The sequence below is a fragment of the Aeromonas sp. 602396 genome, assembly GCF_049173735.1.
GTDB lineage: Bacteria > Pseudomonadota > Gammaproteobacteria > Enterobacterales > Aeromonadaceae > Aeromonas > Aeromonas veronii_A.
The window spans coordinates 115,344-157,407 of record NZ_JAAKSD010000012.1 but is presented as its reverse complement, the minus strand read 5'-3'; the positions used below and the strand labels follow the sequence as shown (position 1 = coordinate 157,407).

Annotated in this window: 51 protein-coding genes and 1 other RNA gene; 30 read left to right on the top strand and 22 right to left on the bottom strand. The window is 58.2% G+C overall.

What is annotated here, in order from left to right; translation table 11 throughout:
• Window positions 1–492: 492 nt before the first annotated feature.
• Both G5229_RS15100 and fabR read right to left on the bottom strand, forming a co-directional pair.
• Window positions 493–858: a YijD family membrane protein gene (locus G5229_RS15100; protein WP_005339919.1), complete on the bottom strand. Its 366-nt coding sequence runs from the start codon at window positions 856–858 to the stop codon at window positions 493–495.
• A 19-nt stretch (window positions 859–877) separates the two neighbouring features.
• Entirely contained in the window at window positions 878–1,498 is a 621-nt protein-coding gene (gene fabR / locus G5229_RS15095) for an HTH-type transcriptional repressor FabR (RefSeq protein WP_005339921.1), read from the bottom strand.
• Between the two features lie 147 nt (window positions 1,499–1,645).
• Here fabR and G5229_RS15090 point away from each other — a divergent pair, with 147 nt between their 5' ends.
• Entirely contained in the window at window positions 1,646–2,764 is a 1,119-nt protein-coding gene (locus G5229_RS15090) for a fatty acid desaturase (protein ID WP_421209480.1), read from the top strand.
• A gap of 75 nt (window positions 2,765–2,839) precedes the next feature.
• On the opposite strand, the gene G5229_RS15085 is transcribed toward G5229_RS15090, so the two are convergent.
• A complete protein-coding gene (locus G5229_RS15085) occupies window positions 2,840–2,995 on the bottom strand; it encodes a hypothetical protein (RefSeq protein ID WP_005348505.1) in 156 nt (51 codons plus the stop codon).
• 175 nt (window positions 2,996–3,170) lie between these two features.
• Here G5229_RS15085 and G5229_RS15080 point away from each other — a divergent pair, with 175 nt between their 5' ends.
• The gene (locus tag G5229_RS15080; protein WP_005348507.1) at window positions 3,171–3,797 is read left to right on the top strand and encodes a lysoplasmalogenase; all 627 of its coding nucleotides are present in this window, start codon (window positions 3,171–3,173) and stop codon (window positions 3,795–3,797) included.
• A 79-nt stretch (window positions 3,798–3,876) separates the two neighbouring features.
• Here the strand turns inward: G5229_RS15080 and G5229_RS15075 are convergent, their stop codons facing one another.
• Together G5229_RS15075 and G5229_RS15070 are read right to left on the bottom strand one after the other, a co-directional pair.
• The gene (locus G5229_RS15075; RefSeq protein WP_421209478.1) at window positions 3,877–5,430 is read right to left on the bottom strand and encodes a DHA2 family efflux MFS transporter permease subunit; all 1,554 of its coding nucleotides are present in this window, start codon (window positions 5,428–5,430) and stop codon (window positions 3,877–3,879) included.
• Complete coding sequence (locus G5229_RS15070) at window positions 5,430–6,482, bottom strand: HlyD family secretion protein (protein ID WP_201944010.1); 1,053 nt, start codon at window positions 6,480–6,482, stop codon at window positions 5,430–5,432. The genes G5229_RS15075 and G5229_RS15070 overlap by 1 nt, the downstream gene beginning before the upstream one ends.
• A 96-nt stretch (window positions 6,483–6,578) precedes the next feature.
• Between G5229_RS15070 and G5229_RS15065 the strand changes: the two genes are divergently transcribed.
• Together G5229_RS15065 and G5229_RS15060 are read left to right on the top strand one after the other, a co-directional pair.
• A complete protein-coding gene (locus tag G5229_RS15065; RefSeq protein ID WP_005357631.1) occupies window positions 6,579–7,481 on the top strand; it encodes a LysR family transcriptional regulator in 903 nt (300 codons plus the stop codon).
• A 9-nt stretch (window positions 7,482–7,490) separates the two neighbouring features.
• Window positions 7,491–7,805 carry a DUF2007 domain-containing protein gene (locus tag G5229_RS15060; RefSeq protein WP_005339933.1) on the top strand — a complete coding sequence of 105 codons (315 nt, stop codon included), beginning with the start codon at window positions 7,491–7,493 and terminating at the stop codon, window positions 7,803–7,805.
• An 11-nt stretch (window positions 7,806–7,816) separates the two neighbouring features.
• On the opposite strand, the gene G5229_RS15055 is transcribed toward G5229_RS15060, so the two are convergent.
• Entirely contained in the window at window positions 7,817–9,100 is a 1,284-nt protein-coding gene (locus tag G5229_RS15055) for a dicarboxylate/amino acid:cation symporter (RefSeq protein ID WP_042052525.1), read from the bottom strand.
• A 209-nt stretch (window positions 9,101–9,309) separates the two neighbouring features.
• Between G5229_RS15055 and G5229_RS15050 the strand changes: the two genes are divergently transcribed.
• Entirely contained in the window at window positions 9,310–9,555 is a 246-nt protein-coding gene (locus tag G5229_RS15050; protein WP_005357633.1) for a YecH family metal-binding protein, read from the top strand.
• A gap of 99 nt (window positions 9,556–9,654) precedes the next feature.
• Window positions 9,655–10,254, top strand: a complete 600-nt coding sequence (locus G5229_RS15045) for a YhgN family NAAT transporter (protein ID WP_139735873.1) — start codon at window positions 9,655–9,657, stop codon at window positions 10,252–10,254.
• A gap of 75 nt (window positions 10,255–10,329) precedes the next feature.
• Here G5229_RS15045 and G5229_RS15040 read toward each other — a convergent pair whose 3' ends face one another.
• Window positions 10,330–11,298, bottom strand: coding sequence for a LysR family transcriptional regulator (locus G5229_RS15040; protein WP_005357635.1), 969 nt, complete (start codon window positions 11,296–11,298; stop codon window positions 10,330–10,332).
• A 276-nt stretch (window positions 11,299–11,574) separates the two neighbouring features.
• On the opposite strand from G5229_RS15040, the gene tatA reads away from it, so the two are divergent.
• The 3 genes from tatA (at window position 11,575) to G5229_RS15025 (ending at window position 13,705) form a co-directional block, all read left to right on the top strand.
• Complete coding sequence (gene tatA / locus G5229_RS15035) at window positions 11,575–11,736, top strand: twin-arginine translocase TatA/TatE family subunit (protein ID WP_005339944.1); 162 nt, start codon at window positions 11,575–11,577, stop codon at window positions 11,734–11,736.
• 16 nt (window positions 11,737–11,752) lie between these two features.
• Complete coding sequence (locus tag G5229_RS15030; RefSeq protein ID WP_421209475.1) at window positions 11,753–12,055, top strand: YfcZ/YiiS family protein; 303 nt, start codon at window positions 11,753–11,755, stop codon at window positions 12,053–12,055.
• 228 nt (window positions 12,056–12,283) lie between these two features.
• A complete protein-coding gene (locus G5229_RS15025) occupies window positions 12,284–13,705 on the top strand; it encodes a transglycosylase SLT domain-containing protein (protein WP_227341810.1) in 1,422 nt (473 codons plus the stop codon).
• Here the strand turns inward: G5229_RS15025 and G5229_RS15020 are convergent.
• Complete coding sequence (locus tag G5229_RS15020) at window positions 13,683–13,859, bottom strand: hypothetical protein (RefSeq protein ID WP_005339947.1); 177 nt, start codon at window positions 13,857–13,859, stop codon at window positions 13,683–13,685. The two genes, G5229_RS15025 and G5229_RS15020, sit on opposite strands and share 23 nt — an antisense overlap.
• A 73-nt stretch (window positions 13,860–13,932) precedes the next feature.
• Between G5229_RS15020 and G5229_RS15015 the strand changes: the two genes are divergently transcribed.
• The gene (locus G5229_RS15015) at window positions 13,933–15,186 is read left to right on the top strand and encodes a phospholipase D-like domain-containing protein (RefSeq protein ID WP_421206648.1); all 1,254 of its coding nucleotides are present in this window, start codon (window positions 13,933–13,935) and stop codon (window positions 15,184–15,186) included.
• Between the two features lie 578 nt (window positions 15,187–15,764).
• Here the strand turns inward: G5229_RS15015 and murA are convergent.
• The 7 genes from murA to mlaF are packed head-to-tail and all read right to left on the bottom strand — an operon-like array spanning window position 15,765 to window position 20,286.
• Window positions 15,765–17,021 carry a UDP-N-acetylglucosamine 1-carboxyvinyltransferase gene (gene murA, locus G5229_RS15010; RefSeq protein WP_421206650.1) on the bottom strand — a complete coding sequence of 419 codons (1,257 nt, stop codon included), beginning with the start codon at window positions 17,019–17,021 and terminating at the stop codon, window positions 15,765–15,767.
• 19 nt (window positions 17,022–17,040) lie between these two features.
• The gene (ibaG, locus tag G5229_RS15005; protein WP_005306001.1) at window positions 17,041–17,298 is read right to left on the bottom strand and encodes a BolA family iron metabolism protein IbaG; all 258 of its coding nucleotides are present in this window, start codon (window positions 17,296–17,298) and stop codon (window positions 17,041–17,043) included.
• A complete protein-coding gene (locus G5229_RS15000; RefSeq protein WP_421206652.1) occupies window positions 17,298–17,570 on the bottom strand; it encodes an STAS domain-containing protein in 273 nt (90 codons plus the stop codon). The genes ibaG and G5229_RS15000 overlap by 1 nt, the downstream gene beginning before the upstream one ends.
• Window positions 17,567–18,199 (bottom strand): ABC transporter substrate-binding protein, encoded by a 633-nt coding sequence (locus tag G5229_RS14995; protein ID WP_421206654.1) that lies wholly within the window; start codon window positions 18,197–18,199, stop codon window positions 17,567–17,569. The genes G5229_RS15000 and G5229_RS14995 overlap by 4 nt, the downstream gene beginning before the upstream one ends.
• Before the next feature lie 2 nt (window positions 18,200–18,201).
• Window positions 18,202–18,699: an outer membrane lipid asymmetry maintenance protein MlaD gene (gene mlaD / locus G5229_RS14990; RefSeq protein ID WP_005336348.1), complete on the bottom strand. Its 498-nt coding sequence runs from the start codon at window positions 18,697–18,699 to the stop codon at window positions 18,202–18,204.
• Between the two features lie 7 nt (window positions 18,700–18,706).
• Window positions 18,707–19,486 (bottom strand): lipid asymmetry maintenance ABC transporter permease subunit MlaE, encoded by a 780-nt coding sequence (gene mlaE, locus G5229_RS14985; RefSeq protein ID WP_005336345.1) that lies wholly within the window; start codon window positions 19,484–19,486, stop codon window positions 18,707–18,709.
• Window positions 19,486–20,286 carry a phospholipid ABC transporter ATP-binding protein MlaF gene (gene mlaF, locus G5229_RS14980; protein ID WP_005336343.1) on the bottom strand — a complete coding sequence of 267 codons (801 nt, stop codon included), beginning with the start codon at window positions 20,284–20,286 and terminating at the stop codon, window positions 19,486–19,488. Before mlaF ends, mlaE begins: the two co-directional genes overlap by 1 nt.
• Window positions 20,287–20,493: 207 nt before the next feature.
• On the opposite strand from mlaF, the gene G5229_RS14975 reads away from it, so the two are divergent.
• The 10 genes from G5229_RS14975 to npr all read left to right on the top strand — a co-directional run bounded on the left by G5229_RS14975 (window position 20,494) and on the right by npr (window position 27,309).
• The gene (locus G5229_RS14975) at window positions 20,494–21,489 is read left to right on the top strand and encodes a KpsF/GutQ family sugar-phosphate isomerase (RefSeq protein ID WP_204382278.1); all 996 of its coding nucleotides are present in this window, start codon (window positions 20,494–20,496) and stop codon (window positions 21,487–21,489) included.
• Window positions 21,489–22,043 carry a 3-deoxy-manno-octulosonate-8-phosphatase KdsC gene (gene kdsC / locus G5229_RS14970; RefSeq protein ID WP_005336340.1) on the top strand — a complete coding sequence of 185 codons (555 nt, stop codon included), beginning with the start codon at window positions 21,489–21,491 and terminating at the stop codon, window positions 22,041–22,043. The genes G5229_RS14975 and kdsC overlap by 1 nt, the downstream gene beginning before the upstream one ends.
• The gene (gene lptC / locus G5229_RS14965; protein ID WP_128814797.1) at window positions 22,040–22,600 is read left to right on the top strand and encodes an LPS export ABC transporter periplasmic protein LptC; all 561 of its coding nucleotides are present in this window, start codon (window positions 22,040–22,042) and stop codon (window positions 22,598–22,600) included. The genes kdsC and lptC overlap by 4 nt, the downstream gene beginning before the upstream one ends.
• Entirely contained in the window at window positions 22,587–23,114 is a 528-nt protein-coding gene (gene lptA, locus G5229_RS14960) for a lipopolysaccharide transport periplasmic protein LptA (RefSeq protein WP_040068817.1), read from the top strand. The genes lptC and lptA overlap by 14 nt, the downstream gene beginning before the upstream one ends.
• 3 nt (window positions 23,115–23,117) lie before the next feature.
• Window positions 23,118–23,843, top strand: coding sequence for an LPS export ABC transporter ATP-binding protein (gene lptB / locus G5229_RS14955; protein ID WP_421209471.1), 726 nt, complete (start codon window positions 23,118–23,120; stop codon window positions 23,841–23,843).
• 65 nt (window positions 23,844–23,908) lie between these two features.
• On the top strand, window positions 23,909–25,348 hold the full coding sequence (locus G5229_RS14950; RefSeq protein ID WP_201938916.1) for an RNA polymerase factor sigma-54: 1,440 nt from the start codon (window positions 23,909–23,911) through the stop codon (window positions 25,346–25,348).
• Between the two features lie 20 nt (window positions 25,349–25,368).
• Entirely contained in the window at window positions 25,369–25,656 is a 288-nt protein-coding gene (gene hpf, locus G5229_RS14945; RefSeq protein WP_005336323.1) for a ribosome hibernation promoting factor, read from the top strand.
• Between the two features lie 2 nt (window positions 25,657–25,658).
• Window positions 25,659–26,105: a PTS IIA-like nitrogen regulatory protein PtsN gene (ptsN, locus tag G5229_RS14940; RefSeq protein ID WP_005336322.1), complete on the top strand. Its 447-nt coding sequence runs from the start codon at window positions 25,659–25,661 to the stop codon at window positions 26,103–26,105.
• Window positions 26,106–26,149: 44 nt separating this feature from the next.
• Window positions 26,150–27,016: an RNase adapter RapZ gene (rapZ, locus tag G5229_RS14935; RefSeq protein ID WP_421209469.1), complete on the top strand. Its 867-nt coding sequence runs from the start codon at window positions 26,150–26,152 to the stop codon at window positions 27,014–27,016.
• 20 nt (window positions 27,017–27,036) lie between these two features.
• Complete coding sequence (gene npr / locus G5229_RS14930) at window positions 27,037–27,309, top strand: PTS phosphocarrier protein NPr (RefSeq protein WP_005336318.1); 273 nt, start codon at window positions 27,037–27,039, stop codon at window positions 27,307–27,309.
• Between the two features lie 146 nt (window positions 27,310–27,455).
• Here the strand turns inward: npr and degS are convergent, their stop codons facing one another.
• The 3 genes from degS to G5229_RS14915 all read right to left on the bottom strand — a co-directional run bounded on the left by degS (window position 27,456) and on the right by G5229_RS14915 (window position 30,513).
• The gene (degS, locus tag G5229_RS14925) at window positions 27,456–28,580 is read right to left on the bottom strand and encodes an outer membrane-stress sensor serine endopeptidase DegS (protein WP_421209467.1); all 1,125 of its coding nucleotides are present in this window, start codon (window positions 28,578–28,580) and stop codon (window positions 27,456–27,458) included.
• Between the two features lie 109 nt (window positions 28,581–28,689).
• Complete coding sequence (locus tag G5229_RS14920) at window positions 28,690–30,051, bottom strand: Do family serine endopeptidase (protein ID WP_216952220.1); 1,362 nt, start codon at window positions 30,049–30,051, stop codon at window positions 28,690–28,692.
• Window positions 30,052–30,132: 81 nt separating this feature from the next.
• Window positions 30,133–30,513, bottom strand: coding sequence for a YhcB family protein (locus G5229_RS14915; RefSeq protein ID WP_216952219.1), 381 nt, complete (start codon window positions 30,511–30,513; stop codon window positions 30,133–30,135).
• 140 nt (window positions 30,514–30,653) lie between these two features.
• Between G5229_RS14915 and zapE the strand changes: the two genes are divergently transcribed.
• The 8 genes from zapE (at window position 30,654) to G5229_RS14875 (ending at window position 36,827) form a co-directional block, all read left to right on the top strand.
• Window positions 30,654–31,748: a cell division protein ZapE gene (gene zapE, locus G5229_RS14910; RefSeq protein ID WP_421209466.1), complete on the top strand. Its 1,095-nt coding sequence runs from the start codon at window positions 30,654–30,656 to the stop codon at window positions 31,746–31,748.
• Between the two features lie 266 nt (window positions 31,749–32,014).
• A complete protein-coding gene (gene rplM / locus G5229_RS14905; RefSeq protein ID WP_005341737.1) occupies window positions 32,015–32,443 on the top strand; it encodes a 50S ribosomal protein L13 in 429 nt (142 codons plus the stop codon).
• A gap of 15 nt (window positions 32,444–32,458) precedes the next feature.
• On the top strand, window positions 32,459–32,851 hold the full coding sequence (gene rpsI, locus G5229_RS14900) for a 30S ribosomal protein S9 (RefSeq protein ID WP_005336286.1): 393 nt from the start codon (window positions 32,459–32,461) through the stop codon (window positions 32,849–32,851).
• Between the two features lie 295 nt (window positions 32,852–33,146).
• Complete coding sequence (gene petA / locus G5229_RS14895) at window positions 33,147–33,737, top strand: ubiquinol-cytochrome c reductase iron-sulfur subunit (protein WP_216952217.1); 591 nt, start codon at window positions 33,147–33,149, stop codon at window positions 33,735–33,737.
• A 2-nt stretch (window positions 33,738–33,739) separates the two neighbouring features.
• The gene (locus tag G5229_RS14890; protein ID WP_005341735.1) at window positions 33,740–34,957 is read left to right on the top strand and encodes a cytochrome b; all 1,218 of its coding nucleotides are present in this window, start codon (window positions 33,740–33,742) and stop codon (window positions 34,955–34,957) included.
• Window positions 34,954–35,688 carry a cytochrome c1 gene (locus G5229_RS14885; protein WP_201938939.1) on the top strand — a complete coding sequence of 245 codons (735 nt, stop codon included), beginning with the start codon at window positions 34,954–34,956 and terminating at the stop codon, window positions 35,686–35,688. Before G5229_RS14890 ends, G5229_RS14885 begins: the two co-directional genes overlap by 4 nt.
• Before the next feature lie 87 nt (window positions 35,689–35,775).
• Complete coding sequence (gene sspA, locus G5229_RS14880; RefSeq protein WP_005336279.1) at window positions 35,776–36,405, top strand: stringent starvation protein SspA; 630 nt, start codon at window positions 35,776–35,778, stop codon at window positions 36,403–36,405.
• Window positions 36,402–36,827 carry a ClpXP protease specificity-enhancing factor gene (locus G5229_RS14875; RefSeq protein WP_005336278.1) on the top strand — a complete coding sequence of 142 codons (426 nt, stop codon included), beginning with the start codon at window positions 36,402–36,404 and terminating at the stop codon, window positions 36,825–36,827. The genes sspA and G5229_RS14875 overlap by 4 nt, the downstream gene beginning before the upstream one ends.
• A 43-nt stretch (window positions 36,828–36,870) precedes the next feature.
• Here G5229_RS14875 and dolP read toward each other — a convergent pair whose 3' ends face one another.
• The 4 genes from dolP to G5229_RS14855 are packed head-to-tail and all read right to left on the bottom strand — an operon-like array spanning window position 36,871 to window position 40,154.
• On the bottom strand, window positions 36,871–37,449 hold the full coding sequence (gene dolP, locus G5229_RS14870) for a division/outer membrane stress-associated lipid-binding lipoprotein (RefSeq protein ID WP_005336277.1): 579 nt from the start codon (window positions 37,447–37,449) through the stop codon (window positions 36,871–36,873).
• A gap of 4 nt (window positions 37,450–37,453) precedes the next feature.
• Complete coding sequence (locus G5229_RS14865; protein ID WP_005336275.1) at window positions 37,454–38,044, bottom strand: D-sedoheptulose-7-phosphate isomerase; 591 nt, start codon at window positions 38,042–38,044, stop codon at window positions 37,454–37,456.
• Between the two features lie 9 nt (window positions 38,045–38,053).
• Window positions 38,054–38,446, bottom strand: a complete 393-nt coding sequence (locus tag G5229_RS14860; RefSeq protein WP_058057529.1) for a YraN family protein — start codon at window positions 38,444–38,446, stop codon at window positions 38,054–38,056.
• Window positions 38,367–40,154: a penicillin-binding protein activator gene (locus G5229_RS14855; RefSeq protein ID WP_421209463.1), complete on the bottom strand. Its 1,788-nt coding sequence runs from the start codon at window positions 40,152–40,154 to the stop codon at window positions 38,367–38,369. The genes G5229_RS14860 and G5229_RS14855 overlap by 80 nt, the downstream gene beginning before the upstream one ends.
• Window positions 40,155–40,353: 199 nt before the next feature.
• Here G5229_RS14855 and rsmI point away from each other — a divergent pair, with 199 nt between their 5' ends.
• Both rsmI and rnpB read left to right on the top strand, forming a co-directional pair.
• Window positions 40,354–41,187: a 16S rRNA (cytidine(1402)-2'-O)-methyltransferase gene (gene rsmI, locus G5229_RS14850; protein ID WP_042079676.1), complete on the top strand. Its 834-nt coding sequence runs from the start codon at window positions 40,354–40,356 to the stop codon at window positions 41,185–41,187.
• 157 nt (window positions 41,188–41,344) lie between these two features.
• Window positions 41,345–41,731: RNase P RNA component class A (gene rnpB / locus G5229_RS14845), an RNA gene on the top strand.
• Window positions 41,732–42,064 lie beyond the last annotated feature (333 nt).

Here is a 42,064-nt window from a genome sequence, read left to right as displayed (position 1 = left end):
TCGCGGGTTCGAGTCCCGTCCGCTCCGCCACTAATTTGAAGGCCTTCCCTGATGGGAAGGCCTTTTTGCTATGGGCGTTTTTTACCCAGTGGCCCACAGATTTGCACGCTTGGCGAACACAAAGCTCGGCCTCACGACCGGGTTTTGATGTTTTTAGCGTGTTAGACAGCCAGTGTTAGCATTTATCTGCCGGAAGATAACCAGACAGCCTGTTCTTATCACTATTTTCTAGTTATATCAGAGCGTTATCAGCTCAATTTACAGCCATTCGAGTGGTGCTATGGCCAACCAACTCAGGCTTTATCTGCATGCTGGCTACAAGGCAGCTCCATATTGCCCCCTCTCTTCTATCTTGGAGGCCAAGCTGCTTGGCTAGGTTGGGAATACCGAGATTGCCGGATTAATCAGGTACCGTTCAAGCAAAGAGGCCTTCCCGACGGGAAAGCCTCTTTGTTTTATCTATCAGCTGATTAGCATCACTCGGTCTATTTATCAGGGCTTCTCTTTGTTGCCAATGCTCAGGCCGAGCTTGATGGAGAGGGCCGCCAGTAACAGCAGCATCATGATCAGGGAGAAGAAGTTGCTGCCAAGCTCCGGGTATTGCACCTTGAGCAGCGCGGAGTGGCCGAAGACACCGATAAAGAAGCAGAGCAGAGTGCAGATGGGGGTGTTGCCCACCATTGGTTCATGGCGATAGTGCTGGAACAGCTGATAGGCCGCCAGCCAGAGGGCAATCAGCGGGAAGAAGGAGAAAGGCACAACCGAGTTGGTCAGCACGGCCAAAGAGGCATCGCCACAGATACCAATCAGCATGGCCATGGCGAGCGGTTTTTTCGGGATCATAAGCTGTTCAGTCATATCGTTCTCCATCCTGTGGTCATGGGTGAGGTTCACGGCGCTTCTGGTTTTGTACCTCGGCGCCCATGGCGATCATCCGCAGTTGGCGAATTGTTCGGTCAGAGAGTGCCCGGCACTCTTCGCTGGTCATGTCGAGTGCATCGGCACCGGCACTGAAGACGATGGTGACCATGGCTTCTGCCTGGATGTAGGCATCTTCCCGTGGTGCTTCGGTGGTGGCTTCCAGATAATCGGTCAGCTCTGCGATAAAGTGCTGGATTTCGCGAGCCACCGCCTGACGAAAGGCGGCCGAGGTGCCGGAGCGTTCCCGTAGCAGCAGCCGGAAGATGTTGGGGTTGTTCTCGACGAACTCCATAAAGGTCTGCACCGAAGTGCTGATGACACTGCCGCCACCGGCAATGCGCTGGCGTGCCTGGCGCATCAGTTGGCGCAGGGTGAGACCTCCTTCGTCAACCAGGGTCAGGCCCAGCTCCTCCATATCGCGAAAGTGGCGATAGAAAGAGGTGGGCGCGATACCCGCTTCACGAGCGACTTCCCGCAGGCTGAGATTGGAGAAACTGCGATTGGCGCACAGTTGGCTGAATGCAGCATCGATCAATGTACGCCGGGTTTTTTCTTTTTGTTGAGCGCGAATACCCACGAAATCAGTCACCTTCAGCTTAACGAGGACAAATGATAACCCGAAGGCGCCTCAGGATCAGGTTTGTATCCTACTTTTTTACCATTGACCGTGAGGAAATCACCATAGAAAATGGCTAACAGCTGTTCGCTGAAAGGATGCAATGAGATGGCCAGACCCCCCATTATTTTCACCAATACCCTGCTGTTCTCCCTCTCCGGGATAGTGGCGTTGATTGTCGTGCCCTGGTACGGCATGAGCCACGGTTACGATCTCTGGCAGTGGGCCAGTTTCCTGTTGTTGTTCTGCCTGAGTGGTCTCTCCATCACCGCAGGCTATCACCGGCTCTGGTCGCACAAGGCCTACAAGGCGCACCTCGCTTTGCAGTGGTTGTTTGCCATCGGCGGTGCGTTGGCGCTGCAGAATTCGGCCCTGCACTGGTCGGCCGATCACCGCCGTCACCATCGTCATGTGGATGACAACGATAAAGACCCCTACAGCGCGGGGCGCGGCTTCTGGTATTCCCACATCGGCTGGATGTTGCGGGAGCATCAAGGAGATCGCTATGGCGATTACAGCAATGTGCGTGATCTGCAAAACAACCCGGTGGTCGCGTTTCAGCACCGTCACTATCTGACACTGGTGCTGGCGACCAATCTGGGCCTGCCGCTGCTGCTCGGCCTGTGGCACGGGGACTTGCTCGGCATGTTGCTGTTGGCGGGCGTGCTGAGGATGGTGATGACTCACCACACCACCTTCTTCATCAACTCGCTGGCCCATATCTGGGGCAGTCAGCCCTATACCGATCGCAATACCGCTCGCGATAACGGCATCCTGGCTTTTTTCACCTTTGGCGAGGGGTACCACAACTTTCACCACCTGTTCGAGAATGATTACCGCAACGGCATTCACTGGTGGCAGTTCGATCCGACCAAGTGGTTGATCCGGCTCGCCTCTTGGTGTGGTCTGGCGGGGGATCTCAGATCCTCGCCGGAGGAGCGTATCGAACAAGCCCGGCTGCAGATGCAGCTGAAACGGGCACAAGCCAAGTTGCGCAAGCAGGAAGATCGTGAACTGTGGCAGGCGCTGCTGCAGGAGGAGTACGACAAGCTGAGCCAGCAGTTGCAACACTATTACGCCAGTCGCAAGCGGCTGCTGGAGCTGCGCAAGCGCAAGGCGCTGGCGCGCTATGACCGCCTCAAGCTGCAACTGGAGTACCGGGCCCTGCGGGACGGCTTCATCGCTGGTAAACGCAACTGGAGTCGTTTGCTGGCAGGTATTGCATGATGCCGTCCGATTATCACAGAGACTAAAAGAGAAGACCGCCTGCTGGCGGTCTTCTCTTTTATGATTCAACTCAAGCTAGTTGGCTTGGCTCTGCTGTTGCTGCAACTGATCCAGTGCCTGTTGCTCCTGCTGGCTAAGACCCAGCTGTTCGCAGGCCTGCTCAAAGCTGATCCCCAGATGGCACATCATGATATCGATGGCGGGCAGATAGTTCTTCATAGCTTCTTCCATGGTGATCCTCCAGACCCGTCACTTATGCCCTGAACCACTCGGTGCGGCAATTAGACTTTAGGCTTAGTCTGTCCATTTGATAAGCACCCCTGCCACTGGGGGAGGGAATTTGTTACCCTGCACCATGATAAAAACGGTTGCCGTATGACTGCGAGCAACAGGTGAGGAGCAGGGCATGTTATTGAGTTTCTTGATCATCGCTTCAGGTTGGTGGCACATCCGTGCTGCCTACGGTTCAGACAGCCGCCAGTTCTATATCAGCAAGCCGCTGACCATGCTGCTTATCATCGCGTTGGCGTTCGGCTACCAGAGTTATGACCACGACGGTTCACACGCCTGGATCCTGCTCGGCCTTTGTCTCTCGCTGGCGGGCGATGTGCTGCTGATGCTGCCAAGCGATCGCTTCATTCAGGGGTTGGCGGCATTTCTTGTCGCGCATCTCTGCTATATCGTCGGTTTTGCCCAAGGGCCATTGCTGCTCAATCTGGTGGATGGTTTGCTGCTGTTGCTGATCGCCGGCATGGTATTCGGCCTGTTGTGGGGCAAGCTGGGGGAGATGCGGATCCCGGTCTTCTGCTACATGCTGGTGATCATCGGCATGGCCTGGGTGGCTGCCGGTGCCTGGCACGCCTCTCTCACTGCCGGTTCGGCCGCCGCTCTGGTGGGGGCGCTGATGTTCCTCTTCTCCGACAGTATGCTGGCGCTCGATCGCTTCCGTCGCCCCTTTCCCCACGCCCGCGCCTGGGTGATGAGCAGCTACTTCGCGGCGCAATTCCTGATTGCAGGGTCGCTGGCGGGATAACGCCTTCTGGTTGAGTGCAGTTAACAGATAACGAAAAACGGGCTTTGGCCCGTTTTTCGTTTTATGCCCCGGCGGTTTTTCACGCCTCTAGCGGTTCGGCATCCGCTGCCCGTGGGGTGGGGGATTTGAGCAACAACATCAGGCCGCTGGCGATCAGCAGGAAGATCCCCATGATGTAGAACACCTGGTTGTAGGCCATGATGGCCGCTTCCCGGTTGATGGTATTGGCCAGTATGGCGTGGGCTTGCTGCTGGGCTATCTCGGGGCCTGACCCCTGCGCCATCATGCTCTGGGCCAGCTGCAGCAGATAGCTCTGCCCCTCGATACTGCTGGCGGCCAGAGTGCTGCCAATCTGCAGCACATGGGTGCGGGTATCGTTGTCGAGCAGGGTCGCGATGATGGCGATACCGAACGCACCACCGAGGTTGCGCAGCACGTTGAGCAGAGTCGAGGAGGAGGGGATCTCGTCGTGGTTCAGGCTGGCGGTGGCGACCAGGGAGAGCGGCACCATGATGAAGGGCTGCCCCAGCGCCCGCACGATAAGCGACTGGATCAACTGCGGCCCGGCGTAGTCGGCACTCATGTTGACGTTCATAAAGCAGCTGACGGCGAAGATCAGGAAGCCGAAGCTCACCAGATAGCGCGGGTCTATCTTGTGGGTCAGTTTGGGCACCAGTGGTAGCACCAGCAGTTGCGGCAGCCCCATCCACATCAGTACCTCGCCGATTTCCAGCGCGTTGTAGTTGTGGATCTGGGTCATATAGAGCGGCAACACATAGATGGAGCCCATCAACGCCATACCGAGGATCAGATAGGCGAAGCAGGCCAGCGCGAAGCGCGGGTTGTGCAGCAGCCGCAGATTGACCAGCGGGTGACGGCGGATCAGCTGGCTGATGACAAAGAACACCAGCGCCACCGCCGAGATGACCGCCAGTCGCACGATGAAGCTTGAACCGAACCAGTCTTCCCGGTTGCCCTCCTCCAGCACTACCTCCAGCAAGCCGAGGCCAAGTGCCATGGTGACGATGCCGATAAGGTCGACCCGCTTGATCACGGCCCAGTCCACCGGTTTTTTATCCAGCCCGTGGGCCAGCATGGCCATCACCAGCAGTCCCGGCGGCACGTTGAGATAGAAGATGTAGTGCCACGACATCTGCTCGGTGAGCCAGCCGCCGAGGGTTGGGCCGATGGCGGGGGCGAAGGTGGCACAGAGGCCAAACAGCGCCATGCCGGTGGCCCGCTTCTGTAACGGCAACAGGGTGACGATGAGGGAGAAGGCCATCGGGATCAGCGCCCCGCCAGTGAAGCCTTGCAGCGCCCGGAAGACGATCATGCTGGTGAGGTTCCAGCTGAACGAGCAGAGCACGGAGGCGGCGATAAACGCACTGGTGGTCCAGAGCAGGTAGCGGCGCACGCTCAGCCCCCGGCTCAACCAGCCGCTCAGGGGGATGGCGATCATCTCCGCCACCAGATAGGAGGTGGAGATCCAGGAGCTCTCGCTCAGGGTGGCCGACAGGGCCCCCTGAATATCCTTCAGAGATGCATTGGTGATCTGGATATCGAGGATGGCCATGAAGGCGCCGATAAGGCCCCCCATGACCGCGATCCAGTTGCGACGTGGAATGGGTTCCATCAGTTGGCAGCCACCACGGGATCAGGAGTGCGGGTATCCACGATCACTTCGGTCGAGAGACCCGGCAGCAGCTTGCCTGCCAGCGGGCCCGGCTCGGGGATGCGGATCTTCACCGGTACCCGTTGCACAATTTTGGTGAAGTTGCCGGTGGCATTCTCCGGCGGTAGCAGAGCGAACTTGGCGCCGGTCGCCGGAGCCAGGCTGTCGATGATCCCCTCGACCGGTTGATCCGGGTAGGCATCGAGTACCACTTCGACCTTCTGGCCCGGCTGCATATGAGCGAGCTGGGTCTCCTTGAAGTTGGCCTCGACCCACACCTGCTGCAGCGGCACCAAGCTGGCGACCTGCATACCGGACTGGACGTAGAGCCCCTCCCGCAGGCTGCGCTTGCCGATGATGCCATCGGCCGGTGCCCGCAGCTCGGTATAACCTAGCTCCAGCTTGGCCTGCTCCAGTTGTGCTTCGCTCAATGCCAACTTGGCCAGATTCTGTTTGCGTTCAGCATCCAGTACCAGCAGTCGCTCACGGGCCGCCTGCAGGGCGGCTTGGGCCTCCCGGGCTTGCGCCTGATTGACCTGCAGGCCGGCACGAACCTCGTCCAAACTGTCTTGCGAGCTGTAGTGGCGCTGGTTGAGCTGACTGATCCGGTTGACCTGCTGGCTGGCACGCAGCTGTTCGGCATTGGCGGAGGCGACCTTGGCCTCGGCCTGCTGGATCAGGCTTAGTTGTTGGGTGCGGGTGGCAGCCAGATTTTCGGCCGTCGCCTGATTGAGGCGCAGGTCGGCTTCGGCCTCCGCGACCCTGGTTTTGTATTCGCGATCATCGAGACGGGCTATCAGTTGGCCCGCTTTGACCGGCTGGTTGTCGGTCACCAGCACTTCGCTGATATAGCCGGGCAGCTTGGAGCTGATCCCGGTTACCTCGCTCTGGAGATAGGCGTTGTCGGTGCTCTCGAAATAGCGGCCGTGGAGATACCAGTAGGCGGAGAAGAGGAGAGCGAGCAGGGCCAGGATCATGGCGGCCAGGAGAGGGATTTTCTTGTGTTGACTCATTTTGGAGATTCCTGAACGTAAGGGGCGCAGGCTAACACTGGTCAACTGTTTCGATTAGTATTGGTTCACGAGATATACAGTTTCACTGGTGCAACAATGGATCTCAATGCCGCGTTAATTCTGGTGCGTATCGTCGACAAGGGCTCGTTTACGGGGGCCGCCCGCGAGCTGGGGATGACCAAGGCGATGGTCAGCCGCCGCATCGCCGAGCTGGAACAGCGGCTCGGAGTGCGTCTGCTCTATCGCTCCACCCGTCAGCTCACTTTGACCGAGGAGGGGGAGAAGTACTACCTGCACTGCAGCAAGGCGGTCGATGCCCTGACCGAAGCCGAGCTGATGCTGAGCGCCAGTCAGCAGGAGGTAACCGGCACCCTCAAACTGGCGGTACCCATCGAGACGGGGCAACTGGTGGTTGGGCGCTTGGTCGCCAAGTTTTTGCAGGCCTATCCCGCCCTGCAGGTGGAGCTGGAGCTGACCAACCGGGTGGTGGACCCCATCAGTGAAGGGCTGGATGCGGTGGTGCGGATTGGCGACATGAGCGACTCCAACCTGGCGGCGCGCCGACTCTGGAGCACCGGAAGGCTGCTCTGTGCCAGCCCGGACTATCTGGCCCGTAGTCCGGTCATCGAGCGGCCGGAGGATCTGGCCAACCACGAGCGGGTGACGGTGAGCAGCGGGTTTCTCGCCTCTCACTGGTGCTTCGAGCTGGATGGCAGAGAGGTGCTGGTTGACCCCCCATCCCGTTTTCGGGTCAATAATATTACCTGTGCCCGGGAGGCGGCGAAGGCGGGGCTGGGGTTGGCCTCGTTACCCGCTATGCTCTGTCAGGATGAGCTGGCCAGCGGCGAGCTGGTGATCCTGCTGCCAGAGTGGCAGCAGCCCAGGGTGCCGATTTATTTGCTGTTTCCGGAGCGGCAACTGATGCCGCGCAAGTTGCGGGCATTCATCGATTTCATGATTGATAACGGCGCCGAGTTTGGCATCGACAAGTTGTTGTAAGGGGGAGCTATGGATAACTGGATCAATCTCTATCGCGCCTCACACACCCTGGAGGCGCACGCGTTGAAAGGGGCGCTGGAGGCGGAAGGGGTGCTGGTGCGCCTCAATGGCGAGGGGCTGTCGGGCGCCCTTGGCGAACTGCCGGTCGACATGTTGCAGGTGACCCTGATGGTGCGGGCCGAGGATCGCAGCAAGGCGGGACGGGTCATCGAGCGTTACCAGCAGCGTCAGGGTAACGGCTGGCTGTGCGGCCAGTGCGGGGAGGAGAACGGCGCCAACTTCGACGTCTGCTGGCGCTGTCATCACGATCCCCACGATAGCTGATCTCTCTTCCGCTAGCGCGGCGGGAACTCGATATCTTCCCCTGCGCTGGCATCGTGATAGGTCGCCAGATCCAGCTCGTTTTCGCTGCGGGCGATCAGCACCGACACCAGAATATCCCCCGAAACATTGACCGTGGTGCGCGCCATGTCGAGGATCCGGTCAATGCCTGCAATCAGTGCCACCCCTTCCAGCGGCAAGCCCACCGCCGTCAGGGTCAGGGTCAGCAGCATCAACCCGGTGCCTGGGGTGCCAGCGGTGCCGATACTGGCCAGGGTAGCGATGCTGATGATGGTCAGGTAATCGACCATGTGCAGCTCCACACCGAATGCCTGAGCTACGAACAGCGCAGTCACTCCCTGATAGAGGGCGGTGCCATCCATGTTGATGGTGGCGCCGATGGGCAGCACCTTGGCGGTGATGGCGGGGGAGACTCCCAGCCGCTTCTCGGCGCAGGCCAGACTGATGGGCAGGGTGGAGTTGCTGGAACTGCTGGTAAACGCAACCGCCTGGGCGTCAACGATGCTCTTGAAGTAGTGCAGCGGATTGAGCCGTGCCAGCAGGAGCAGCAGGGTGCTGTAGACCCCGAGCACGTGCAGCAGGCAGCCGAGGTAGACGGCGCCGATCACCTTGAGCAGCGGCAGCAGCAGGTCGAGACCGTACTTGCCGGTCATCCAGGCCATCAGGGCGCAGACACCGTAAGGCGCGAGCGCCATCACCATCTGGGTCAGCTTGAACATCCCCTCGGCCAGCGAGGTGAAGAAGAGGATGGCGGGGCGGCCACGGCGACCGCTGGCATTGAGGGCGACCGCCAGCGCCACCGCAAAGACGATCACTTGCAGGATCTTGCCATCCACCATCGCCTGTACCGGGTTGCTCGGCACCAGATGGCTCAGCACGCTGGCCAGGGTGGGTGGTTCCGACATACCGATCCGCTCATAGGGGCCCATGTCGGCACCCATGCCGGGCTCCAGCAGCCAGCCCATCATCAGGCCGATGCAGATGGCGATGGCGGTCGAGCAGAAGTAGAGGCAGATCGCCTTGCTGCCGATGCGATCGAGGGCCTTGCCCTTGAGCAGCGAGGTGAGACCGGCGATGACCGAGCAGAAAATGAGGGGCACCATCAGCATCTGGATGGTGTTGACGAACAGGACACCAAGGGGCTTGAGCAGCAGGGCTTGCTCTTCAAAGCCGACGCCCAGACCCACCCCTGTCAGCATGCCGATCAGGGTCTTGAGCCAGAGTGGTCGGCGGGTCCAGATCTGCCAGGGCTTGAGAGCCTCTCCATGGAACAGCATGACGCCAATATCCTTATACATTGTCTGCGATGGCCAAAAAGGGGCGCCAGTGTAGCGATCCCTGACGCGGGTTGCCACATTATCGACAAAGCGGTGGCGGTGACCACTCCCCTGACCAGGTAATGCGCAATTTATTGGCCTATATCAAGATCCCTCCGGGCGGGGAGATATTTAATTGGCATTAAATATGTTCATTATTGAGGTGAGAGATGTCGCAATCGGTTCATGGTCACGAAGTGATGGAGATGATGTTGGCACAAGGGGGGCAATTTACCCGTGCCAGCCTGAAACAGGCGATGGCCGAGCGGTTCGGTGCCGAGGCCCGTTTTCATACCTGCAGCGCCAGCGAGATGGATGCGGAAGCGCTGATCGACTTTCTGGCCGCCCGTGGCAAATTCATCGACTCGGCCGAGGGTTTTCAGACCCGCGCCGACAAGATCTGCAACCACGGTTAATCCCGCTGCGAGCGCATCATGGCGCTCGCTCAATTCTTCGCCCTTTGCTATATTTCGCCCCCTCTCTTTTCCCTATTCAGGGCGTAGCCCGGGCGTTGTATGGATACTTTCTCTGCCGCAGTCATGCTGTTTCTGATCATGGACCCGCTGGGCAACCTGCCGGTCTTCCTCTCTATCCTGCGTCATATCGATCCCAAGCGACGTCGCAAGGTGATGATCCGCGAGCTGCTCTTCTCGCTGGCCATCATGATGCTGTTCCTGTTCGTCGGTCAGCAGATCCTCGGCTTCCTCAACCTGCGGCAGGAGGCGGTCAGTATTGCGGGGGGTATCATCCTGTTCCTGATCGCCATCAAGATGATCTTCCCGAGTGAGGGGGGCGTGACCGGGCTGGCGGCGGGCGAGGAGCCCTTCCTGGTGCCGATGGCGATCCCGATGATCGCCGGTCCTTCTATCTTGGCTTCTTTGATGCTGCTGGCCAATCAGGAGCCGACCCGGATGGTGGACTGGTCGCTGGCACTCTTTCTGGCCTGGGCTGCCAGTGCGGTGATCCTGATGTTCTACGAGGTATTCAACAAGCTGCTGGGTGAGCGGGGACTCACTGCGGTGGAACGGCTGATGGGCATGCTGTTGGTGATGATCTCGGTCCAGATGTTGCTGGACGGGGTACATCACTATCTGGCGGTGACCGGTCAGGGCTGAGCGGTTTACATCTTGAAGTGAATGAAACGGGGCTACGCAGAGCCCCGTTTTTTGTGCCGCCGAGAAGGGGGGCGGTCACCCGTGAGTGGTCGCAGCGGGTTCCAGTTTGCTCATGATGAGGGAGAGCAGCAATTCCCGCAGCCAGCGGTGGCCCGGATCCTCGCTGTGACGCTGATGCCAGATGAGCAGATGGGAGATGCTGTCCAACCCGATGGGCAGCGGCAGCTGTAACAGCGGATAGACCTGGGTGGCGTGGCGGGCGTAGAGCCGGGATAGCGTCACTATCATGTCGGAGTGCATCCCCATCCGCAGCGCCGCCTCGAAGGAGGGCACGGTTGCCTCGATACGTCGGTAGAGATCCTGCTCTGCCAGCTTGTGATCCAGCATCCAGCGGTCCCGCCCCTCGCAGTAAGTCTGCACATGGGGATAGCTGAGGTAGTGCTCCAGATTCCAGTTGGGCTCCCGCAGCGCGGGGTGGTGCTGTTGCACCAGACAGGTGAGATCATCGACCGCCAGCACTCGCTGACAGATGCTGTCGGGCAGGGTATCGAGCCGATAATCGGAGCTGATGCAGTTCTCTCGCACCGCGAAGGCGATGTCCACCTGTCCCTGACTCATCTCGGTCAGACTGTTCTCGGTCCACTCCTCGTAACGCAAGCGGATCCGTGGTGCCTGCCGTTTCAGCTCGCTCAGGTAGAGCGGGGCAAACAGGGTAAAGGCGCTGTCCATGCTGGCGATGACGAACTCTCGCTCCGAGCTGGCGGGGTCGAACTCGGGCGGCTGGATCAGGTTGTCCAGCGACAACAGGATGGGTTGCAACTGTTGTTGCAGCGCAAGGGCGCGGCCGGTGGGTTCCAGCCCGTAGGCGGAGCGGATGAAGAGGGGATCATTGAAGGTATCGCGCAGACGGCCGAGGGCTTTACTGACCGCGGACTGGCTCAGATGAAGGCGGCGTGCCGCCTTGCTGCCGTTGCGCTCTTCCAGCAGTACCTGCAGGATAATCAGCAAATTGAGGTCGATGCGACCCAGTTGTTCCAGCAGCATGATATGAATCCTCTTCAATTCTAAGATGAATTTATACCATTTGTTTTCATATCTTGGCGATCTTATCCTCGAATGGTCTCAGGTTCGCATGAACCACTGGTACAGGATGTAGCGGTTGAGGGGACATGTAGCACAATCAATATGGCGACCTCAGGGTCGCCCTATTTTTTGGCTATGATTTATTTGCTCACTTGCACCTGCCTTGATTTTGCCCAACAATCCCTGCGCTCTATTTTGATACAAGTAACAGATATCTCTTTGTGAGGGAGTATCCCTATGGGACTCGGTGGAATTCATATCTGGCATATGCTGATCCTCTTGCTGGTCGTTGTGCTGGTCTTCGGCAGCAAGCGTCTTGCCAGTGCAGGTGAGGATCTGGGTACCGCCATCAAAGATTTTCGCAAGGCGATGCGTGACGACGCAAATCATCCGAAATAAGCAGTAGGAGTAGAAAATGTCTGTAGACGAGAAAGTTGAACTGAACGAAACCTGTGACAGCTGCGGCTGTTTTGCCGAGATCGGCACCATCATCGGCGAAGGCGACGATGTGATGGATCTGGTGATTGAAGCCGCTGCCGAGGCTGATGCCCGCGCCAAGCTGGCTGCCTATGAAGCACTGGCCAAACAGGTCACTGCCGAAGCTCAAGTGAGCAGCGAACTGAGCCAGGGCGCCAACGGCGTGATCCTGAAAGCCCGCCTGCAATTCACCTGCACCGCCGAAAAACTGATTTTCGAAATGCGGGCCCGCTCTATCTGAGTTGTCTGATAACGCGGCAGGTTTGCCTGCCGTGTTGACCCTTCTGCTGTGGGTCGGCGTTCTATAGTTACTCTATCCCACAGACGTTTTGCCCGGCGCGAGTCGGCCAACAGAAGGCGTAAACATCATGACGCAGCGATGGATCTCTGCCCCCAATCCCACCCTCTATCGTGATCCGTGCTGCCAACAGGCAGCAGGCGTGACCTCAGCACAGGGGCAGCCATCGTGATGCGACGCTGGATTTGGGCTCTGCTGGCCCTCTGCTGTTTTTCCCTGCTGGCGGCTGAGCTCAAGCCGGTGCGTTTGCCCCAACCCGGGGACCTCGAAAGCATTCTGCAAAAGCGCGAACTCAGGGCTCTGGTGGTCTATGAGCGCGGTTTCTATTTTCTCGATCGCGGCACCCAGTACGGCATTCTGGTCAATCAGCTGCAAGGATTCGAGCGCTGGCTGAACAACACCTATCTCGCTAAAGAGAAGGTCAAACTCAAGGTGGTCTACATCCCGGTGCGGCAGGACAAGCTGCTGGACTATCTGACCGAGGGGCGTGGGGATCTGGTGGCGGCGACCATGACGGTGACCCCGACCCGGCGTGAACAGGTGGCCTTCTCCCGGCCTCTCATCTCTTCCATCGAGGAGTGGGTGGTTAGCCAGAACAGCCTGCCCGCCTTCAGCCGCATTACCCAGCTCTCCGGCAGGCGGGTCTGGGTGCGGGCCAGCTCCAGCTACTACGAGAGCTTGCGCCAGCTCAACTGGTTGTTTCGCGAGTTGGGGCTGCCCCCCGTCTATATCGAGACGGTGCCCGAATATCTACAGGATGGCGATCTGCTGGAGATGGTGGCCGCCGGCATTATTCCCCTGACGGTGACCGACAGCTACAAGGGGCGGATCTGGCTGAGTGGCATGATCTCCGGTCTCAAGGCTCACAAGTTGATCCCCCTGCGCAGCAACGGCACCAGTGGCTGGGCGCTGCGCAAGAACAGCCCCGAGCTGCTGAAAGCGGTCAATGGCTATCTGGCGAGCGTCAGCCGCAACAGCCTCTACAGCGACATGACCCTGCGCCGCTTGCTGGTTCGCAGCGATCAGATGAGCAATATCCTGGCGCCGGATCCTATGGGGCGCCTTGCGACCATTCGCAAGGTGCTGGAGAAGTACGCCAATCAATACGATCTCGACTGGCTGATGCTGGCGGCGCTTGGCTACAAGGAGTCCGGCCTCAATCCCAAGGCGCGCTCGCCCAAGGGGGCCGTGGGCCTCATGCAGTTGCTGCCCAGTACGGGGCGGGAAGTCGGCATCAACGGCGCCAGACTCACCACGCTGGAGGGAAATGTGGAGGCCGCCTGCCGCTACATGCGGTTGATCCTCGATACCTACTTCAATGATCCCAAGCTGGATCGGCTCAACCGCCACCTGTTTGCCCTCGCCGCCTACAACGCTGGGCCGAACCGGGTGCAGGCGCTGCGAGGCAAGGCGGAGAAACTGGGACTCGATCCCAACGTCTGGTTCGGTAACGTGGATCAGCTGGTGGCCAACGAAGTCGGACAGGGGCCGATCAACTATGTCGGCACCATCTACAAGTACTACGTGGCCTATCGTTTCAGCCTGCCCCAGATCGAGGGCAAGGCTGCCGCTATCGAAGCGGCTCAGCCCTGAGCCGGTTGACCGGCAGGGTCGCCTGCACGGTCGGCAATTGCCAGCCACCGTCCCTGTGTTGCAAAAACCAGTGAGCAGGGCCGGTGGCCGGGATGAGATCTGGCTGGCTGAGCTGGCCCAGATAGCGCAACATCGGGGTATCATGCAGTTCCATCAGCAACTCCTTTTGAATATGTGAAGAGGCTCGCCAGCGTTATGACACCCGGCCATGACAGCAGGATGACACCATGATCCCCGGATCCTTTGCCCTGATCGACGATCCCCAGCTGGCGCTCAAGGTGCGTTGTCACTGGATCCGCCATGCCCGCGAGCGGATCCAGGCGCAGTACTACAGCTGGGAGGAGGACAGCAGCGGCAAGCTGCTGCTGAGCGAGCTGCTTCACGCCGCCCGGCGTGGCGTCAAGGTACAGCTGCTGGTGGATGATCTCTATGCCGGTGACAACCGCTTTCTGGAGATGGTGGCTCACTACCCGGGGATCGAGGTACGGCTGTTCAACCCCTTCTGGCTGCGGGGCTGGCGCCCGCTGGCACTGCTGCTGGAGGGACTGCTCAGCTTTCGCCGCATCAACCACCGGATGCATAACAAACTGCTGCTGGTGGATGGCAAGCTGGCGCTGATCGGCGGGCGCAACATAGGCGATCGCTACTTCGGTCTGGATCCGCAAGCCCCCTTCGTGGATCTCGATCTCGCCTGTCAGGGGGGACTGTGCCAGCAGATGGTGCAGGGGTTCGAGCAGTTCTGGCACAGCCGCTGGAGTCACTCCATCCGCCATCTGTTGCGCCGCGAGCTGCTGCCCGCCGAAATAGAGGTGGTCAACGACTTCCTGTTCACCATGACGGATCCGGCGGTAGCGACGGTCTACGATCTGCCCGCGGCGCTGTTTGACGAGCGCGATGTGCCGCTGCAATGGCATGAGGGGCGGGCCGAGGTGTGGTTCGACCGTCCCGGCAAGGGGCTTATCTCCCGTCCCACCACTGCCCGTCAGCTCTGGCGCCAGCTGGCCGACAATCCCGGCTCGCTGGGGTTGGTGACCCCTTACCTCATCCTGACCCGCGGGTTCCGGCACCGTCTGGCGCGGCTGCGCCAGCAGGGGATCGCCATCGACATTCTCACCAACTCGCTGGCCAGCACCGATGTGCCACTGGTCTATGGTGCCTATCAGCGTTATCTCGGCTGGTTGCTGCGCCAAGGGATCCGGGTCGCCGAGTTTGACCATGGCCACGGCAGCCTGCACGCCAAGTTGATCCTGCTGGGGGAGGAGCGGGCGCTGTTCGGCAGCCTCAACCTCGATCCTCGCTCACTCTTTCTCAATACCGAACTGATGCTGCATCTGCACTGCCCGCCGATCTGCGAGGCGCTGCGAACGTGGCTGGCTCGCTGGCAGGAGCAGGCCGGTGGATTGCCGCGCAAACCCGAGGGGTGGCCAAGGCGACTGATAGCCCGTCTGAGTGACTGGTTGCCCCTGCGCCGTTGGCTGTAAGGCAGCCATTTTTTGTGCGAGATCTCGCAAAGCCTTGTAAGCCATTGCTGATGCCCTTTGCGGGTGAATAACCATGCATGAATCTATCTTGCTGTTTTATAACAATTTAGTGGTGATGATAAGGCTGTTTTTTGTACTCTGATGTGAATGGAATTAGCATAAAAACGTTTTTTATTTTGTTTTTATGCGTAATATTTCAGTTGCAAGGACAAACACGGCGGCTTGTCTGCCGTGTGGACGAAGGTTGTAACGGGTAGCTGGCCGGTTGCATTGCTGCAATTGGCGCGCACTTAAGATGGGTCGCGAACTATCGGAAAGTGAAACAGAGACCTGGCGTGGCCGGACTCCAATATGGAACATGCTATTTGCGAGGGGGTGACATGGACATGTCACCCCACTTTTTTGGTTCTTTGGCGAGTCTCGAGCCAATGAACGTTGGCCGCCAGGGGGCTGGTAAATAGCCTGACACGATATGGACCACTCTCGACCGCATTGAATCTCGGCAGCCCAGGTGAATGTAAAAAGGCCCCCTTGCATTAGCGAGGGGGCCTTTTTATCGGCCAGCGATCAGGGAGATATCAGCCCTTGATGCGCTCGATGCGGCCACCCAGACCCTGCAGCTTCTGCTCGATGTTCTCGTAGCCACGGTCGATGTGGTAGATGCGGTCGACGATGGTGGAGCCTTCGGCCACGAAGCCGGCCAGCACCAGGCTGGCAGAGGCGCGCAGATCGGTCGCCATCACCTGAGCCCCCTTGAGCTGAGCAGTGTCGCGGCAGATGGCCACATTACCCTGCAACTCGATGTCTGCGCCCATCCGTACCAGCTCGGGAACGTGCATGAAGCGGTTCTCGAAGATGGTTTCGGTGATCATGCCGGTACCTTGTGCCACCGCGTTCAGTACGGTGAACTGTGCCTGCATGTCGGTCGGGAAGGCCGGGTAGGGGGCGGTCTTGATGGTGACCGGCTTGAGGGTGCGGCCAGTCATGTCGAGGGTGATCCAGTCTTCACCCTTCTCAATCAGTGCGCCAGCCTCTTCCAGCTTGACCAGTACCGCTTCCAGCAGGGTCGGGTCGGTCTTGCGGCAGGTGATCTTGCCGCCGGTGACCGCCGCGCCCACCAGGAAGGTTCCGGTTTCGATGCGGTCAGGCTGCACGCTGTAGTTGCCGCCGTGCAGGCGCTCGACACCATCGATGGTCAGGGTGTCGGTACCCGCCCCCTGGATCTTGGCACCCAGGGTATTGAGGAAGTTGGCCAGATCGACCACTTCCGGCTCGCGCGCGGCGTTTTCGATCACGGTGCGGCCATCAGCCAGGGTCGCAGCCATCATCAGGTTTTCGGTACCGGTCACGGAGACCATATCCATCAGGATGTGAGCGCCTTTCAGGCGGCCATCGACACGGGCCTTGATGTAACCATCTTCGATGGTGATCTTGGCACCCATCAGCTGCAGGCCGTGGACGTGCAGGTTGACCGGACGGGCACCGATGGCGCAACCGCCGGGCAGGGAGACATCAGCGGCGCCGAAACGGGAAGCCAGCGGGCCCAGCGCCAGAATGGAGGCGCGCATGGTCTTCACCAGCTCGTAGGGGGCGACGTGGTTGTTGACCGCACCGGTCAGCACGGTGACGTTGCCGTTGACTTTGGTGGTGGCGCCCAGCATCTCCAGCAGCTTGATGGTGGTGCCCACATCTTTCAGGCGCGGCACGTTGGAGAGGTGTACCTCTTCATCACAGAGCAGGGTTGCGAACAGGATCGGCAGCGCGGCGTTTTTGGCGCCGGAGATGGTCACTTCGCCGTTGAGAGTACAACGACCATCGATTTTGAATTTGTCCATTTTTTACTTCGTTACCAAATCAGGAGGGCAATAGGAATTTACGTTCGCGTTTCCACTCGGCGTCGGTGAACGCCTTGATGGAGAGGGCGTGAATGGCGTTGCTGGCGATCTTATCCATCAGCGGGGCATAGATGGCCTGCTGCTTCTTGACCCGGCTCATGCCGTCAAACATGTCACCGACGGCGATCACTTGGTAGTGACTACCGTCCCCTTTGACATGGACTTCGGACAATGGCAGAGCCTCAAGGAGTATCGCTTCAATTTCAGAGACTTGCATTATGCGTCCTCAGTTGTGAGCGGGGTTGACTGAAACAGCCCGGCCACCCCGTAGAGGTTGGCCAGGGTATAGAAATCACTGGAGGCGCCCACCAATTGCGGTGTGGCGCCTCGCGCTAATACGGCTTTGGCCCATTTGACCAGCAGGGCCAGCCCGGCGGAATCCAGCGTGGTCACGTCGCCGAGCTCGATCTGGTCTTCCTGCCACCAGTCAGCCCGCCGTTGCCACAGCTCAATCACCTGAGCCGCCTGCAGCTCGCCGCTCAGTCTCATGACTTGAGCACCAACGGCTTGGCATTGTGGGCGCGCAACTGGGCGATCACAGCATCGATGCCGTTCTGGCGGATCAAACCGCCCAGCTCGCTCTGTTTGGCGGAGAGCAGGCTGATCCCCTCTGCCACCATGTCGAAGGCTTTCCACTCGCCGGTCTTGTTGTTCTTGCGCAGCTTGAACTCGAGGAAGATGTCCGGCTTGCCGGCCTCTTTCACGCTGACGTTGACGGCGGTGATATTGCCGCTGGGGGCTTTGCCCGGCTCGACCTTGACGGTCTGCTTGTCAAAATGGGCCAGCGCATCGGCGTAGGAGCTCACCATGTACTCGGTGAACACCTCGACGAAGGCATTGCGCTGCGCTTCGGTGGTCTCTTTAATCTGGTTGCCAAGCACCTTGTAGGCGGCGAAGCGGTTGTCCACATAGGGCAGCAGCTCTTCGCGGATGATCACCCGCAGGTGATCCGGATTGCTTTTCACCTGGGCCTGATCGGCCTTCAGGCGGGCAAAGGTCTGCTTGGCCGCCTGATCCACCAGCGCGTTGGGGTCGGTGGCATCGACTGCGGCCTGGGCAGACAGGGAAAAGAGCATGCTGGTCATCAGACCCAGCAGCAGGGCGATTTTCTTGAACATGATTACTCCTTCTTGCTGTCTGATTTGCTGTCGGAGGATTGGCTGTAGAGGAACTTGCCAATCAGATCTTCCAGCACGATGGCGGATTTGGTGTCTTCAATCAGGTCGCCATCCTTGAGCATCTCGGTGCCCATCTCCTCATCGCTGAAGCCGGGGGCCAGACCGATGTACTGCTCGCCGAGCAGACCGGAGGTGAGGATGGAGAGGGAACTGGTATCGGCGAACTCGCCAGCGCTCTTTTGCATCATCAGGGTCACTTCGGGCACCTGGGTTTTCGGGTCCAGTACGATGTCGCTGACCCGGCCTACCACCACGCCGCCGACCTTGACCGGCGAACGGACTTTCAGGCCGCCGATATTATCGAAATGCGCGCGCAGGGTATAGGTTTCTCCTTCCGGTTTGAAGCTCAAACCGGCCACTTGCAGGGCCAGTGCCAGAATGGCACCGATGCCAGCCAGCATGAAGGTGCCGACCAGGAATTCTACTTTGCTGAACTTCATCTTTACCTTATCCAAACATGACTGCAGTGAGTATAAAATCCAGGCCGAGCACGGCGAGGGATGAGTGGACCACAGTTCGGGTCGTGGCCTGACTGATCCCGGCCGAGGTCGGCTTGGCATCATAGCCGTTAAAGAGCGCAATCCAGGTGACCACCAGGGCGAAAATCAGGCTCTTGATGGCGCCCTGCATGATGTCTTCATGCCAGTCGACGGAGGCCTGCATGGCAGACCAGAAGCCCCCTTCGTCCACGCCGAGCCAGTCCACACCGACCAGCTTGCCGCCGAAGATACCGATCAGGCTGAACATAAAGGCCAGCAGCGGCATGCTGATGACGCCAGCCCAGAAGCGGGGGGCAACCACCCGGCGCAGTGGGTCGACCGCCATCATCTCGAGGCTTGAAAGTTGCTCGGTGGCCTTCATCAGGCCGATTTCAGCGGTCAGGGCCGAACCGGCACGGCCGGCAAACAGCAGCGCAGTGACCACAGGACCCAGCTCCCGCAGCAGGGAGAGGGAGACCAGCGGCCCCAGGCTCTGCTCGGCGCCGAAATCCTTCAATACGTTGTAACCCTGCAGCGAGAGCACCATGCCGATGAACAGGCCGGAGACCAGAATGATGGCCACCGACTGTACGCCCACCACATACAACTGCTGGACAAGCAGCGGGAAGTGCTTGCGCGGCTCGGGTTTGCCCGCCAGCGCATGGAACAACATGATGGTGGCGCGACCGACGGAGCTGATAAACCGCACTCCGACCCGCCCCAGCTTGCTTATTTGACTTATCAACATCAGAGATCCTGTAGCAGATCGCCTGCCGGAAAATGAAACGGAACAGGACCATCGGGCAATCCTTTGAGGAACTGCTCGACTTCGGGATTGTGCTCCTCGCGCAGCTGATCCGGCGTACCGTGCGCCACCACCTTGCGATTGGCAATGATGTAGGCGTAATCGGCGATGCTCAGCACCTCTTTTACATCGTGGGTGACGATGACGGAGGTGATACCGAGGGCATCGTTCAGCTCCTTGATCAGCTTGACAAGCACCGCCATGGTGATGGGGTCCTGCCCGACGAACGGCTCGTCATACATGATGAGGTCAGGATCGAGCGCAATTGCCCGAGCCAGCGCCGCCCGGCGCGCCATGCCGCCGGAGAGCTCGGAGGGCATCAGTTTCGCCGCGCCGCGCAAGCCCACCGCCTGCAGCTTCATCATGACGATGGTGTGGATCAGCTCCTCCGGCAGGCCGGAGTGCTCTCGCAGCGGGAAGGCCACGTTGTCGTAGACCGTCATGCCGGTAAACAGGGCGCCGCTCTGGAACAGCATGCTCATCCGCTTGCGCACTTCATAGAGGCGCGAACGGGATAGGGTGGGGATATCTTCCCCGTCAAACAGAATGTGACCGGACTCCGGCTTGAGCTGGCCACCGATCAGCCGCAGCAGGGTGGTTTTACCGATGCCGCTCGGGCCCATGACGGCGGTCACCTTGCCACGAGGAATGGTCAGGTTGATCCCGTCATACAACAGCCGATCTCCGTGACTGAAGGTCAGATCGGAGATGGTGATCAGGTCATTGTTCAAACAATTGTCCATCCGGTGTAAATGAGGTGCGAATTTTATGGGGTAGTCTAGGTCTAAGCAACAGCAAGGAACAACTATTGAACAGGCCGCAAGCCCATTTGAACGACAGTTTTCTGTAACAAAGTGCGTCATTGAGAGCGGGACTTGCCATCCGATTCGCTTATCCGGGCAGACTTTTTTATAATCCCGCAGCTAATTTCGGCCCGGAGCTGTGTCTTTATGTCTGTAAAGCCTGAGAAAGTGTCTGAACTGTTCGATTTTCGTCGCAGTGCCCGCGCGGTGCTGGACACAGAAAAGCAAGCCATTGATGGACTCTATCAGTATCTGAACGACGCCTTCGACAAGGCGTGCGAAATGGTGCTGCGCTGTGGTGGCAAGATAGTGGTCACCGGCATGGGCAAATCGGGCCATATCGGCAGCAAGATCGCCGCCACCCTCGCCAGCACAGGCACACCGGCCTTCTTCCTTCACCCAGGAGAAGCGAGTCACGGCGATCTGGGGATGATCTCCAGTGGCGACCTTATCATCGCTATCTCCAACTCCGGTGAGAGCGATGAAATCCTGGCCCTGCTGCCGGTACTCAAGCGCCGCGGCATTCCGCTCATCTGTATGACCGGTAATCCGGCCTCCACCATGGCCAAAGAGGCCAACGTGCATCTGTGCATCAAGGTGGAGAAAGAGGCCTGCCCGTTGGGTCTGGCACCCACTTCCAGCACCACGGCAACCTTAGTCATGGGCGATGCCCTGGCGGTCGCCCTGCTGGAAGCGCGCGGTTTTACCGCCGATGACTTCGCCCTCTCTCACCCGGGCGGGTCGCTCGGCAAGCGTCTGTTGCTGCGGGTTGGCGACCTGATGCACAGTGGCGATCTGTTGCCCCGGGTGGGGATAGATGCCACCATCAGCCAGGCGCTGCTGGAAGTGAGCCGCAAGGGGCTCGGTATGACGGCTGTGGTCGATGGCAATGGCCTGCTGGCCGGGCTCTTTACCGATGGCGACCTGCGCCGCATTCTTGACCAGCAGATCGATATCCATCACACCCCCATCAGCCGCGTGATGACGGCCAACTGTGTTACCGTAGGCCCAGAGATGATGGCGGCAGAAGCCGTCAAGCTGATGGAAACGAGAAAAATCAACGGATTACTGGTCGTGGATGGTGATAAGCGCCCGCTCGGCGCCTTCAACATGCACGACCTGCTGAAAGCCGGAGTAATTTGATGCAAAACGTACCGACCCTCTATGGTCCGGTGACGCGCAGCCAGTTCGACAAGGCGGCGCAAATCCGCCTGCTGGTGTGCGATGTGGACGGGGTGCTCTCCAACGGCCTCATCTACATGGGAAACAACGGCGAAGAGCTGAAAACCTTCTGCACCCGCGATGGTGCGGGCATGCGAGCATTGCTCAATGCCGGGATCGAGATCGCCATTATCACTGGGCGCAACTCCCGTATCGTCAGCGATCGGATGAAAAGCCTGGGGGTGGCTCATGTGGTGCAGGGGGCTGATAAAAAGCTGCCTCACTTCGAAGCGCTGCTGGCCAAGCTGGGGCTGACTGCTGAACAGGCTGCCTATATGGGCGATGACACCATCGATCTGCCGGTGATGCAGGTCTGTGGGCTCGGCATTGCCGTGGCCGATGCCCATCCGCTGGTGCTGAGTCGTGCCGATATGGTGACCCGGCTTGGCGGTGGCATGGGAGCGGTGCGCGAGGTGTGTGACCTCATTTTGCAGGCGCAGGGCCACGACGATTATCAGCCCGAGGCTTCGGTATGAGCAGACAGACCCTGTTGTTTGCCCTGCTGTTTCTGGTCGCTCTGGTTGCCTGGCAGTTGGGCAAGGTGGAGCTGGTGCCGGAGAGCGCCGTCAAAATAGAAAACTATCAGCCGGATTTTGTCGCCAAAGATCTGGTGACCACCCGTTTTGATATCAACGGCAAGCGCACCGAGCGGCTGGAGTCGACCTACGCCGAGTATTATCAAATCCTCGAGCAGGCCACCTTCGACAAGCCGGTGGTCTACATGTATGACGAGCAGGGTGCTGCCGAGTGGAAGGTGACCGCCGAAACCGGCGTGCTCAACACCGGCGACAACGTCATCCTGCGGGACAAAGTGCATCTGGATGGTCTGCTACCTACCTCTTTCATCTCCACACTGGATACCCCCTATCTGGAGCTGGATCTGGTGACACAGGATGTGCGCAGCAACCGGGAAGTGAACATTCTGGGTCGGGATTTCCAGACCCAAGGGGTTGGCCTCAAGGGCCATCTGGACCGCAAATATTTTGAGTTACTGGATCAAGGCCATGCCATCTATTTCAATGAAAAACGCTAATCTGGCCCTCGCAGCCCTGTTGTTGTGTGGTGCGGTGACCGCCAAAGAGTCCGACTTTGCCGAGAAGGTTTACGTCGATGCCGTCAAACAGGTGGCCGAGATGCAGGACAACCGCATCACCTTCGAAGAGGACGTGACCATCAATCAGGGCACCATCCGGATCAAGGCTGACAAGGTGGTAGTGACCCGTTCCGGCGAGAAAGGGGCCGAGGTGATGACTGCCTACGGCAAGCCCGCCACCTTCTTCCAGATCCTGGATAACGGCAAGCCGGTCAATGCCCACGGCAACACTATCCGCTACGAGCTGAAGAACCGTCTGGTGACCATCACCGGCAACGGTCAGCTCAAGCAGGAAGATAGCCAGGTCAATGGCGATCTGATCCGCTACGACATCGTCAAACAGAAGATGATCGCCGAGAGCAAGAGCCCGAGCCAGCGGGTCAAAACCGTATTCCTGCCGGATCAGGTAGAGAATTTCGACAAGCCCGCCGACCAGAAGAAGCAGGGAAAATAAGCCATGGCAGTGTTAAAAGCAGTGGGCCTGCAGAAGAGCTACAAGCGCCGCATGGTGGTGAGTGACGTCAGCCTTGAAGTGGGCACCGGCCAGATTGTCGGCCTGCTCGGCCCCAACGGGGCGGGCAAGACCACCTCCTTCTACATGATCGTGGGGCTGGTGCAGCGCGATGCCGGTCTCATCACCATCGACGATCAGGACATCAGCCTGCAGCCCATGCATGTGCGGTCGCGCAATGGCATCGGTTACCTGCCGCAGGAGGCCTCCATCTTCCGTCGCCTGTCAGTGTTCGACAACCTGATGGGCGTGATGCAGACCCGCAAGGGGTTGAGTCGCGAGGAGCGTGAGGACAAGGTTCAGCAACTGCTGGAAGAGTTCAATATCACCCACATTCGCGACAACCTGGGTCAGAGCCTCTCCGGCGGTGAGCGCCGTCGGGTAGAGATCGCCCGTGCGCTGGCGGCCGAGCCGCGTTTTATTCTGCTGGATGAACCCTTTGCAGGGGTTGACCCGATTTCTGTGATAGACATCAAGAAGATCATTCAGCATCTGAAAGATAGAGGCCTTGGCGTCTTGATTACCGACCACAACGTCAGAGAGACTCTGGACGTATGTGAGAAGGCCTATATCGTCAGCCACGGCAAGATGATTGCCGAAGGTGCACCGGCTGACATCCTTGCCGATGAGCAGGTCAAGCGCGTCTATTTGGGCGATCAATTCAGTCTATAGTAAGGGGGCATGCCTTCATTTCCTTTGACGAGTGCCTCGCTGAACATAAGGATATCCCGACGTAGATGAAGCCGACATTACAGTTGCGTCTCGGTCAGTCCCTGACCATGACGCCGCAATTACAACAAGCGATTCGTCTGCTCCAGCTCTCCACTCTGGAACTTCAGCAGGAAATTCAGCAAGCGCTCGAAAACAACCCTCTGCTGGAGCAGGAAGAGAGCGAGGCGCAAGAGACCAGTCCGGAAGCGCCGGTCGATGCCAGCCAGCTGGATTCCAGCGATGCCATGGCTCAGGAGCAGATGCCGGACGAGTTGCCGGTGGATACCACCTGGGACGAGGTTTACTCTGCCGGCACCGCCCAGAGCGCGGGCCCCATCCATGATGGGGAAGATAGCGTCTATCAGGGTGAAACCACCGAAAACCTGCAGGATTATCTGCTGTGGCAGATGCGGCTCACACCGTTCAGCGATGTGGATGCCGCCATCGCGCTCGCCATTATCGATGCCATCGACGAATCCGGTTATCTGACCGTTGCGATGGAGGATATCCAGGCTGCCGTCACCAGCGATGACGTAGAGGTGGAACTCGATGAGGTCGAGGCGGTACTCAAGCGGGTGCAGCACTTCGATCCGGTCGGCATTGCTGCCCGTTCTGTGCAGGAGTGTTTGCTCATCCAGCTGGATCAGTATGACCCGCAGACCCCCTGGCTCAACGAGGCCAAAGAGGTGATCCTCGAGCACATGGAGCTGCTCGGCAACCGGGATTACCGCACCCTCGCCCGCAAGACAAAACTCAAAGAGAGCGACCTCAAGGAGGTGCTGGATCTGATCCAGCTGCTGGAGCCACGTCCCGGCAACGGCATCATCCAGAGTGACTCTCAGTACGTGATCCCCGACGTCTCCGTGGTCAAGAAGGGCAGCAAGTGGGTGGTCGAGCTCAATCCCGACTCCGCCCCCCGCATCCGGGTCAACGAGACCTATGCCGCCATGGCCCGCAACGCCCGCAGCAGCACCGACACCCAGTTTATCCGCTCCCATTTGCAGGAAGCCAAGTGGTTCATCAAGAGCCTGGAAAGTCGCAATGACACCCTGCTGAAAGTGGCCAGTTGCATTGTCGAGCAGCAACAGGGCTTTTTCGAGTATGGTGAAGAGGCGATGAAGCCGATGGTGCTCAATGACATCGCCGAAGCGGTAGAGATGCATGAGTCGACCATCTCCCGGGTGACGACCCAGAAGTACATGCATACCCCCCGTGGTATCTTCGAATTGAAGTTTTTTTTCTCCAGCCATGTGAACACCGAAGGAGGAGGAGAGTGCTCATCGACCGCAATTCGCGCGCTCATCAAGAAGCTGGTCACGGCAGAGAATCCTGCCAAGCCGTTAAGTGATAGCAAGATCGCGGATTTGCTGGCCGAACAGGGTATTATGGTGGCGAGACGCACGATCGCTAAGTATCGCGAATCCTTGTTTATCCCACCTTCCAATCAGCGCAAACGCCTGGTTTAGGCAAACAAAAGGATGATGTTATGCAAATTAACCTGACCGGACACCATGTCGAGATCACCGAAGCTCTGCGTGATTATGTGAATAACAAATTTGCCAAACTCGAGCGTCACTTCGACCACATCAACAATGTTCATGTGGTGCTTAGCGTGGAAAAACTGAACCAGATAGCGGAAGCCAAATTGCACGTCAGCGGTGGCGAAGTGTTTGCCAACTCTGAACATGCCGATATGTATGCTGCGATAGACACCTTGCTCGACAAGCTGGACAGGCAGATCATCAAGCACAAAGATAAGTTAAATAAAAAATAACCATGCAACTTGAACACATACTGAGTCGGGACTGCACCAAGAGTGCAGTCCCTTGTACCAGCAAGAAACGCGCCCTCGAAATCATCAGCGAGCTGGCCGCCGAACGCCTTGGCACCTCCCGTCAGGCGCTGTTTGAATGCTTGCTGGCCCGCGAAAAAATGGGTAGTACCGGGATCGGTGCCGGTATTGCGATCCCCCACGGTCGCATTGACGATGAGTTCCCGCCAACCGCGATCCTGATGACCTTTGCCGACCCTATTCCTTTCGACTCCATCGACAATCAACCGGTTGACCTGCTGTTTGCCTTGCTGGTGCCGGAAAGCGAGTGCAAGCAGCATCTCAAGACCCTTTCTCTGATGGCTTCCAAGCTGGGTGACAAGGCGGTTTGCCGCCAGTTGCGTCAGGCAACCAGTGACGAAGAGCTCTATCAGATCATGACCTCGGCCTGACAGCAGGCCAAGGATGAGACACCCGTTTGGCGTGAGGGAACAAGATGCAGTTAATCGTGGTAAGTGGACGTTCGGGCTCCGGTAAAACGGTAGCCCTGCGAGTGCTGGAAGATCTGGGTTACTACTGTGTGGACAACCTGCCGGTCAATCTGCTGCCCCAGCTGATTGTCTCGGTGGAGAGCCAGTACGACAAATTGGCGGTCAGCATCGATGTGCGCAACCTGCCGAGCGATCCGGAGAAACTGGAAAATCTGCTGGCTCAGGTGCGCAATGAGGGGCGGGTTGAGTTCTCCAGCTTCTTCTTCGACGCCGACAACGGCACCCTGCTCAAGCGCTATGGTGAGAGCCGCCGCTTGCACCCCCTCTCACGCAACAAGCTGTCGCTGGATGAGGCGATTCGGGAGGAGACCCACCTGCTGGCGCCCATCTCCTCGACCGCTGACCTGCGTATCGACACCACCAACCTCAGCATTCACGACCTGAGCGAGCTCATCAAGACCCGGGTGCTTGGGAAGAAAGAGAACGAGCTGGTGCTGGTGTTCGAGTCGTTCGGCTTCAAGTACGGCATTCCCAAGGATGCCGACTTCGTGTTCGATGCCCGCTTCCTGCCCAATCCGCACTGGATCCCCGAGCTCAAGCCGTTTACCGGCAAGGATGAGCCGGTCGCCAACTACCTCTCGGCGCAGGCTGACGTGATGCTGTTTACCCAGCAGATCGAAAACATGCTGGTGACCTGGTTGCCCCATCTGGAGCGCAACAATCGCAGCTACCTCACGGTCGGCATCGGTTGCACCGGCGGTCAGCACCGCTCGGTCTTTATTGCAGAACGGCTGGCCAGTGCATTCCGTTTGCTTGGCAAGAACGTGCAGATCCGCCACCGCACTCTCGACAAGAGTGCCCCCCAATCTTGACGGACCAATAGGACGACCCGATGACTGTTTCCGCCTCGGTTGAAGTGAAAAACAAGCTGGGTATTCATGCCAGACCTGCCATGATGCTGTTCGAGCTGGTGCAGGGTTTCGATGCCCACGTGCTGCTGCGCAATGAAGATGGTGTGGAGGCCGATGCTGACAGCATCATCGGCCTGCTGATGCTGGATTCCGCGCAAGGGCGGCAGGTGGAAGTCCAGGTTGAGGGCCCCGAAGAGGTCGAGGCCCTAGCCGCCGTGGTGGAGCTGTTCACCTCCGGCTTTAATGAGGAGTAGTCACTCCTCGTTCTTCTTCTATTCCTTTCACTTGTATTCGGTCGCGCTATTGCGGCATGACATGGCTGACTATGTAGTTCCATGGAGAAATGAGAGTTAGGCGCAGCCTAACAGGCTGCAGGCTGATGCAATAGACCGTTGCCGCGTTAGCTGGCCGATGAGACATTGCTGACTCCAGCCCGGTTCTGATAGCGCACATCCTCTTCAATGGTGACCACCACTTCCAGCGGCTTGCCGGAGCGTAACACCGATATGGTCAGCTTGGTGCCGGGGCGGCTCTCGGCGATCTTGTCCAAGGCGGCTCTGGGACCGCTGATGGCTTCGTCGTTGATCTTGAGCAGCACATCCCCTCGTTGCAGACCGCCTTTGGCTGCTGGACCGTAGGGATCCAGACTCTTCACTACCAGACCACGCAGATCGCCGAGATTCATCATCCGCGCGATTATCGGGTTGATCTCGACGCTGGATATCCCAAGGTAGCCGCGAATGACCCTGCCGTTGGTGATCAGCTCATCCATGATCCGCTTCGCCAGCCGGTAGGGGATGGCAAAGCTGATGCCGTAGCTCTCCTGATTGCCGTTGAGGTGATAAGTGGCGGTGTTGATGCCCACCAGATCGCCACGACCGTTGACCAGCGCGCCACCCGAGTTGCCCTCGTTGATGGCGGCATCGGTTTGCAGCAGATCCTGCCGGCCATTGCTGTCCGGCCCCATGCTGGAGAGACCGGTGCGGCCAGTCGCGCTGATGATGCCCTGGGTGATGGTCTGGCCGACGTTGTAGGGATTGCCGATGGCGAGTACTACATCGCCCACTTCTGGCAACCGCTCCGGATCTTGCGGGATTACCGGCAGGTTATCTGACTCGATATAGAGCACGGCAAGGTCGGTAAGCGGGTCTGTGCCGACCAGCTCGGCACTGAAAACCCGGCCATCCTGCAGGGCTACGATGATCTGGTCGGCGTCAGCGATGACGTGGTAGTTGGTCAGCACGTAGCCGCGCTGGGTCATGATGACGCCGGAGCCCAGTCCTTGTGGACGCAGTTCCCCCTGATTGCCCTGGTTGGGAGCAAAGCTGCGGGTGTAGATGTTGACGACGGCGGGGCCGGCCCGATGAGCGGCATAGGAGAAACTCAGTTCTCGGGCATTGGTGATGAGCCCCGGGAGTTGGGCGCCACCGCGAAAATTGGGAAACAGCAGCAACAGCAGCACCGCGACGGTCAAACCGAAACCGACAGACTTGCCCAAGTAACTGACTAAAGGGGAAATTTTCATGTCATTCTCATCCGTACAGGCTGCGGGCAGAGAATAACACTATCGATGGATAAAAATCACCCGCGGCGAAGGCCGCGGGTGATAGAGAGGTTGTTGAACCATCAGGGGGTTAGCGGATCACCAGATAGAGCGAGGAGTCGCCGCGCTGGATATTGAGCGCCAGTACGTCAGGCTTGTTCTTGAGCGCCTTGCTCAGCTCGCCCAAGGTGTTGATGCGCAGACGGTTGACCCCGATGATGATGTCCCCCTTCTGCAGGCCGGAAGCGGCTGCCGGAGAACGGGGATCAATGTCGGCCACGGCGACGCCGGAGACCGGATCGGTAGTTGTGCTCAGCTTGGCCCCTTCCAGTGCCGGATGCAGCGCGCTGGCGCGCACTTCGCTGTCATCGGCCTGCTTCAGGGTCACTTTGGCCGTTTGTGACTTGCCATCGCGGATCAGTCCCAGCTCGACCTGCTTGCCAGCGCCCATGGTGGCGATCTTGGCACGTAGCTCGCCGAAGGAGCGAACCGGCTTGCCATCGATGCTGACGATGATATCGCCCGCCTTGATGCCCGCCTTGTCTGCGGCGGAGTCAGGCATGACCTGGTTGACGAAGGCGCCATCCTTCTTGTTGTAGCCGAAGGTCTTGGCGATGTCTGAGGTGAGTTCGGTACCGGTAATGCCCAGCTGACCGCGACGCACTTCACCGTACTTGACGATCTGCTCGGTCAGATCCCGCACCATGTTGGAGGGGATGGCAAAGCCGATGCCGATGTTGCCGCCGTTCGGGCCCAGAATCGCGGTGTTGATACCGATCAGCTCGCCACGCAGATTGAGCAGGGCACCGCCCGAGTTACCTGAGTTGATGGCCGCATCGGTCTGGATGAAGTTTTCCAGATTCTCGATGTTGAGGCCGCTGCGACCGAGCGCGCTGACGATACCTGAGGTAACGGTCTGACCCAGACCAAACGGGTTGCCGATTGCCAACGCATAGTCACCCACCCGCAGCTCGTCGGAGTCGGCGAACTTGATCTGCACCAGATCCTCGGCCTTGATTTGCAGCAGGGCGATGTCGGACTGCTTATCTTCACCGATCTTCTTGGCCGCATATTCACGACCATCCTTCAGAGTGACCTTGATCTCGTCCGCCTCGTGAACCACGTGGGCGTTGGTGATCACGTAACCCTTCTTGGCATCGACGATGACACCGGAGCCGAGTGCCTGGAACGGCTGCTCGCTCACCTGTTCATCGGGCATATTGGGACCGAAGAAGAAACGGAATTGTTCCGGCAGACGCTGGCGGGTGATCTTCTTGCCGGAGACAGAGATATTAACTACGGCAGGAGTGACCTGTTCGAGAACGGGGGCCAGACTTGGCATCTCCTGATTAGAGCCTAACAGGGAAGGCAGTGCGGCCTGAGCAGGGGCCGCAGACATGGCGATACCGACGCTGAGGGCTAGCACACTGAGCATGGAAAGAGGTTTACGCATATGAAAAACAGCTCCCAGAAAAAGTTGCATTGCAATCGTCAAGGTCAGACCACAGGGCTGGCCAATTAGTTCCGCGAGGAACTAATTTGGTTGTTTGAGCAGTCCGGAAGAGGCGCCGGCATAGTCGCGAGGCGGTACGCCCGGCTCATCTGCTTCTTTGGTTGGGGCTTCTTCTACCAATGATTCACGGAACAGCGGTTCCTGTGCCTTGGCCAGGAATTTGCTCTGCTCGGCCATGTGGCGATAGAGGGTCTGATACTGCTCGGCCAGTTGCTCCATCAGCGCGGCGCTGTCGGCGAAGTGGGTATTGATTTGGCCCTGATAGCTTTCAAGCTCCTTGTGGGCCTTTTTCAGTTCCTGTTCCAGACGGCCGGCATCGCGGCTGCGTACCGAAAAACGGCCGAGAACGATACCGATAATCAAGGCCGCGACAGCCAGCAGGATCCCAGTTAACAGACTCATAGATGCTCCTTGTTACAGCTAAAACAGAGTGGGTTTATGCGGTCGTCATAACCGCCATGCCTTGATGGCACTATACCGTGCGTCCTGAGGCCGTGATACCATTTTGTCCTCGATTCAGGGACTTGGAGAGGCGCTCAAGGATGACACCGCAGCAAAAATACCAGCAGGATCTGCTGCGCCCCGGCTTTGTGGCCGACCCCGCGCAGGGGATGGCCATTAGCAGGCTGGAGCGACTGTATCAGGATTTGCTACGGCGCCCGACTCCGACCAGATCTCGAGGGTTGCTGGGTTGGCTGCAAAAGCCCAAGCAGCCGGAGCCCGTCCTCGGTATCTATATGTGGGGCGGAGTGGGCCGAGGCAAGACCTGGCTGATGGATACCTTTTTCGACAGCCTGCCGGGGACGCGCAAGATGCGCAGCCATTTCCACCGTTTCATGCACCGCATTCACGATGAATTGCAGGGGTTGAGCGGGCAGTCCGATCCCCTCAAACTGGTGGCCAGCAAGCTTGCCAGCGAGACAGACATCATCTGTTTCGACGAATTTTTTGTCTCCGACATCACCGATGCCATGTTGCTGGGCACGCTGTTTCAGGAGCTGTTTGGTCACGGTGTTGTGCTGGTCGCCACTTCAAATATTCCGCCGCAGGATCTTTATCGCAACGGGCTGCAGCGAGCCCGTTTTCTGCCAGCTATCGAGCTGATCGAGCGTCATTGCGAGGTACTTAACGTAGATGGCGGTATCGACTATCGCCTGCGTACGCTGGAACAAGCGGAGATTTATCACTGCCCGCTGGACTTGCAGGCAAAAGCCAATCTTGACCGCTATTTTCAGCAATTAACCGGTGGGCACACGGCTTGCGAGGGGACGTTCGAGGTCAATCATCGTCAGCTGACGTCGCTCGGAATGGGGGAAGGGGTGCTCTATATGGAATTTGAGCAACTTTGCTGTACTCCCCGCTCCCAGAACGACTATATCGAGCTGGCCAGACTGTTCCATACTGTTCTGCTGGCCAATGTGCAGCCAATGGGCACAGGCACGGATGACGCGGCTCGCCGCTTCATTGCCATGGTCGATGAGTTTTATGAACGGCACGTCAAGCTCATCATGTCGGCGGCGGTTCCCATGGCAGAACTCTACGGTGAAGGGCTGCTGAATTTCGAATTCCAACGCTGTCTTTCACGGCTTCAGGAAATGCAATCGCACGAATACCTTGCCAGAGTGCACCTTCCTTAGTCACAATACCGCGCCTGCCAGTCGGATGGGCATCTGCGGCAGGTAGGGCCGGGCGACATTTGCTGGTTTCATGGCAGTGAAATTAGCAGGTGATATTTAAGGCAACTTCACTTATAATCGCCCGGCCCACGTTACAGCTGTCGATAAGACAGCAACACTTTAAGCTTTACTTGTATTCGAAGGGGTACAGGTAGGCCATCGTTTGTTGTTTGTGGGAGAGCCCCCATAAACAATTGGGTCTGTAACAGGTAATTGGGTTTAACTTAATGAAAACTTTCGTTGCCAAGCCAGAAACCGTAAAACGTGACTGGTACATTGTGGACGCAGAAGGTAAAACTCTGGGTCGTATCGCAACCGAGATCGCTGCTCGTCTGCGTGGTAAGCACAAAGCTGAATACACTCCGCACGTTGACACCGGTGATTACATCATCGTTGTAAACGCTGAGAAGGTACGTGTTACCGGTAAGAAAACTACCGACAAAATGTACCACGCTCACTCCGGTTTCCCGGGTGGTATCAAGTCAATCAGCTTCGACAAGCTGATTCAGCGTAAACCGGAAATGGTAATCGAAGCTGCTGTTAAAGGCATGCTGCCGAAAGGTCCTCTGGGCCGTGCCATGTTCCGTAAACTGAAAGTTTACGCAGGCGCCGAGCACGCTCACGCTGCTCAGCAACCTCAAGTACTGGATATCTAATCGGGAACTGGCAACATGGCAGAAAATCAATACTACGGTACCGGCCGTCGCAAAAGCTCCACTGCTCGCGTATTTATCAAAGCGGGTAGCGGTAAGATCGTAATCAACCAGCGCTCCTTGGAGCAGTACTTCGGTCGTCCGACTGCCCGCATGGTAGTTCGTCAGCCGCTGGAACTGGTTGAGATGACCGAGAAACTGGATCTGTACATCACCGTTAACGGTGGTGGCATCTCCGGTCAAGCTGGTGCGATCCGCCACGGTATCACTCGTGCTCTGATGCAGTACGATGAAACCCTGCGTTCCGAACTGCGTAAAGCAGGCTTTGTTACTCGCGATGCCCGTAAGGTTGAGCGTAAGAAAGTCGGTCTGCACAAAGCTCGTAAGCGTCCGCAGTACTCCAAGCGTTAATTCGCTTTCGGTGCTCACTCTTTCGAGTGTCAAAAAAGCCTGGCAACCGCCAGGCTTTTTTTATTAGTAATATTACCGACATCAATGCTAACCACGCGTCACAAAAGACAAAAAATTGTTTCTTTATTGTTTTTATTGCTCACCGCTCTTTCTTGTCAAGTTGTTATCTTTTCTTTAAAATTTCCCCTGTTTTCTGTGGCAATTGTAAATCCAGCTTCCGCCGCTGTTGTCACGGGAAAAATGGGGAACAGGGACACTATAAGAATGTGCGGAGTCCACATGGGAGAGTTTTTGGATGAGCAATGCGCCAGTTGATACCGGTCGCCGCAGATTTCTTACCTGGTCAACGGTTGCCGTTGGTGGGGTAGGAGCTGCGTTTACCGCAGTGCCGTTTATAAAGTCATGGAATCCGAGTGCCAAGGCCAAAGCAGCCGGTGCACCGGTTGAAGTCGATATCAGCAAGTTGGAACCGGGTCAGCTCATCCGTGTCGAGTGGCGTGGCAAACCCGTCTGGGTGGTGAAACGCACCAAGCAGACGCTGGATGCCCTGGCAGCACATGATGACAAGTTGCGGGATCCCTCATCAGAAGAGCCGCAGCAGCCTGACTATGCCCATAACGGGTACAGATCGATCAAGCCCGAAATTTTTGTCGCGGTCGGTATCTGCACCCATCTCGGGTGTTCACCTTCTTATCTGCCTGACAGTTTTGGTGAGCAGGTGCAGGGGGTTGCGTCCGGCTTCTTCTGCCCGTGTCATGGCTCCAAGTTCGATATGGCTGGCCGTGTGTTCCAGGGGGTGCCTGCACCACTGAACCTGGTTATTCCGCCGTATCAATTCATTAACGACACCACCATTCTGGTCGGTGCCGATGGCAAGGAGGCCTGATCATGTTGAGCAAACTGATGGGCTGGATTGACGATCGCTTTCCGCTTACTGCCATGTACAACGACCACATGGCCAAGTATCCGGCTCCGAAGAACCTGAACTTCTGGTATTTCTTCGGTTCGCTGGCCATGTTGGTGCTGGTTAACCAGATCATCACCGGCATCTGGCTGACCATGAACTACAACCCCTCTGCGGAAGGTGCGTTTGCCTCCGTCGAGTACATCATGCGGGATGTGGAGTATGGCTGGCTGCTACGTTACATGCACTCTACCGGTGCCTCTGCCTTCTTCGTGGTGGTCTACCTGCATATGTTCCGAGGTATGATTTACGGCTCTTACCAGAAGCCGCGCGAGCTGCTGTGGATTTTCGGCATGCTGATCTTCCTGGTGCTGATGGCGGAAGCCTTTATGGGCTACTTGCTGCCCTGGGGACAGATGTCATTCTGGGGGGCCCAGGTCATCATTTCGCTGTTTGGTGCCATTCCGGTCATCGGTGACGATCTTACCCTGTGGATCCGTGGTGACTACGTTATCTCTGGTGCGACCCTGAACCGCTTCTTCGCGCTGCACGTCATCGCGTTGCCGCTGGTTTTGGTGATGCTGGTTGCGATGCATATCCTGGCGCTGCACGAAGTGGGCTCCAACAACCCGGATGGCATCGATATCAAGAAGCACAAGGACGAGAACGGCTGGCCGCTGGATGCGGTGGCATTCCATCCTTACTTCACCGTCAAGGATATGATCGGTGTCGCTGGCTTCCTGTTCTTCTTCTGCGCCATCATTTTCTTCAAGCCGGATATGTGGGGTTACTTCCTCGAGAAGCCGAACTTTGAAGTGGCCAACGGCCTGAAGACTCCGGCTCACATCGCGCCTGTGTGGTACTTCACCCCCTTCTACGCGATTCTGCGTGCGGTACCTGACAAGCTGCTTGGCGTCATCATGATGGGCCTCTCTATTGTGGTGTTGTTCCTGCTGCCCTGGCTGGATCGCTGCAAGGTGCGTTCAGTACGCTATCGCAGCAAGCTGCACAAGCTGAACATCGCCCAGTTTGTGGTCTGCTTCATCATTCTGGGGGTGCTGGGTGTACTGCCGTCGACGCCGACTCTGACGCTGGTTGCCCAGATCTGTACCTTGGGTTATTTCGGTTTCTTCGTGCTGTTGTTCTTCTACAGCAAAAACGAACGCACCAAGCCGCTGCCGGAGAGGGTGACATTTAAATGAAAAAAATAATATTTGCAGTGCTGACCCTGCTGCCCTCTCTGGTGTTTGCCGCTGGAGGTGCGGTTGCACTGGACAAGGCCAATTACGATCTGAGTGACAAGGCATCCCTGCAACGCGGAGCTGCCACCTTCATGAATTATTGTGCCGGCTGCCACTCTACCCAGTACCAACGCTACAACCGGGTTGCTGCCGATCTGGAGATCCCTGAGGATCTGATGAAGGAGAACCTCATTTTCACCGACGCCAAAGTGGGTGATCTGATGAAGAGTGCCATGTCTGAGAAGGATGCCGCCAAGTGGTTTGGTGCGCCGCCTCCCGACCTGACTCTGGTTGCCCGAGTACGTGGTGCGGACTGGATTTACACTTATCTGCGTTCTTTTTACGTGGATCCGACCCGTCCGTTTGGTGTGAATAACGTGGTGTTCCCGTCAGTGGGCATGCCCCATGTGCTGGAGCCGCTGCAGGGGACTCCCCGTGCCGAGTTCGCGACTCACATGGTCGATGGCGTCGAGACCCAGCAGGTTGTCAGCATCAAATCTGACGGCAACGGTGAAATGGATGACGAAGAGTATGATAAGACGGTACTGGATCTGGTAAACTTCTTGGTCTACTCGGCTGAACCGGTACAACAGGAGCGTGAACGCATGGGCTTCTGGGTGCTTGGCTTCATCGTGATCTTCTTCATCTTCACTGTGCTGTTGAAGAAGGAATTCTGGCGCGACGTTCACTAAGCGACCAGATCCGGGTAATATAATGCACGGCAATGAAGACCAAGATGCTTCATTGCCGTTTCTGCTTTTTTATGACGGGAGGGTTCAATGGCTGTAGCTGCCAATAAGCGTTCGGTAATGACGCTGTTTTCCGGTGCCAACGATATGTTCAGCCATCAGGTGCGTATTGTCCTGGCGGAGAAGGGTGTTAGTGTGGATATCTGTCAGGTTGACCCAGCCAATCTGCCGGATGAGCTGGCCGAGCTGAACCCGTACAACTCTGTACCGACCCTGGTTGATCGTGAGCTGGCGCTCTACACCTCGCGCATCATCATGGAGTATCTGGATGAGCGCTTCCCGCATCCGCCCCTGATGCCTGTTTACCCGGTTGCCCGCGGTAACAGCCGTCTGATGATGCACCGCATCGAGCTGGACTGGTACTCCCTGGCCGACAAGATCATGGCCGGTACCGATGCTGAAGCGGCACGCAACGAACTGCGTGACAACCTGCTGGCCATCGCGCCGATCTTCGGTGAAATGCCCTATTTCATGAGCGAAGAGTTCGGTCTGGTGGATTGCTACATGGCACCGCTGCTGTGGCGTCTGCCGAGCCTTGGCATCGACCTGACCGGTCGTGGCGCCAAAGAGCTGAAGGCCTACATGGTTCGTCTGTTCGAGCGTGAGTCCTTCCAGGCTTCCCTGACCGAAGCCGAACGCGAGATCCGTGCTGGCGTATGAGCATGGAACCGACAATGACACCGAGCCGCCCGTACTTGTTACGGGCGTTCTTTGACTGGTTGCTGGACAACGATCTGACCCCTCATCTGGTGGTCAACGTCAACATTCCCCATGTGATGGTGCCGATGCAGTTTGCTCAGGACGGGCAAATTGTACTGAATATCGCGCCCCGAGCCGTGATGCAATTTCACATGGATAACGAGGCTATCAGCTTCAGTGCCCGTTTTGGCGGGGTATCCCAGCAGGTCTATATCCCGATGGCGGCCGTGCTGGCTATCCATGCCCGGGAGAACGGCGTGGGCACCATGTTCCCGCCTGAGCCGGGTTACGATATCTGGCTGGAGCAGGCTGAAGCGCCGGTGGAGCCTGAGCCGGAACCGCCGCGTCCAAGCGGTCGTCCGACCCTGAAGGTGATCAAATAAAAAACGCAGCCGATTGGCTGCGTTTTTTTATGTGCGGTCGGGCTTAGTTCTGGGCGAATTCGAAGGCCTTGATCACGCGCTTCACGCCGGTGACATGGCGGGCGATGTTGACTGCCTGCTCTCCCTCCTGGCGAGTCACCAGACCAATCAGGAACACCTCGCCGTTCTCGGTGACCACCTTGACCTTGGTGCTGTCGAAGTTCTTGGTGCCGAACATGTCGGCTTTCACCTTGGAGGTGATCCAGGAGTCATTGCTGCGGGTGGTGAAACTGGCAGGTTGGCCGATGCGCAATTCGTTGTAGACGTGGCGGACCCCTTCGATGCGACTGACAATTTTGCCCGCCTCAATCTTGTAAACGTCAGAAGGTGTCTGGCCGACCAGCAGGACGCGGCCATTGTTGCTGTAGACGCTGATCTTGCTGGCTGCGCTGAGGGGTTTGTTGTCGGCCAGCAGATTGGCCGCTTTCAGCTCGATGGTCTGGTCATCCCACTGCGCGCCCAGGGTTCGGCGATCGCCAGAGGCCTTGGCAGTCCCTGCGGCGCCGCCAACAACCAGGGCTGCGCAGCCTTGCAGCAGCAGGGTGCTAACCAGCAGACCGAGCAGGATAGTGTGCTTTTTCATGGTTTCAATCTTCCTGTTGCGGGAAAAGTGTCTGGTCGATGAGATCACACAGGCAGTGCAGGGTCAACAGGTTCACTTCCAGAATGCGAGGGCGACGGGCGGAGGGAACACGGATCTCCACATCGTTCGGGCCGAGCAGACCAGCCATTTCGCCACCGTCACCCCCGCTCAGCACCACTATGGTCATGTCGCGGGAGAGGGCGGCTTCGGCGGCCTTGATCAGGCTACGGCTGTGGCCGGAGGTGGTGATGACCACCAGAATGTCGCCAGGCTGGCCCAGCGCGCGGATCTGCTTGGCATAGACCTCTTCAAAACCGTGGTCGGTGGCGATGGCGCTGATGGTCGCCATGTCCGGGGTCAGGGCCATGCCGGGCAGGGAGGGGCGCTGGGTCTCGTAGCAGTTGACCAGCTCGGAGATGAACAGTTGCGCCAGTGCGGCAGAAGGACCGTTACCGCATGCCAGCACCTTGTGGCCATTGAGCAGGCAGATGGTGATCATCTGGGCTGCAGTATGGATGGCATCCGGCAGCGCCTCGGCGGCGGCTATCTTGGTCTGGATGCTTTCGGTGTAGTTCTCTTTGATGCGGTCAGTCATAGGGTCCTCTTAAAATGCGTTCTGGATCCAGGCTGGCTGGTCGCCCTCGAACGCAATCACATCGAATCGGCAGGCCTGATTGGCCTCGTTGATGGCATGTTGCTTCAAATAGTGGCGCGCTGCCAGCATGATCTTGTGCTGTTTGCTGCGGGTGACCGAGCTGGCGGCCCCGCCATGGCTGCCGGTGGCCCGGTAGCGCACCTCAACAAACACCAGGGTCTGGCCCTGGTGCATGATGAGATCTATTTCACCGCCACGACAGCGGTAGTTGCGAGCTACCGGTTGCAGGCCCCGAGCCTGCAACCAGCGTTCAGCGACTTGTTCAAAGTGCTGTCCCTTGCTCGTTGGTGAGGGGAACAGGCTCGGCAACTGCTGGCGTATCCGTTTCCATAGTTCCTTCATTGGAGGGCTCCTCCAGTTGCTGAACGGCGTTCTCGTCGACCAGCTTGCCGTTCTGGTAAGTACCCCAGCTCAGCATCCGCACGATATTGCCCTGGGCATCCACGCTCAGCTGACCGCTCATGCCGGCCTGCTGCATGCCACCTACCTTGCGCATCTGCTGCAGGTTCTCAGCCAGGCTGACGGCATCGTAGCCCATGGCAAACAGACGCAGCAGGTCGCCCTGGGTCTGCGGCCAGAGCAGGGCGATCTGCTCGCGCTGTTTCTCGTAGCCACCCAGCAGCAGCGGCATATCGGCGATATGCATGCCGTTGAGCTCGGAGGCGACCTCGGTGGCTGCGCTGTCGTAGCCGCGGGAGCTGGTGTAGATGGGCAGGCTTCCCATCGGATTGACCGAGACATCCACGTAGGGCTTGATCATCCGGGTTTCCAGGCTGTTGGCCACCACATAAACGGCATCGATGCTGCGCGGTGCGGCATCAGAGAGTTGCACTACCTCGCCAGCACGGGCGGTAGAGCGGCCGCTCAGGGCATTCTTGACCATCCCCTGTACTTCGTTGCGGGCACCGAAGGTGGCAACGACTGGCTTATCCTGGCTCAGGGTGGCCCAGCTTTGCTCAAACGCTTTGATACTGCTGTAACCGATCCGACCCTGGGCGGCGATCAGCAGCGGTTTACGGTAGCCCTGGGTGTAAAGGTACTGGGCTGCCTGCGCGGCATCTGCGGCGGCAGAGAGGGAGAAGTAGTAGGTGGTGTCGTTGACGACCGGCTTGTCCAGCTCGTTGAGTGCCAGCACCGGCACGGTCGGATTGGCCTTGAGTAGCTCCTCGACCCGATCTTTCAGCAGCGGGCCGATGATCATGTCTGCCCCTTCCTGAATCGCCTGCTTGTAAAGGTCGCCGGTCGACTTGCTCTGGGTGTCGTAGAAGTTCAGGGTGAATTGCCCCTGATTTTCCTTATAAGACATCAGCATACCATTACGGATGGCTGCGCCCTGCGGCTCCAGATTGCCGGAGAGGGGCAGCAGCACAGCGATCTGTTGCACCGAGGTGCTGGCAGTGGCCGCCAGATCGCCCAATCCTGCCGGCATATCTTTCTGGGCCGGATGGTTGGGGAAGTCACGCTTCCAGCCTGCCAGTTGGCGGGCCAGCAAGTTCGGCTGGGCGCCAAACTCGTTGACCAGTGCCGCCAGTCGTAGCCAGCCGGTGGTCACATCAGGGGCCGGAGCCTCTTCCAGCGCTTGCAGGGTGGAAGGGGTCATGCTTTTGAGCAACGACCAGATTTGCTGATGGTTGGTCGCCTGCTCGCTCTGATTGAGGTAGGGCTCCAGTGCAATCAATGACTTGGCTGCGCCAAACTTGTTATTGATGTCGAGCTGCAGCACTACGCGCTGGCGATACCAATCCTTCTGGGTATCGGCATCCAGCAGCACCTCAGGTTTGCCTTCCAGCAGGATCAGCGCCTGATTGGCGTGGCCTTGCGCCAGCAACAGATGGGCTTGCAGTAGTTGCAACTGCGCCTTCTGAACGGGATCCTTGGCCTGCTTCTGCAATTGCTGGAACAGCGCCGAGGCCGGTTTGGCCTGGCCCAGCGCCAGATAGCTGCGTGCCGCCAGCATCTGCCAGGTAAAGGCCTCGGCCGGCTTGGCGGGATCCACCTGCTCAAGATACCACTGGGCATTCTTGGTCAGATTGGAGAACGCAGAGGGCATGCCTGACTGCCCTGACGGTTGAGTGGGCTCCGACGCACAGGCGGCGAGCAGTACTGCCGCGAGTATGATGCCGAAGAGTCGTGATACACTTAGCTGCTTTGTAACCCGGTTCAAGTTCATTCCCCGACCAGTGTTGAAGTTCCCCATAGTGTAAACGGGCCAATATGGCGACACAATTGTCGGGGCACTCGGAGATCCCATGAGTGACATCCCAACCCTGTATATAGTCCCCACTCCGATCGGCAATCTGGCGGACATCACCCAGCGTGCATTGGACATTTTACGCAGTGTCGATCTGGTGGCCGCCGAAGATACCCGTCATACCGGTATCCTGCTCAGCCACTACCAAATCTCGGTGCCGACCTTCGCCCTGCACGATCACAACGAGCAGCAGAAAGCCGATGTGCTGATCGGCCGGATCAAAGAGGGCAAGAGTGTTGCGCTGGTCTCCGATGCCGGCACCCCGCTCATCAGCGACCCCGGTTATCACTTGGTCACCCGCTGTCGTGAAGCCGGGGTAAAGGTGGTGCCGCTGCCCGGTCCCTGTGCTGCCATCACCGCGCTAAGTGCGGCCGGTCTGCCCACCGATCGCTTTGCCTTTGAAGGCTTCCTGCCCGCCAAGAGCAAGGGGCGTGACGATCGCCTGCAAGCCGTTATTGAAGACACCCGCTCGCTGGTGTTTTACGAATCGCCGCGCCGTGTGCAGGATACAGTAGAAGCGATTGCTCGCATTCTCGGCGAGCGTCAGGTGGTGGTGTGCCGCGAGCTGACCAAGACCTTCGAGTCAATTCATGGTCTGCCTGCCTCTGAAATGCTGGCCTGGCTTGGTGAGGATGACAACCGTTGCCGCGGCGAGATCGTGCTGGTCGTGAGTGGTGCCTCCAAAGATGAAGAGGATCTGCCAGCCGAGGCGATCCGTACTCTGGGTCTGCTGGTGACTGAGCTGCCACTGAAAAAAGCGGCTGCCCTGACCGCCGAGGTCCACGGCGTGAAAAAGAATGCCCTCTACAAATATGGTCTCGAGCACTATTGAGCGGATGAAATAGGCTGGCAGACTGCTTTTTGACCTGTGCAATCCCCCGAACCGTCGAGCATTCAGCATGTAAACGGGGGGCAAAGCGCGATAAATGGCTGTAAACGGGAATTGCCGGTTTACCCCGTGCGTATCGCAAGGCTATAATCCGCGCCTCGGAGTTGGCTAGGCAATCGCTGCTTCGTCGTTGTGTCCCTCGGGACAGACGGGCGGAGGGGAGGAAAGTCCGGGCTTCACAGGGCAGGGTGCCAGGTAACGCCTGGGGGGCGTGAGCCTACGACCAGTGCAACAGAGAGCAGACCGCCGATGGCCCGCAAGGGATCAGGTAAGGGTGAAAGGGTGCGGTAAGAGCGCACCGCGCGACTGGCAACAGTTCGTGGCACGGTAAACTCCACCCGAAGCAAGACCAAATAGGCCCCTATTGGCGCGGCCCGCGTTGGGGGCGGGTAGGTTGCTTGAGCCAGCGAGCGATTGCTGGCCTAGAGGAATGATTGCTACCCGGGGCAACCCGGTACAGAACCCGGCTTACAGGCCGACTCCGACCTCATTCCGAAGAGCCCCGCGATTTATCGCGGGGCTCTTTTTTATGCATGAGAAAATATGGCTTCGTTGGCAAGATATTTTCGACCTTGTCATTTTGCATGAAAATATATGTTTTAAATCAATCGAATAGTTTTGTATTTGGCACGATGGCAGCGATAGATGGTGATAGAACCCAGGATGGTTGTTCGCACCCACATATTGTGTGTGTTCTCAGTTCATTCACTTATTTCAATTAATCACCAGAGTTTAACGCCAAATAACTTGTGGAAAATCAACCCACTCAATCCGCAGCATGCAATTGCTGCGTCAATATGTTCCCTCTGCCTCATCTCCT

What these genes read in the sequence shown, in the direction of transcription:
- G5229_RS14855 (WP_421209463.1), bottom strand. Translation starts at nt 40,154, where the DNA reads ATGCCCTCTGCGTTCTCCAATCTGACCAAGAATGCCCAGTGGTATCTT.
- rpsI (WP_005336286.1), top strand. Translation starts at nt 32,459, where the DNA reads ATGGCAGAAAATCAATACTACGGTACCGGCCGTCGCAAAAGCTCCACT.
- G5229_RS14920 (WP_216952220.1), bottom strand. Translation starts at nt 30,051, where the DNA reads ATGCGTAAACCTCTTTCCATGCTCAGTGTGCTAGCCCTCAGCGTCGGT.
- G5229_RS14890 (WP_005341735.1), top strand. Translation starts at nt 33,740, where the DNA reads ATGTTGAGCAAACTGATGGGCTGGATTGACGATCGCTTTCCGCTTACT.
- G5229_RS15070 (WP_201944010.1), bottom strand. Translation starts at nt 6,482, where the DNA reads ATGAGTCAACACAAGAAAATCCCTCTCCTGGCCGCCATGATCCTGGCC.
- lptA (WP_040068817.1), top strand. Translation starts at nt 22,587, where the DNA reads ATGAAAAACGCTAATCTGGCCCTCGCAGCCCTGTTGTTGTGTGGTGCG.
- G5229_RS15085 (WP_005348505.1), bottom strand. Translation starts at nt 2,995, where the DNA reads ATGGAAGAAGCTATGAAGAACTATCTGCCCGCCATCGATATCATGATG.
- G5229_RS14915 (WP_216952219.1), bottom strand. Translation starts at nt 30,513, where the DNA reads ATGAGTCTGTTAACTGGGATCCTGCTGGCTGTCGCGGCCTTGATTATC.
- rapZ (WP_421209469.1), top strand. Translation starts at nt 26,150, where the DNA reads ATGCAGTTAATCGTGGTAAGTGGACGTTCGGGCTCCGGTAAAACGGTA.
- zapE (WP_421209466.1), top strand. Translation starts at nt 30,654, where the DNA reads ATGACACCGCAGCAAAAATACCAGCAGGATCTGCTGCGCCCCGGCTTT.
- ibaG (WP_005306001.1), bottom strand. Translation starts at nt 17,298, where the DNA reads ATGCAAGTCTCTGAAATTGAAGCGATACTCCTTGAGGCTCTGCCATTG.
- G5229_RS15000 (WP_421206652.1), bottom strand. Translation starts at nt 17,570, where the DNA reads ATGAGACTGAGCGGCGAGCTGCAGGCGGCTCAGGTGATTGAGCTGTGG.
- G5229_RS15080 (WP_005348507.1), top strand. Translation starts at nt 3,171, where the DNA reads ATGTTATTGAGTTTCTTGATCATCGCTTCAGGTTGGTGGCACATCCGT.
- murA (WP_421206650.1), bottom strand. Translation starts at nt 17,021, where the DNA reads ATGGACAAATTCAAAATCGATGGTCGTTGTACTCTCAACGGCGAAGTG.
- mlaE (WP_005336345.1), bottom strand. Translation starts at nt 19,486, where the DNA reads ATGTTGATAAGTCAAATAAGCAAGCTGGGGCGGGTCGGAGTGCGGTTT.
- G5229_RS14885 (WP_201938939.1), top strand. Translation starts at nt 34,954, where the DNA reads ATGAAAAAAATAATATTTGCAGTGCTGACCCTGCTGCCCTCTCTGGTG.
- G5229_RS15075 (WP_421209478.1), bottom strand. Translation starts at nt 5,430, where the DNA reads ATGGAACCCATTCCACGTCGCAACTGGATCGCGGTCATGGGGGGCCTT.
- G5229_RS15040 (WP_005357635.1), bottom strand. Translation starts at nt 11,298, where the DNA reads ATGCTGCTGGAACAACTGGGTCGCATCGACCTCAATTTGCTGATTATC.
- G5229_RS15015 (WP_421206648.1), top strand. Translation starts at nt 13,933, where the DNA reads ATGATCCCCGGATCCTTTGCCCTGATCGACGATCCCCAGCTGGCGCTC.
- kdsC (WP_005336340.1), top strand. Translation starts at nt 21,489, where the DNA reads ATGCAAAACGTACCGACCCTCTATGGTCCGGTGACGCGCAGCCAGTTC.
- G5229_RS15025 (WP_227341810.1), top strand. Translation starts at nt 12,284, where the DNA reads ATGCGACGCTGGATTTGGGCTCTGCTGGCCCTCTGCTGTTTTTCCCTG.
- G5229_RS15020 (WP_005339947.1), bottom strand. Translation starts at nt 13,859, where the DNA reads ATGGAACTGCATGATACCCCGATGTTGCGCTATCTGGGCCAGCTCAGC.
- G5229_RS15045 (WP_139735873.1), top strand. Translation starts at nt 9,655, where the DNA reads ATGGATACTTTCTCTGCCGCAGTCATGCTGTTTCTGATCATGGACCCG.
- G5229_RS15055 (WP_042052525.1), bottom strand. Translation starts at nt 9,100, where the DNA reads ATGCTGTTCCATGGAGAGGCTCTCAAGCCCTGGCAGATCTGGACCCGC.
- G5229_RS15030 (WP_421209475.1), top strand. Translation starts at nt 11,753, where the DNA reads ATGTCTGTAGACGAGAAAGTTGAACTGAACGAAACCTGTGACAGCTGC.
- rplM (WP_005341737.1), top strand. Translation starts at nt 32,015, where the DNA reads ATGAAAACTTTCGTTGCCAAGCCAGAAACCGTAAAACGTGACTGGTAC.
- G5229_RS14875 (WP_005336278.1), top strand. Translation starts at nt 36,402, where the DNA reads ATGAGCATGGAACCGACAATGACACCGAGCCGCCCGTACTTGTTACGG.
- G5229_RS14950 (WP_201938916.1), top strand. Translation starts at nt 23,909, where the DNA reads ATGAAGCCGACATTACAGTTGCGTCTCGGTCAGTCCCTGACCATGACG.
- ptsN (WP_005336322.1), top strand. Translation starts at nt 25,659, where the DNA reads ATGCAACTTGAACACATACTGAGTCGGGACTGCACCAAGAGTGCAGTC.
- rsmI (WP_042079676.1), top strand. Translation starts at nt 40,354, where the DNA reads ATGAGTGACATCCCAACCCTGTATATAGTCCCCACTCCGATCGGCAAT.
- lptB (WP_421209471.1), top strand. Translation starts at nt 23,118, where the DNA reads ATGGCAGTGTTAAAAGCAGTGGGCCTGCAGAAGAGCTACAAGCGCCGC.
- petA (WP_216952217.1), top strand. Translation starts at nt 33,147, where the DNA reads ATGAGCAATGCGCCAGTTGATACCGGTCGCCGCAGATTTCTTACCTGG.
- npr (WP_005336318.1), top strand. Translation starts at nt 27,037, where the DNA reads ATGACTGTTTCCGCCTCGGTTGAAGTGAAAAACAAGCTGGGTATTCAT.
- mlaD (WP_005336348.1), bottom strand. Translation starts at nt 18,699, where the DNA reads ATGAAGTTCAGCAAAGTAGAATTCCTGGTCGGCACCTTCATGCTGGCT.
- G5229_RS15100 (WP_005339919.1), bottom strand. Translation starts at nt 858, where the DNA reads ATGACTGAACAGCTTATGATCCCGAAAAAACCGCTCGCCATGGCCATG.
- degS (WP_421209467.1), bottom strand. Translation starts at nt 28,580, where the DNA reads ATGAAAATTTCCCCTTTAGTCAGTTACTTGGGCAAGTCTGTCGGTTTC.
- G5229_RS14975 (WP_204382278.1), top strand. Translation starts at nt 20,494, where the DNA reads ATGTCTGTAAAGCCTGAGAAAGTGTCTGAACTGTTCGATTTTCGTCGC.
- G5229_RS15090 (WP_421209480.1), top strand. Translation starts at nt 1,646, where the DNA reads ATGGCCAGACCCCCCATTATTTTCACCAATACCCTGCTGTTCTCCCTC.
- lptC (WP_128814797.1), top strand. Translation starts at nt 22,040, where the DNA reads ATGAGCAGACAGACCCTGTTGTTTGCCCTGCTGTTTCTGGTCGCTCTG.
- sspA (WP_005336279.1), top strand. Translation starts at nt 35,776, where the DNA reads ATGGCTGTAGCTGCCAATAAGCGTTCGGTAATGACGCTGTTTTCCGGT.
- G5229_RS14860 (WP_058057529.1), bottom strand. Translation starts at nt 38,446, where the DNA reads ATGAAGGAACTATGGAAACGGATACGCCAGCAGTTGCCGAGCCTGTTC.
- mlaF (WP_005336343.1), bottom strand. Translation starts at nt 20,286, where the DNA reads ATGGACAATTGTTTGAACAATGACCTGATCACCATCTCCGATCTGACC.
- G5229_RS14865 (WP_005336275.1), bottom strand. Translation starts at nt 38,044, where the DNA reads ATGACTGACCGCATCAAAGAGAACTACACCGAAAGCATCCAGACCAAG.
- dolP (WP_005336277.1), bottom strand. Translation starts at nt 37,449, where the DNA reads ATGAAAAAGCACACTATCCTGCTCGGTCTGCTGGTTAGCACCCTGCTG.
- tatA (WP_005339944.1), top strand. Translation starts at nt 11,575, where the DNA reads ATGGGACTCGGTGGAATTCATATCTGGCATATGCTGATCCTCTTGCTG.
- G5229_RS15065 (WP_005357631.1), top strand. Translation starts at nt 6,579, where the DNA reads ATGGATCTCAATGCCGCGTTAATTCTGGTGCGTATCGTCGACAAGGGC.
- G5229_RS15060 (WP_005339933.1), top strand. Translation starts at nt 7,491, where the DNA reads ATGGATAACTGGATCAATCTCTATCGCGCCTCACACACCCTGGAGGCG.
- hpf (WP_005336323.1), top strand. Translation starts at nt 25,369, where the DNA reads ATGCAAATTAACCTGACCGGACACCATGTCGAGATCACCGAAGCTCTG.
- G5229_RS15050 (WP_005357633.1), top strand. Translation starts at nt 9,310, where the DNA reads ATGTCGCAATCGGTTCATGGTCACGAAGTGATGGAGATGATGTTGGCA.
- G5229_RS14995 (WP_421206654.1), bottom strand. Translation starts at nt 18,199, where the DNA reads ATGTTCAAGAAAATCGCCCTGCTGCTGGGTCTGATGACCAGCATGCTC.